The 57,671-nt window shown below is 49.8% G+C and carries 55 protein-coding genes, 1 tRNA gene and 3 pseudogenes (1 of these 59 running past the window's edge); 36 read left to right on the plus strand and 23 right to left on the minus strand.

Annotated elements, in window-relative coordinates:
- The first annotated feature begins 78 nt into the window (after positions 1 to 78).
- Positions 79 to 774 (plus strand): monofunctional biosynthetic peptidoglycan transglycosylase, encoded by a 696-nt coding sequence (gene mtgA / locus O71_RS10520; RefSeq protein WP_237717806.1) that lies wholly within the window; start codon positions 79 to 81, stop codon positions 772 to 774.
- Positions 761 to 1,255, plus strand: coding sequence for a DUF4440 domain-containing protein (locus O71_RS10525; RefSeq protein ID WP_007656376.1), 495 nt, complete (start codon positions 761 to 763; stop codon positions 1,253 to 1,255). The genes mtgA and O71_RS10525 overlap by 14 nt, the downstream gene beginning before the upstream one ends.
- 172 nt (positions 1,256 to 1,427) lie before the next feature.
- Here the strand turns inward: O71_RS10525 and O71_RS10530 are convergent, their stop codons facing one another.
- The 4 genes from O71_RS10530 to O71_RS10545 form a co-directional block, all read right to left on the minus strand.
- A complete protein-coding gene (locus O71_RS10530) occupies positions 1,428 to 2,567 on the minus strand; it encodes an App1 family protein (protein WP_007656377.1) in 1,140 nt (379 codons plus the stop codon).
- Between the two features lie 57 nt (positions 2,568 to 2,624).
- Positions 2,625 to 3,461 (minus strand): M48 family metalloprotease, encoded by an 837-nt coding sequence (locus O71_RS10535; RefSeq protein ID WP_007656378.1) that lies wholly within the window; start codon positions 3,459 to 3,461, stop codon positions 2,625 to 2,627.
- Positions 3,462 to 3,678: 217 nt separating this feature from the next.
- Positions 3,679 to 6,528, minus strand: a complete 2,850-nt coding sequence (locus tag O71_RS10540) for a pitrilysin family protein (RefSeq protein ID WP_007656379.1) — start codon at positions 6,526 to 6,528, stop codon at positions 3,679 to 3,681.
- An 89-nt stretch (positions 6,529 to 6,617) separates the two neighbouring features.
- Entirely contained in the window at positions 6,618 to 7,028 is a 411-nt protein-coding gene (locus O71_RS10545) for a hypothetical protein (protein WP_007656380.1), read from the minus strand.
- A gap of 139 nt (positions 7,029 to 7,167) precedes the next feature.
- Here O71_RS10545 and O71_RS25595 point away from each other — a divergent pair, with 139 nt between their 5' ends.
- Together O71_RS25595 and O71_RS10550 are read left to right on the plus strand one after the other, a co-directional pair.
- Entirely contained in the window at positions 7,168 to 7,488 is a 321-nt protein-coding gene (locus O71_RS25595) for a hypothetical protein (protein ID WP_237717803.1), read from the plus strand.
- Positions 7,410 to 8,234 carry a DNA topoisomerase IB gene (locus O71_RS10550; RefSeq protein ID WP_237717804.1) on the plus strand — a complete coding sequence of 275 codons (825 nt, stop codon included), beginning with the start codon at positions 7,410 to 7,412 and terminating at the stop codon, positions 8,232 to 8,234. Before O71_RS25595 ends, O71_RS10550 begins: the two co-directional genes overlap by 79 nt.
- 241 nt (positions 8,235 to 8,475) lie before the next feature.
- Here the strand turns inward: O71_RS10550 and O71_RS10555 are convergent, their stop codons facing one another.
- Genes O71_RS10555 through pgi form a run of 4 tightly spaced genes read right to left on the minus strand, consistent with a single transcriptional unit; the run spans position 8,476 to position 11,772 of the window.
- Entirely contained in the window at positions 8,476 to 8,904 is a 429-nt protein-coding gene (locus tag O71_RS10555; protein WP_007656385.1) for a hypothetical protein, read from the minus strand.
- A gap of 38 nt (positions 8,905 to 8,942) precedes the next feature.
- On the minus strand, positions 8,943 to 9,119 hold the full coding sequence (locus tag O71_RS23860; protein ID WP_007656387.1) for a hypothetical protein: 177 nt from the start codon (positions 9,117 to 9,119) through the stop codon (positions 8,943 to 8,945).
- Positions 9,119 to 10,075 carry a hypothetical protein gene (locus O71_RS10560; protein ID WP_007656389.1) on the minus strand — a complete coding sequence of 319 codons (957 nt, stop codon included), beginning with the start codon at positions 10,073 to 10,075 and terminating at the stop codon, positions 9,119 to 9,121. Before O71_RS10560 ends, O71_RS23860 begins: the two co-directional genes overlap by 1 nt.
- 47 nt (positions 10,076 to 10,122) lie before the next feature.
- The gene (pgi, locus tag O71_RS10565; RefSeq protein WP_007656391.1) at positions 10,123 to 11,772 is read right to left on the minus strand and encodes a glucose-6-phosphate isomerase; all 1,650 of its coding nucleotides are present in this window, start codon (positions 11,770 to 11,772) and stop codon (positions 10,123 to 10,125) included.
- A gap of 226 nt (positions 11,773 to 11,998) precedes the next feature.
- Between pgi and O71_RS10570 the strand changes: the two genes are divergently transcribed.
- From O71_RS10570 to O71_RS10590, 7 genes are all read left to right on the plus strand, one after another.
- Entirely contained in the window at positions 11,999 to 12,184 is a 186-nt protein-coding gene (locus O71_RS10570; RefSeq protein ID WP_007656394.1) for a hypothetical protein, read from the plus strand.
- 109 nt (positions 12,185 to 12,293) lie between these two features.
- Positions 12,294 to 13,040 carry an HAD family phosphatase gene (locus O71_RS10575; protein ID WP_007656396.1) on the plus strand — a complete coding sequence of 249 codons (747 nt, stop codon included), beginning with the start codon at positions 12,294 to 12,296 and terminating at the stop codon, positions 13,038 to 13,040.
- A 31-nt stretch (positions 13,041 to 13,071) separates the two neighbouring features.
- Positions 13,072 to 13,668 (plus strand): trehalose-phosphatase, encoded by a 597-nt coding sequence (gene otsB, locus O71_RS10580; protein ID WP_202800215.1) that lies wholly within the window; start codon positions 13,072 to 13,074, stop codon positions 13,666 to 13,668.
- Positions 13,668 to 13,892, plus strand: coding sequence for a trehalose-phosphatase (locus tag O71_RS26500; protein WP_202800216.1), 225 nt, complete (start codon positions 13,668 to 13,670; stop codon positions 13,890 to 13,892). Before otsB ends, O71_RS26500 begins: the two co-directional genes overlap by 1 nt.
- The gene (locus tag O71_RS24610) at positions 13,885 to 15,033 is read left to right on the plus strand and encodes a hypothetical protein (protein WP_202800217.1); all 1,149 of its coding nucleotides are present in this window, start codon (positions 13,885 to 13,887) and stop codon (positions 15,031 to 15,033) included. The genes O71_RS26500 and O71_RS24610 overlap by 8 nt, the downstream gene beginning before the upstream one ends.
- Positions 14,985 to 16,286, plus strand: coding sequence for a glycosyl hydrolase family 65 protein (locus O71_RS24615; RefSeq protein WP_237717807.1), 1,302 nt, complete (start codon positions 14,985 to 14,987; stop codon positions 16,284 to 16,286). The genes O71_RS24610 and O71_RS24615 overlap by 49 nt, the downstream gene beginning before the upstream one ends.
- Positions 16,287 to 16,347: 61 nt before the next feature.
- A complete protein-coding gene (locus O71_RS10590) occupies positions 16,348 to 17,286 on the plus strand; it encodes a 1-phosphofructokinase family hexose kinase (protein WP_007656398.1) in 939 nt (312 codons plus the stop codon).
- 56 nt (positions 17,287 to 17,342) lie between these two features.
- On the opposite strand, the gene fbaA is transcribed toward O71_RS10590, so the two are convergent.
- From fbaA to O71_RS10605, 4 genes are all read right to left on the minus strand, one after another.
- A complete protein-coding gene (fbaA, locus tag O71_RS10595) occupies positions 17,343 to 18,413 on the minus strand; it encodes a class II fructose-bisphosphate aldolase (RefSeq protein ID WP_007656399.1) in 1,071 nt (356 codons plus the stop codon).
- Positions 18,414 to 18,518: 105 nt separating this feature from the next.
- On the minus strand, positions 18,519 to 19,928 hold the full coding sequence (locus tag O71_RS10600) for an exonuclease domain-containing protein (protein WP_007656400.1): 1,410 nt from the start codon (positions 19,926 to 19,928) through the stop codon (positions 18,519 to 18,521).
- Positions 19,929 to 20,065: 137 nt separating this feature from the next.
- Positions 20,066 to 20,188, minus strand: coding sequence for a hypothetical protein (locus tag O71_RS26505; protein ID WP_255345383.1), 123 nt, complete (start codon positions 20,186 to 20,188; stop codon positions 20,066 to 20,068).
- Positions 20,178 to 21,215, minus strand: a complete 1,038-nt coding sequence (locus tag O71_RS10605; protein WP_007656401.1) for an AI-2E family transporter — start codon at positions 21,213 to 21,215, stop codon at positions 20,178 to 20,180. The genes O71_RS26505 and O71_RS10605 overlap by 11 nt, the downstream gene beginning before the upstream one ends.
- 346 nt (positions 21,216 to 21,561) lie before the next feature.
- Between O71_RS10605 and O71_RS10610 the strand changes: the two genes are divergently transcribed.
- From O71_RS10610 to O71_RS10660, 11 genes and pseudogenes are all read left to right on the plus strand, one after another.
- The gene (locus O71_RS10610) at positions 21,562 to 23,424 is read left to right on the plus strand and encodes a DNA topoisomerase IV subunit B (RefSeq protein WP_007656402.1); all 1,863 of its coding nucleotides are present in this window, start codon (positions 21,562 to 21,564) and stop codon (positions 23,422 to 23,424) included.
- On the plus strand, positions 23,417 to 26,164 hold the full coding sequence (locus O71_RS10615; RefSeq protein ID WP_007656406.1) for a DNA gyrase/topoisomerase IV subunit A: 2,748 nt from the start codon (positions 23,417 to 23,419) through the stop codon (positions 26,162 to 26,164). The genes O71_RS10610 and O71_RS10615 overlap by 8 nt, the downstream gene beginning before the upstream one ends.
- A 61-nt stretch (positions 26,165 to 26,225) precedes the next feature.
- On the plus strand, positions 26,226 to 27,017 hold the full coding sequence (locus O71_RS10620) for a hypothetical protein (RefSeq protein ID WP_007656408.1): 792 nt from the start codon (positions 26,226 to 26,228) through the stop codon (positions 27,015 to 27,017).
- Positions 27,018 to 27,231: 214 nt separating this feature from the next.
- Positions 27,232 to 27,963 (plus strand): tetratricopeptide repeat protein, encoded by a 732-nt coding sequence (locus O71_RS10625; RefSeq protein WP_007656410.1) that lies wholly within the window; start codon positions 27,232 to 27,234, stop codon positions 27,961 to 27,963.
- Positions 27,951 to 28,271, plus strand: coding sequence for a hypothetical protein (locus tag O71_RS10630; protein ID WP_155800796.1), 321 nt, complete (start codon positions 27,951 to 27,953; stop codon positions 28,269 to 28,271). The genes O71_RS10625 and O71_RS10630 overlap by 13 nt, the downstream gene beginning before the upstream one ends.
- Before the next feature lie 20 nt (positions 28,272 to 28,291).
- Positions 28,292 to 30,231: pseudogene (gene thrS, locus O71_RS10635) on the plus strand (threonine--tRNA ligase).
- Positions 30,232 to 30,350: 119 nt separating this feature from the next.
- Positions 30,351 to 30,875, plus strand: a complete 525-nt coding sequence (infC, locus tag O71_RS10640; RefSeq protein ID WP_007656418.1) for a translation initiation factor IF-3 — start codon at positions 30,351 to 30,353, stop codon at positions 30,873 to 30,875.
- 23 nt (positions 30,876 to 30,898) lie between these two features.
- On the plus strand, positions 30,899 to 31,093 hold the full coding sequence (rpmI, locus tag O71_RS10645; protein WP_007656420.1) for a 50S ribosomal protein L35: 195 nt from the start codon (positions 30,899 to 30,901) through the stop codon (positions 31,091 to 31,093).
- A gap of 97 nt (positions 31,094 to 31,190) precedes the next feature.
- Positions 31,191 to 31,535 carry a 50S ribosomal protein L20 gene (gene rplT, locus O71_RS10650; RefSeq protein ID WP_007656428.1) on the plus strand — a complete coding sequence of 115 codons (345 nt, stop codon included), beginning with the start codon at positions 31,191 to 31,193 and terminating at the stop codon, positions 31,533 to 31,535.
- Positions 31,536 to 31,765: 230 nt separating this feature from the next.
- Positions 31,766 to 32,788: an alginate export family protein gene (locus O71_RS10655; RefSeq protein WP_007656429.1), complete on the plus strand. Its 1,023-nt coding sequence runs from the start codon at positions 31,766 to 31,768 to the stop codon at positions 32,786 to 32,788.
- Positions 32,764 to 33,039, plus strand: coding sequence for a hypothetical protein (locus O71_RS10660; protein WP_007656430.1), 276 nt, complete (start codon positions 32,764 to 32,766; stop codon positions 33,037 to 33,039). The genes O71_RS10655 and O71_RS10660 overlap by 25 nt, the downstream gene beginning before the upstream one ends.
- A gap of 59 nt (positions 33,040 to 33,098) precedes the next feature.
- Here the strand turns inward: O71_RS10660 and O71_RS10665 are convergent, their stop codons facing one another.
- Together O71_RS10665 and O71_RS10670 are read right to left on the minus strand one after the other, a co-directional pair.
- Positions 33,099 to 33,584: a DUF4168 domain-containing protein gene (locus O71_RS10665; protein WP_007656431.1), complete on the minus strand. Its 486-nt coding sequence runs from the start codon at positions 33,582 to 33,584 to the stop codon at positions 33,099 to 33,101.
- Positions 33,585 to 33,814: 230 nt separating this feature from the next.
- Positions 33,815 to 33,888: transfer RNA gene (locus O71_RS10670), tRNA-Met, on the minus strand.
- A 135-nt stretch (positions 33,889 to 34,023) separates the two neighbouring features.
- On the opposite strand from O71_RS10670, the gene O71_RS10675 reads away from it, so the two are divergent.
- From O71_RS10675 to bshB1, 8 genes and pseudogenes are all read left to right on the plus strand, one after another.
- A complete protein-coding gene (locus O71_RS10675) occupies positions 34,024 to 34,425 on the plus strand; it encodes an START-like domain-containing protein (protein ID WP_007656432.1) in 402 nt (133 codons plus the stop codon).
- Positions 34,426 to 34,525: 100 nt separating this feature from the next.
- Positions 34,526 to 35,953: an LptF/LptG family permease gene (locus O71_RS10680; protein WP_040574172.1), complete on the plus strand. Its 1,428-nt coding sequence runs from the start codon at positions 34,526 to 34,528 to the stop codon at positions 35,951 to 35,953.
- A gap of 117 nt (positions 35,954 to 36,070) precedes the next feature.
- On the plus strand, positions 36,071 to 36,346 hold the full coding sequence (gene rpsO / locus O71_RS10685; RefSeq protein WP_007656434.1) for a 30S ribosomal protein S15: 276 nt from the start codon (positions 36,071 to 36,073) through the stop codon (positions 36,344 to 36,346).
- 147 nt (positions 36,347 to 36,493) lie between these two features.
- Entirely contained in the window at positions 36,494 to 38,632 is a 2,139-nt protein-coding gene (locus O71_RS10690; protein WP_007656435.1) for a polyribonucleotide nucleotidyltransferase, read from the plus strand.
- Between the two features lie 192 nt (positions 38,633 to 38,824).
- Positions 38,825 to 39,688 carry an RNA polymerase sigma factor RpoD/SigA gene (locus O71_RS10695; protein ID WP_007656436.1) on the plus strand — a complete coding sequence of 288 codons (864 nt, stop codon included), beginning with the start codon at positions 38,825 to 38,827 and terminating at the stop codon, positions 39,686 to 39,688.
- Between the two features lie 171 nt (positions 39,689 to 39,859).
- Positions 39,860 to 40,797 (plus strand): annotated as a pseudogene (trxB, locus tag O71_RS10700) (thioredoxin-disulfide reductase).
- A 414-nt stretch (positions 40,798 to 41,211) separates the two neighbouring features.
- On the plus strand, positions 41,212 to 41,982 hold the full coding sequence (locus tag O71_RS10710) for a M23 family metallopeptidase (RefSeq protein WP_007656441.1): 771 nt from the start codon (positions 41,212 to 41,214) through the stop codon (positions 41,980 to 41,982).
- A 13-nt stretch (positions 41,983 to 41,995) separates the two neighbouring features.
- Positions 41,996 to 42,715: a bacillithiol biosynthesis deacetylase BshB1 gene (gene bshB1 / locus O71_RS10715; protein WP_007656442.1), complete on the plus strand. Its 720-nt coding sequence runs from the start codon at positions 41,996 to 41,998 to the stop codon at positions 42,713 to 42,715.
- A 77-nt stretch (positions 42,716 to 42,792) separates the two neighbouring features.
- Here bshB1 and accC read toward each other — a convergent pair whose 3' ends face one another.
- Positions 42,793 to 44,295: an acetyl-CoA carboxylase biotin carboxylase subunit gene (gene accC, locus O71_RS10720; protein ID WP_007656443.1), complete on the minus strand. Its 1,503-nt coding sequence runs from the start codon at positions 44,293 to 44,295 to the stop codon at positions 42,793 to 42,795.
- A 208-nt stretch (positions 44,296 to 44,503) separates the two neighbouring features.
- Here accC and O71_RS10725 point away from each other — a divergent pair, with 208 nt between their 5' ends.
- Together O71_RS10725 and O71_RS10730 are read left to right on the plus strand one after the other, a co-directional pair.
- Entirely contained in the window at positions 44,504 to 45,742 is a 1,239-nt protein-coding gene (locus O71_RS10725) for an aminotransferase class I/II-fold pyridoxal phosphate-dependent enzyme (RefSeq protein WP_007656444.1), read from the plus strand.
- A 106-nt stretch (positions 45,743 to 45,848) separates the two neighbouring features.
- Positions 45,849 to 46,040 carry a histone H1 gene (locus O71_RS10730; RefSeq protein ID WP_007656445.1) on the plus strand — a complete coding sequence of 64 codons (192 nt, stop codon included), beginning with the start codon at positions 45,849 to 45,851 and terminating at the stop codon, positions 46,038 to 46,040.
- 78 nt (positions 46,041 to 46,118) lie between these two features.
- Here the strand turns inward: O71_RS10730 and tyrS are convergent.
- The 8 genes and pseudogenes from tyrS to O71_RS10750 all read right to left on the minus strand — a co-directional run bounded on the left by tyrS (position 46,119) and on the right by O71_RS10750 (position 52,713).
- Positions 46,119 to 47,420: pseudogene (gene tyrS / locus O71_RS10735) on the minus strand (tyrosine--tRNA ligase).
- A gap of 70 nt (positions 47,421 to 47,490) precedes the next feature.
- Positions 47,491 to 48,606, minus strand: a complete 1,116-nt coding sequence (locus O71_RS24620) for a hypothetical protein (RefSeq protein ID WP_051017743.1) — start codon at positions 48,604 to 48,606, stop codon at positions 47,491 to 47,493.
- 26 nt (positions 48,607 to 48,632) lie between these two features.
- Positions 48,633 to 49,058, minus strand: a complete 426-nt coding sequence (locus O71_RS24625) for a hypothetical protein (RefSeq protein WP_202800219.1) — start codon at positions 49,056 to 49,058, stop codon at positions 48,633 to 48,635.
- Positions 48,974 to 50,065 (minus strand): cellulase family glycosylhydrolase, encoded by a 1,092-nt coding sequence (locus O71_RS24630; RefSeq protein WP_051017745.1) that lies wholly within the window; start codon positions 50,063 to 50,065, stop codon positions 48,974 to 48,976. Before O71_RS24630 ends, O71_RS24625 begins: the two co-directional genes overlap by 85 nt.
- Before the next feature lie 29 nt (positions 50,066 to 50,094).
- Positions 50,095 to 51,237, minus strand: a complete 1,143-nt coding sequence (locus tag O71_RS10745) for a DUF294 nucleotidyltransferase-like domain-containing protein (protein ID WP_237717805.1) — start codon at positions 51,235 to 51,237, stop codon at positions 50,095 to 50,097.
- Positions 51,207 to 51,401 carry a hypothetical protein gene (locus O71_RS25600; RefSeq protein WP_237717808.1) on the minus strand — a complete coding sequence of 65 codons (195 nt, stop codon included), beginning with the start codon at positions 51,399 to 51,401 and terminating at the stop codon, positions 51,207 to 51,209. Before O71_RS25600 ends, O71_RS10745 begins: the two co-directional genes overlap by 31 nt.
- A gap of 161 nt (positions 51,402 to 51,562) precedes the next feature.
- On the minus strand, positions 51,563 to 51,997 hold the full coding sequence (locus O71_RS24635) for a cyclic nucleotide-binding domain-containing protein (protein WP_007656449.1): 435 nt from the start codon (positions 51,995 to 51,997) through the stop codon (positions 51,563 to 51,565).
- Positions 51,994 to 52,713, minus strand: coding sequence for a 3'-5' exonuclease (locus tag O71_RS10750; RefSeq protein WP_007656450.1), 720 nt, complete (start codon positions 52,711 to 52,713; stop codon positions 51,994 to 51,996). Before O71_RS10750 ends, O71_RS24635 begins: the two co-directional genes overlap by 4 nt.
- Positions 52,714 to 52,862: 149 nt before the next feature.
- On the opposite strand from O71_RS10750, the gene holA reads away from it, so the two are divergent.
- The 4 genes from holA to O71_RS10765 all read left to right on the plus strand — a co-directional run.
- Complete coding sequence (gene holA / locus O71_RS10755; RefSeq protein WP_007656454.1) at positions 52,863 to 53,912, plus strand: DNA polymerase III subunit delta; 1,050 nt, start codon at positions 52,863 to 52,865, stop codon at positions 53,910 to 53,912.
- A gap of 230 nt (positions 53,913 to 54,142) precedes the next feature.
- Complete coding sequence (locus O71_RS10760; protein ID WP_007656456.1) at positions 54,143 to 56,839, plus strand: tetratricopeptide repeat protein; 2,697 nt, start codon at positions 54,143 to 54,145, stop codon at positions 56,837 to 56,839.
- A gap of 191 nt (positions 56,840 to 57,030) precedes the next feature.
- Positions 57,031 to 57,192: a hypothetical protein gene (locus O71_RS23870; RefSeq protein ID WP_155800799.1), complete on the plus strand. Its 162-nt coding sequence runs from the start codon at positions 57,031 to 57,033 to the stop codon at positions 57,190 to 57,192.
- Between the two features lie 6 nt (positions 57,193 to 57,198).
- A protein-coding gene (locus O71_RS10765) for a TonB-dependent receptor (protein WP_007656458.1) crosses the window boundary here: on the plus strand, positions 57,199 to 57,671 show its 5' end (the start). 1,237 nt of this gene lie beyond the right edge of the window; 473 of the gene's 1,710 nt are visible here — the first part of the coding sequence; the start codon lies at positions 57,199 to 57,201; its stop codon lies beyond the right edge, outside the window.

A 57,671-nucleotide genomic window follows, 5' to 3' on the forward strand; every position in this document is an offset into this window, starting at 1 on the left:
CACTTAGCTTTGCGCACTTATTTTCAACCTCTTAAAATGAAGAAGAAACGGCTGGGCTTTCGCGAGATCAGGCTCGTCATGACAAAGCTTTTGCTGAGCCTCGTGCTCCTGAGTGTGCTATGGGTATTGGTATACCGTTGGGTGGCTCCACCTGTAACGCTGCACATGGTCAAGCGCCGTGCTGAAGCCGGTGTGGCAGGCAAGGAGGATCCTGCGATCAGGTATAAATTCGTGTCGTTGGAGGAAATGTCGGACCAGTTGCCGTTGGCTGTGGTGGCGTCGGAAGACCAGCTTTTCCTAGAGCATCATGGCTTCGATTTCAATGCCATTGCCGATGCGTTTAAACGTAATCAGAAGGGGACCAACATCAGAGGGGGGAGCACCATCAGTCAGCAGGTGGCCAAGAACGTGTTTCTGTGGCATGGCCGGAGTTACCTGCGCAAGGCTGTGGAGGCTTATTTTACTTTTCTGATCGAAGTGCTCTGGGGCAAACAGCGTATTATAGAGGTATACCTGAACATTGCGGAGATGGGGGATGGGGTGTTTGGTGTGGAAGCGGCCTCTCAAAAGTACTTCAACAAACCGGCATCGCAGGTTGGTCGTCAGCAGGCGGCACGTCTGGCGGCGGTCCTTCCCAACCCGATCCGGTATTCCGCCGGTCGACCTTCGGCTTATGTGCTGGGCCGACAGTACCGCATAGCCCGCGCCATGGGCCGACTGGGCGGAACTACTTACATCAAAACCATACTTCCTGAGAAAGATGAGAAGAAATAAGTTAATCTATGCGCTGGTCCTGGGTATAGGCCTGTCGACCGCAGCCTGTCAGCAGCAGGAGGAAAAGCAGGTGGAGCTTGACGCCAATGCTCCTGTTACACAGAACACGGCGGTGGCAGAAGCCCAGGTGCGCAACATGCTGGCCTCACAATCAGCTTGCTGGAGCCAGGGCGACCTCGACTGCTTTATGCAGGACTACTGGAAGTCGGACTCCCTGCTGTTTGTGGGCAAGAGCGGCCTGACCTACGGCTGGCAAAAGACCCTCGACAACTACCGCAAGAGCTACCCTGATCCGGCCGCCATGGGCAAGCTGACCTTCAACCTGAAGGAAATGCGCCACTTGTCTGCTGACCACATGCTGGTAGTAGGCCAATGGCACCTGCAACGCGAAGCCGAACTGGGCGACCTGCAAGGACACTTCTCCATTATCCTGAAACGCTTTCCCGACGGTTGGAAGATCATAGCAGACCATTCGAGCTAGTCAAGTTTGAGAGTTTAGGAGTTAATAAGAGGGATGGAATGAAAGGTTTAATGATTTCAGGTATACCCTTCAACTATAATATTTTAAAAGCGGAAGGCCTGCTCCATAGCAGGCCTTCCGCTTTTAAGCTGTAAATTAACTCTCAAACTCTTCAACTCTCAAACTCCTAAACTTATTCATCTCCCGCGGCATCCACTTCTGTTTCTCTGGCGATCTCTGGGAGTTCTTCTGTGAAAATGTAGCCGCATTGGGCGGCGTGTTCGGCGGCTTCGAGTGTTTCTTTCACAAGCACCATCTCCACTTCTTTGTTGTCTTTGAATTCGTCGAAAATGGTGACTACTTTTTTGGTGTGCTTCTCGATGTTGACGTCCCGTATGTAAATGGCCAGTACACGGCCGGGATGCTTTTTGACCACTTCTGCATAGATCTCGGCATCCTGCTGCCCACTGTCACCGATCAGGATGAATTTGAGCTCCGGGTAAGTGATCAGAATATTTTCGATCTCCTTATACTTATGGCTCATGTGATCGGAGGCGCCAAGCTTGCTTTCATCCATTCCAAAGTCACGCAGCAGGAGGGGACCTTGTGGGATCTCGTTCAACTCCAGGAAGTGGTAGAGCAGGTCATAGGTGTTCCAGGGACTGCTCGATACGTAGAAAAAAGGATTATTGCGTTTTCCGTTTCGCCCTAGCTGCAGTGATTTGTAAAAGGATGAAACACCATGGAAAGGTATACGGGAGTGGGCATTATTAAGCAGTACGTTCCGGCCTGTCTGCAGCATACTGGTGGCACCGGTTCGCACAATGGTGTCGTCGATGTCGCTGATAATGCCATACTCTGCATCAGGTGGTGGTACCAGTACATGCGCCTGGGCCTTTACCGGCCCCTCAAAGGCTACAGGGGAGTCTGTTAGCGTTATGTTGATCGTATGCCAGATATCATCGAGTACCAGTGGCTTTTCGGGAGCCAGGTTCATGACGAAATAACCTTCTACATCGGTGGTAATCTCGTGCTTCTGATCACCCAGGCACAACTCTACCCGTGCCCCCGGTATTTCGCGACTGTTAAAGCGCTTGTACATGTTTAGAATGTTCTCCCACAGGGTATCGTTCTCTTCTGACACGGTTATGCCTTTATCAACCAGCACACGGCCTTTTACATACAGTCGGTTGGGGGTTCCGTAGCTTCGGTAGGTCATAATGTGCAGCGGGCCGAACATATTGAGTTTGCGGCGCAGATTGAAAGTTAGGGTATCAAACTTTTCCTCAACTTTTAAGACAGCTTTCGCAGCAGTGTTTTTTATTTTTTTCATAGTCTGCAGGTATAGGTTGTGAACAGAAAGGCCTGCCCTGCGGCAGACCTTTGCTGGTTATAAGTTCAGGCTTCTTTTCAGTTCATTGAAGTCCGTGTTAGCGGCCCCGTCAGTGGAGCAGTTGCGCTGCCGCGCCTGCTGCTGTATGTTCTCAATGCGGTTGTCCGGGTTGGGGTGCGTGCTCAGGAACTCAGGCGGATTGCTGCCCTGCGCCTGGTCGTTCAGCTTCACAAAAAAGCCCGCTGCTCCATCGCAGGCGTAATAATCGGTGCCGTCCAGGTAAACCACAGAGGCGTTGTCGGCTTCGGTTTCCGCACCGCGGCTGAAACGCAGACCTGCCAGTGTACCTGCTAACTGACCTGCTATCTGCTGTAGCGTGCCGGCATTGTTGCCCAGCGCTACCGAAAGCAGAATGGCGATGCCATACTCACGCTGTAGCTGCTGTACGCTGTGGCGCTTGTCGGCGTGGGCTATCTCATGGGCCAGTACTCCGGCAAAATGGTCTTCGTCATCCAGAAACTTCATCAGGCCGGTATACACGTAAATGTGCCCTCCGGGTGCTGCAAAGGCATTCAGGGTCTCACGGTCGTCGATGATCTTCACGGACCAGACAAACTCGTTTCTGTATTTGATCTCCCCGGAGTTGAGGACCCGGTTCACGATGCGGTCGAGGTGGGTATAGGCTTTCTGTACATTGGCGTTGTTAGAGTTGCGCTCCAGCAGTTTGCCCTGGGCGCGGAAGGTGGAGTCCACTTGCTGCGATACCTGCTCACCTAGTCGGATGTCGTCCTGGGTGGAGAAGATCACCCCTTCATTGTCTTTGCAGCTACTCATGAAAAACACACTGACAAAGACAAGCAGCCAGGGTGCCGTACGATTGATATACTTCATCATAAAATTTAGAGTGATAAAATGTATTTAAGCTATGCGAAGGTGTAGCCGTTATCAGCCTCCTTCGGTTTGCTTAAAACTAACGCATATAGATTTTAGTATGCGCTTACGGATTAAAAATAGCCTTGGTTGGAAGGAGAGGGTTGGGGGATGTTCTGAGAAAATAGTGCAAATAAAAAAGCCCCTGAATTTCAGAGGCTTTTTCCAAGTGTAGTATGGTCTATTTTACGGATGAGGTACCTACGGGGTTGCCGTTGGTATCCAGCTCCACTACGTCGTAGCTCAGCTTCTGCAGCTCAGGCAACACTGTTTTCTTGTCACCCACCACCACGATGTGCATTTTGTCGGCTGGCAGGTGCTTGGCTGCCAGGGCGTCGATCTCCTGCTTCGTGATGTTGTTCAGTATCTGCGTCTGCTTGCTTACGTAGTCCTTCTTCAGGTCGTAGCGCAGGATGCGGCCCAGGAAATTCGCCTTTTGTGCAGGCGTCTCGTACTGGCGGGCATCTGACTGACCGATGGAGTTCTTCATGAACTGAAGCTCTTCTTCAGTAATGCCTTTGGTTCTGTAATCGTTGATCTCTTTCATGAATTCAACTACAGAAGCGGCAGTGGCATCGGCACGTACGCCAGCAGAGGCTGTGTAAGGACCAGCGAAGCGGCTACCACCGAAGCCTGAACGGGCACCGTAGGTATAGCCTTTATCTTCACGCAGGTTCAGGTTGATGCGGCTGTTGAAAGCACCACCCAATACAAAGTTCATCAATGATGTTCTGTAGTACTCACCGGTCGCGTCATAAGGCTGGGCCACGTAACCAATTCTGATCTCTGACTGTGCTGCGTCTGGCTTATCTACGAAGTAAATTTTAGTACCCGCAATTGCTGGAGCTTTCACATCAGCAGGAATGCTTACGTTTTTCTTCTTCCAGTTTTTAAGGAATCCCAGTTTGCTAACTATTTCCTTTTCGTTGATGTCGCCCACGATCACCAGCTCAGCTCCTGTAGGCGTGAAGTTGGCAGCGTAGAACTGCTTCACGTCGTCCAGCGTGATGCTGCTCACCGACTCCGTAGTTCCTGAAGTCGGGATAGCCATAATGTGGTTTTCGCCATAAAGCAGTTTGTTGTACACGCTGCTGGCGATGGCCGTTGGCTGTGTGCTCTGGTTTGCTATGCCTTCCAGCTGCTGCTTTTTCAGACGCTCAAAGTCATCGGCGGCGAACTTAGGACGGAACAGGCGCTCTTCGAGCAGAACGAGTGTCTTGTCCAGGTTCTTCTTCAGCGACTGCACCGTTACATAGGTATCTTCTGTACCGGAGCCGATGCGGATAGAGCTACCCAGTTTATCGAGCTCGTTAGTGAATGCTTCTGACGTGTAGTTCTCAGTGTCCTCGTTCAACAGGGATGCCGTAAGTGAAGCTATACCTGCTTTTCCAGGATTCTTAGCTAACAAACGGTGTCCACCAGGAATAGTCAGCTGCAACGTAACAGTTGGTATCTCATCAGACTTGGTGCCGATCACTTTCATACCGTTCTTAAACTTCGAAGTATAGAAGTTCGGTACGCTCACAGCTTTTGCCTGACCCGCTACCGGGCGCTTGCTGCGGTCAAAAGAGTCAACTGCCTTGGTATAGCTCAGGCCGCTGTAGTCCTGTGGCTGCGCCACTGACACGTTGGTGTCTACAGTATAGTTATCGGCTTTGGCTACCATCTCAGGTTTGCCTTTTGGCACTACGCTCAGGATAACGGCATGCTTGCCCTTGATGTACTGGTTGTACACACGCTTCACGTCGTCTTTGGTTAGCGCGTTGATGCGGCGGATTTCCTCCTGCAGGTAGTTCGGGTTGTTGCGGAAGGTTTCGTAGGCTGCCAGCTGCGAAACTTTGCCGCTCACACTTGCCATACGATTGATCAGGCTCGACTCGGCAGAAGCCTTGTAGCGCTGAAGGTCTTCGTCGGTAACACCACGGGTTTCAAACTCAGCGATCGACTTGCGCAGAAGCTCCTCCATTTGTGCCAGTGTGCTGTTTGGATACGCCATGATGGTGATGCCAAATTCGCCAGCCAGCTCAGAAGTAGAGTTGAAGGCAGATGCCTGCATGGCTTTCTGCTCTTTTACAAAGTTTTTGTAGAAGATAGAGTTACGGCCCTGTCCCAGGATCTCAGCCAGTACGTCCAGTGCATGCTCGTCTTTATGACCAGCTTCAGGCACCGGGTAGGTCATGCGCAGCATCGGGAAGCGGATGTTGTCTTCGTAAGAGATGTAGCGGTCAGAAGTAAGAGAGGCCAGCATTGGTTGCATGTCCTGAACGGCAGGGCCGGCAGGTATAGAGCCGAAGTATTTCTCCACGAGCTTCACCACATCAGCCGGATTTACATCGCCGCCTACAGTTACAGTGGCGTTGTTAGGTCCGTACCAGCGCAGGAAGAAGTTTTTCAGGTCGTCAACGTTCACACGGTTCAGGTCCTCGATGTAACCAATCGTAGTCCAGGAGTAAGGGTGACCATGCGGGTACAGGTGCTGCGATGTTTTCTCGTACACCAGACCGTAAGGACGGTTGTCATAGTTCTGACCACGCTCGTTCTTTACAGTTTCGCGCTGCACCTCAAATTTCTTCTGAGTTACAGCGTCGAGCAGGAAGCCCATGCGGTCAGCCTCCAGCCACAGAGCTGTTTCCAACTGGTTGCTAGGCACGGTCTCGAAGTAGTTGGTGCGGTCGCGGTTAGTTGTACCGTTCAGCGTGCCACCGGCATCCGATACGATTTTGAAGTGTTCTTCGTCGGCCACGTTGTCGGAGCCCTGGAACATCATGTGCTCAAAGAAGTGCGCGAAACCAGACTTGCCTACCTCTTCGCGGGCAGATCCCACGTGATAGGTTACGTCCACATGCACTACCGGATCGGAATGATCTTCGTGCACGATCAGGGTAAGGCCATTGGCCAGTTTGTACTTTTCGTAAGGTATAACCAGCTCATCGCTTTTCTTGGTTACCTTTTCCACGAGTTTTGTCTGCGCCTCGGCTGCACTGACCACACTGGCCGTGAGCACGATACTCAAACCGATTTTCTGAAGCATATTAGTCTTTTTAGGTGAACGATTGGTCTTGTGTTAGGACCAATATAACACATAAAGGTTTAATGCTATAGAAAAATATAGACGAATGCCTATTTTGTCTCGGCAAACACTTGTTTAGCGAACATAACAGACACTGCCAGCGTCAAAAGCGCGACTACCAGCATGGCCGTAGTGAGCAGGAAAGCCATACCTGCCGTTTGGGTAGAATTAGGCTCCGGCGCTTCCTGCACCATCTCCAGCAGGCGGATAAAATAGGTGCCGGATCGCCAGCCCAGCAGCAGCGTCAGCAGACCGGCCTCGGCAGTACCCAGCAAAAACCCCCAGCGCTGGCGGCGGTTCAGAAAGTGCCCGGCAACCAGGGCCAGCAAACCACCGGCTATACCTGTGATAAGCGCAGTGCGGGCCTGCTCACCCGCCACATCAACGGCTACGGCGCCACAGCCCAGCATGAACACGCCAAAGAAGGCGTAGAGGTAGGAGATCTGTTTATGTATGGTCATGGTATATCTTTATCGTGGGGCAAATATAAGGGTAAATGTTGAGGAGGTATAAGCAAAAGCGGGTGCACGATCTTTGGGGCGAATAACTTTTGCACAAGATTGAAGTATTATGGGCAGGAGGCGCCTAATGCCTCAGCAGATGACGAAGAAAGAACTACATAATTTATATAAAGATCCTGCCCTCTCGGCCGAGTGGGCGGGGTTAATCTATACCTCTGACGAAAAGCCGGGCATCACCCGCAAGAAAGCCGGTACCGGTTTCTATTACCTCAACCACAAGGGAGATAAAGTAACAGATGAAAAGGCGCTCGAACGAATCAAAAAACTGGTGATACCGCCCGCCTGGACCGAAGTATGGATTGCTAAATCAGCCGTGGTCATTTGCAGGCTACGGGTAGGGACGACAAAGGGCGCAAGCAGTATATTTATCACCCTGAGTGGCAAAAAGCCCGCAACCTGACCAAGTTCGGCCGCATGATCACATTCGGAAAGTCGCTGCCCGCCCTGCGCGAACAGGTACAGCAGGACATCCAGTCCCGCAAGCTGGACAAGCGCAAGGTGACGGCCCTGGTGGTGTCGATCATGGACAATGCGCTGATTCGGATCGGGAACCGGGCCTACGCTAAGTCAAATAAGTCCTATGGCCTTACCACACTGCGCGACCGTCACGTGACCTTTAACGGCAGCACCGTTACTTTTTCGTTTGTAGGCAAGAAGGGGGTGGAGCAGAAGATCGACCTTAAGGATCGCCGACTGGCGCAATTAGTCAAAAAGTGTAAGGACATTCCGGGCTACGACCTGTTTCAGTATTACGACGAAGACGGGGAGCGGCAGACACTTGAGTCCGGCGACGTGAACGAATACCTGCGGGATGTGACCGCTCATGATTTTACGGCAAAGGATTTCAGGACCTGGGGCGGCACTGTGCGCATGGTGGAGTGCCTGGAGCGGGTAATCGACGATAACCCGGAGATCGATAAGGAGAAAGGTATAAAAGAGGCAGTGAAAGAAGTGGCGAAGGGCTTGGGAAATACACCAACTGTTTGCAGCAAATACTATATCCACCCGGAGGTAGTAAATCTATTCCGGGAGGACAAACTGCTGGGCTTCCTCAAAAAGCACGACCCCACCAAGTCAAAAAACAAACACCTCAGCAGCATGGAAACATTCGTGCTGAAGATGCTGGAGAAAAGTTTGAAAGTTTAGAAGTTTGAGAGTTTAAGAGTTGGGGAATTTAGTTTGAGGAGACATCTTTTAGCCCAGTTCTGCTGATTTTATTGGTAATAGACCTTAAAGGAGAAATCTGAATTTTTAACACAAAGGTAAAGCTTCAGATTTCTCCCTTTGGTCGAAATGACACGGAAATGCTTTAGTTTATACCATTGGATGATTGTATGTTATAATAGGTCTATACCTCTAAACTCTCAAACTCCTCAACTCCTAAACTTCAGTTGCCTTCCCGGTCGTATGCGTGCACTCTCACATCGCGGGTGGTGCGGTCTTTAGCCTCAGTGCCGAATTCGATTTCGTTGCCGCGTTCGGTGTCGTAGATGTGGGTCATTTTACGCCAACCTTTTACAGACGATCTGTCCGTGATTTCATCTTCTCCTAGTCCCCCATATACATCTACCAGTATACCTTCTGCTACGTCGCCTTCCAACAGGAATTCATCATCTCCGCTAAGACCGTGCAGCGTGATCTTTTCAGTCTCTTTTCTGAAGAAAATGCGTTGGTACAGCACCTTCTCAGGTATACCGTTTTGGGTAGGACGAATTAAGATGACTTCAGTGCGATCATCGTCCAGTCGTTTAACTATAAATTTATCGCGCTGGTCGGTACCGGCGATGGTCACATGCCTGGCCAGGATTCCGTACATTTCTTCGGCTACCTCCAGTAATTGGTTGCGCCGGTTTTTCAGGCTCTGGATAGAGCTTTCTCCCCTGAGGCGAAAATGGGGGGAGGCAGGTTTCTGACTGCTTTTTCGATGGTTTGATCTGTGAGCCTGCGCTTTAAATCCTCTGCTATTGCCACCCAATCCGTGCGGGTAAGTTCATGCAGCAGGCGCTCGTCTATAAACTGAGCATTGATCATCAGGCTTTCACATCTTTGATTTTGGGTCCGAAGGAGTTGAACTTGCGGGCCATCAGTTTGCTGGTGGCGATGAAAGGTATAATCCCGTCGTTCATTTTCAGGAATACCTGATCCCGGTCTTTGGGAATGGGTTTATACCTGATATCCTTTGGTCCTTCCTGATAAGCCGCCCAATCCCATTGTCCCTTGTGGCGGTCCCAGTCACCGACCAGCACATCCAGCAGTCGGGCGCGGGCAAAGGCCTTCTGGTCGAAGTGGTGTGTGTTGGTTTCATAGCGGTTGCGCAGGGCATCATCTGAGCCTTCAAAACCTGCTACGTCTCCGAACATACCCAGCGTGTCGGCTATACCCTCAAACTTCTCTTCGAGCATGAATACCTTACCCTGCACCGCCCCGGCATGTTCTCCAAACAAAGTATCGTTGGTAGGTACATAGTAGAGGGTTGGAGAGGTATGGTAAATCCCGGCGGCTTTGGCTAAGTCAGGTATGATCAGGGCACCATAGGGAGTGGCAGAGGAGGTTTGATCGCGCAGTATATTGGTGACAAAGGTGGGACGCCAGAATTTGGCCAGCACCAGCACCGGGTCTTTGTCGATGGAGCGGAAAGCGTAAGTGCGACCGAGGCTGTCCTGAAGGTGAAAGCTGCTGGTCTGGTAGCCGCCCCCTTTTTTAATGACCTCCATCCCGCCGTTAACGCGTGACAGATCGAACACGGGAAGTTTTACAGGAGTAGTCCAGCTGTCGCGATGGTGACGGCCCCAGAAGAGGCGATGCAGCCAGCCGCGTTCGTAATGGCGACCAGCCACGACCCATACGCTGTCAGTGCCAGCCGGGGGCAGATCATGCTCTCCCGGCTGCACCAAAGCGTCTTGCTGGTAAAAATCATTGTCGGCGCAACTGCTCAATAATAGAGTGAGAAGCAGCAGAAGCGCCGTTTTAAGGTATAGGTGCTGCATAAAGTATAGATACCATACTTAAACGCAGCACCGTTACAAGGTTTTCGCTATTTTCGTTTTTGTATGTAGTAGCCGATCAGACCGGCGGTGGAGCTGTCGTGCTCAGCCTCCTTGTTGCCCAGTATTTCCTCTTCAATCGTACCAGCCAGTTGCTTGCCCAGTTCCACACCCCACTGATCGAAGCTGTACAAGTTCCAGATCACCCCCTGCACAAAGGTCTTGTGCTCGTACATGGCAATCAGGCTGCCTAGGGCATGTGGCGTGAGCAGGTCGAACATAATGGAAGTAGAAGGTTTGTTACCTTCGAATACCTTATGCGATACCAGCTGCTCCAGCTCTTCACCGGCCATCCCTTTCTTTTCCAGCTCAGCCCGCACCTCTTCTTCGGTTTTACCTTTCATGAGGGCCTCCGTCTGGGCGAAGAAGTTAGAAAGCAGCATGGGGTGGTGCTCACCGATCGGGTTGTGGCTGTTCACCGGAGCCAGGAAATCAGAAGGTATAAGCACTGTGCCCTGGTGGATAAGCTGGAAGAAAGAGTGCTGCCCGTTGGTACCGGCCGCTCCCCAGATCACCGGCTGCGTCTGGAAGTTCACAAACTCGCCGTTGCGCATAGCCGTCTTGCCGTTGCTTTCCATCTGCAGTTGCTGCAGGTACTCCGGCAACAGGCGCAGGTACTGGTCGTAAGGCAGCACGGCATGCGACTGCGCCTCAAAGAAGTTGGTGTACCAGATGCTCAACAGGGCCATCAGCACCGGTATGTTCTGGCGCATCGGTGTATTTTTCAGGTGCTTGTCCATAGCCTCTGCGCCACGGAGCAGTTCCTCAAACCGGTCATATCCTAGGGCGCAGGCTACTGACAAACCAATGGCTGACCAAAGCGAGAAACGTCCGCCTACCCAATCCCAGAAGCGGAAGGTATTTTCAGGAGCAATTCCGAACTTAGAAACCGCCCCCGTGTTGGTAGAAAGGGCTACAAAGTGCTTGCTCACATGCGCCTCGTCCTTGGCAGTTTCCAAAAACCAACTGCGGGCCGTGTGGGCATTGGCAATGGTTTCTTTCGTCGTAAACGTTTTGGAAGCGATGATGAAAAGCGTCGTTTCCGGATCAACTTTGCGCAGCACCTCTGCAGCATCGGTGCCGTCCACATTGGAGATGAAGTGTACCTCAATGTCCGGCTTCTGGTACTTCTTCAGCGCCTCTGTCACCATCTGCGGACCCAGGTGCGAACCGCCTATACCTATGTTCACCACATGCCTCACTTTTTTGCCCGTAAAGCCCGTCCACTCGCCGCTATGCAGGCGGTCGCAGAAGTCCTTCATCTGGCGCTGCACATCCCGCACTTCCTCCAGCACATTTTCACCTTCTACCAACAGCTCCTGATCCGTGAAATTGCGCAGGGCGGTATGCAGCACAGCGCGTCCTTCTGTGGCGTTGATTCTCTCGCCGCGCAGCATGCTCTCGATGGCGGCAGGAACCTTCGTTTCCTCTGCCAGTTGGATCAGCAGATCCAATGTCTCTTCGGTGATGCGGTTTTTGGAGAAGTCGTACAGTGTGCCGTCCACTTCAAAGGAAAACTTTTCGAAGCGCTGCGGATCAGCTTTAAACAGATCGCGCAGGTGCTGATCTTTTAGCTGGGCGAAGTGATCTTCCAGTTTTTTCCAGGCATCGGTCGTGGTCGGGTTGTCGGTGTGTAGCATGTTTTATTTTGTATGATGGTTACGGCTGAAACTACTCTGAAAGCTCCTGCAAGGTTGTTTGAATGAGCAGGATTTAAGGCTTAAAGATACAGTATTTTGGAAGCCGGGCTCGCAATCGGCATCATTTAACTTGTAGCTGCGTAGGTTTAAGATTGAAAAGTCTGATGCGAGGCTTTACAGTTTACGCACCAGGTTTATCTGAATTACACATTTTAACTTACAGATTATGAAAGAGGAAAAGGATCAACCCACTGATAAAAATTCTCCTAAAGCAAAGATACTGCGCGAGGATGACGGGAAAAGGACACCGCCTACCCATGCGAAATATGTAACCGGCGGACAGCATCTCTCAACCCGGCCGGAGCAGGGCCCTGACGTACCACCACATGAGCGCACAGAAGGTATTCCGTAGGGATAAATAATCCGCTTGAACTGAATGACTTCAGCTTGCAGTTGAGCCATTCAGTTCGGGCAGCTTATCACTTCCCTGGTATTCTTTCTTTTAAACTAACCAACGAACTATGAGTACCCTCCAGCAATTACTTCAGGACAAAAATATAAAAGCGCTGATTTTGGATCTCGATGGTGTCATTACACAAACAGCCCGGGTACATGCCCAGGCCTGGAAACGGATGTTTGATTCGTACCTGAAACAAAGAGGCGAGAAAGAAGGAAAGCGCTACGAACCACTCGATATTGAAACCGACTACAGGGAACACATTGATGGCATCCCGCGCTACGATGGGGTGCGCAATTTTCTGACCTCCCGCGGTATTACTTTGCCGGAGGGCACACCAGAAGACGAAGAAGGCGATGAGACGATTGGAGGACTCGGGAATCTGAAAAACATGTACTTTCAGGAATTGCTGAAGCAGGAAGGCGTGGATGTATACGAAGACACCATTGCCTGGCTGAAGCGACAGAAGCAACACGGCATGCGGACGGCTGTGATATCGGCGAGTAAAAACTGTGTGGATGTGCTGCATGCCGCAGGTATAGAGCGGCTTTTTGAAGAGCATGTGGATGGACTGCAGTCTGCTGAACTGGGACTGAAAGGCAAACCGGCGCCCGACATCTTTTTAGAGGCAGCCCGCCGGCTAGGTATAGCGCCCGGGGAGGCGGCTGTGTTTGAAGACGCACGCAAAGGCGTAAAGGCTGGCAAAGCCGGTGGTTTTGCGCTGGTGGTAGGGATAGACCGTCACCACGATGCTGAAGGCCTGCAGGCAAATGGCGCTGATATTGTCATCAAAGAATTTCCCAAGGTATAAACCGCTTTTTCGATATCCCTAATCCAACACTATGATACAGAAACGTGAGGCCCTCGAAATTCCTTCGGCCCTCAACCAACTGAATGAACTCAAAGCACAGTTTCAGGGCAAAACGCCCGCTATCTTCCTTGACTACGACGGCTGTCTGACACCCATTGTGCAGCGCCCTGAAATGGCTGTGTTGACCGACGACATGCGGCTGGCCCTGCAGGAGTTGGCTACTGTCACGAAGGTGGCCGTGGTGAGCGGCCGCGACCGGCAGAATGTGGCCGAACTCGTGCAGCTTGACAACTTGTACTATGCCGGCTCGCACGGTTTTGATATAACTGGTCCGGGAGGTATGGCCTCGGAGCCGGGAGGTGCCAAAGCCGCCCTGTCCGCTCTTGACAAAGCAGACACCATGCTTCAGGAAAAGCTCAGACAAGTGGAAGGAAGCCAGGTCGAACGCAAGCGCTACGCCATTGCGGTGCACTACCGAAACGTGGCCGACGATCAGGTAGAGACGGTGCGAAAAGCTGTGGATGAGGTGCTCAACTCCATGCCGGAGCTGAAGATTGGCTTAGGGAAAAAGATTTATGAGCTCAAACCAAATATTGACTGGCATAAAGGTAAGGCGGTAATGTGCTGATGGAAGAACTGGGCCTGAGCAAGGGTAACTATATCCCGCTCTACATTGGCGACGATATAACCGACGAGGATGCTTTCGCTGAGCTGCAGGGACAAGGTATAGGGATACTGGTAGGTGAGCATGATGACAAGACGGCTGCTACCTACCGTCTGGAAAGCGTGGACGAAGTGCGTGTTTTTCTGGAAGACCTGACAGACACCATCAAAAAGATAAACCATGGCTGACTGGAGCATCATTTATGATAAGTGGGTTCCCAAAGAGCAAACCCTGCGCGAAGCACTCTGCACCTTAGGCAATGGCTACATTGCTACCCGTGGCGCATTCGAAGAAGCCCGTGCCGAAGCAGACATTTATTATCCCGGTACCTACCTGGCCGGTGGCTATAACAGACTTACCTCCGAAGTGGCCGGCAAGGAGATCGAAAACGAAGATCTCGTGAACTGGCCTAACTGGCTTCCTGTTTCCTTCCGGCAGTCCGGTGAAGAGTGGTTTCATATGAGTAATGTGGAGGTGCTGGATTTCAAACAGGAGCTGGACATGAAACACGGCACACTTTGTCGCACAGTGTATTTCCGTGATAGCAAAGGCCGTGAGTCCAAACTGAATACCCGCCGCATCGTCAGTATGGCCAACCCACACCTAGCGGCGCTGGAGTGGCAAATGACACCCATTAACTGGTCGGGAGAAGTGGAGTTGCGTGCCGCCCTGGACGGACGGGTGATCAACAGCGGCGTAGCCCGCTATCGCGCACTCGCTAGTCAGCACCTGGAAACCTTGGATCAGGGGCAGTATGATGAAGAATGTATGTACCTGGTGGTGCAGACAGTGCAGTCTAAAACGCGTATGGCGCAGGTAGCCCGCACGCGGGTATACCTGAACGGCGACGCCAGCGGAATTATGCCTCAGACCAGAATCGAGCAGGGTTATGTGGAGCATCAGTTTAAGCTGGAGGCTATCGAAGGCCAGCCGCTTCGCCTCGAAAAGAGCGTGCTTCTCTATACCTCACGCGACTGGGCCACCTCCGAACCTTTGCTGGATGCCTGTGTCAACATCACAAGGCAAGGGAATTTCGAGAAAGCACTGGAAGTACACAAGCGGGCATGGCAGCGGCTCTGGAACCGCTGTGACCTCGACACGGCCTGCAACAAGAAGGTGCAATCGGTTTTGCGGCTGCACGTGTTTCATCTGCTGCAAACTGTTTCCGGCCATACCGTTGACCTCGACGTAGGGGTGCCTGCCCGTGGCTGGCACGGAGAAGCTACAGAGGACACATTTTCTGGGACGAACTGTTTATTTTTCCTTTCCTCAACCTGCACCTGCCCGCCATTACGAGGGAGCTGCTCATGTACCGCTACCGCCGCCTGAACGAAGCCCGAAGCGCTGCGAAAGAGTCGGGTTACAAAGGGGCGATGTTTCCGTGGCAAAGTGGCAGTAATGGCCGTGAGGAAAGTCAGGTCATTCACCTAAACCCTCAATCCGGGCGGTGGTTGCCGGACAACACTTACCTGCAGCGGCACATCAGTTCGGCAGTGGCATACAATGTTTGGAATTACTACCAGGCCACCGAAGACATGGATTTCCTCAGCTATCACGGCGCTGAGCTGCTACTGGACATCGCCCAGTTCTGGTCTACCATCGCCACACTGAATAAAGATACCGGGCGCTACGAAATCCTGCATGTGGTGGGGCCTGACGAATACCATACCGAGTATCCTGATTCAGACGAAATTGGCCTCAACAACAACGCCTATACCAATGTACTGGCTGTGTGGGTGATTCAGAAGGCGCTGCAACTGAAGGAAGTGATCGATGACTCCCGCTTTGAAGAGCTGCTCACCAAGCTGCACCTCACCCCGGATGATCTGACACGCTGGGAGGAGATCAGCAGGCGGATGTATGTTCCTTTTCTGGAAGACACGAAGATCATCGCGCAGTTTGATGGCTACGATCAGCTGCAGGAGTTCGACTGGGACACATACAAAGCCAAATACGGTGAGGCCATGCGACTCGATCGCATTCTGGAGAGTGAAGGTGACAACGTGAATAAATATAAGGCCAGCAAACAGGCAGACGTGCTGATGCTTTTCTATCTGTTTTCGTCTGAGGAGCTGCTTTCTATCTTCAAGCAACTCGACTACGACTTCAAGCCCGAGAGCATACCTGATAACATCGCCTACTACGAACAGCGCACCTCTCACGGATCCACTCTAAGCAAGATCGTGCATGCCTGGGTGCTGGCCCGTTCAGACCGCAAGCGTTCCTGGGCTAATTTTGAAATGGCTCTGATGAGCGACCTGGAGGATATACAGGGTGGCACCACGGCCGAAGGCATACACCTGGGTGCCATGGCAGGTACGGTAGACTTAGTGCAACGCGCCTATACCGGCCTCGAGATCCGCGATGATGTGCTGTGGCTGAACCCGGTGCTTCCTGATGAGATGCCCTGCCTCAACCTGCAGCTGCGCTATCGGGGACATTGGCTGCAACTGAATATTACCACCAGGAAAATGATCATCACGTTTGACAAAGGCTGGTCCAAAGAAGTAAAAATAGGGGTCCAGGGCGAAATCTATACCTTCCGGACAGGTGATCAAAAGGAATTTGATATTCAACGCTAAAGTCAATTAAGGCTTGGGTTGTACCTATACCTGCCTCGGAACCTATTATACCTGAAGAAGCATGCATAAAATTCTAACCATCACGATCAATCCTGCCTTAGACAAAAGCACCCATGTGAAGCGGGTGCTGCCTGAGAAGAAGCTCCGCTGCGACGAACCAGTTTACGAGCCGGGGGGAGGTGGCATCAATGTTTCGCGCGCTATCCGTAAACTGGGTGGAAGCTCCTGCGCCTGGTTGCTCTCCGGAGGACCTGCTGGTGAAAAGCTCTGTGACCTGCTAAAGGAAGAAGGTGTGGAATATTGGTCTGGCCAAACCAAAAGCTGGACCCGTGAGAACCTGATGGTCATGGAGGATAGCACCGGCGATCAGTTTCGTTTCGGCATGCCCGGTCCCTACATTGAGGAGTCGGAGTGGCAGCAGGTGCTGGATAAACTGGAGAAGTTGGAGCAGGTACCCGAGTATGTGGTGGCCAGTGGCAGTCTTCCTCCAGGTGTGCCCGATGACTTTTACCTCCGGATGGCGGTGATCGCGCATGAGCGCAATTTCAAGTTGATCGTGGATACTTCGGGTGAGGCTTTAGTGAAGGCGGCAGGAGAGGGGCTATACCTGATTAAACCAAACCTGGGTGAGTTGGCGAAACTGGCCGGAAAAGACCACATATCAGCAATGGAGCAGGAAGAGTTCGCCATGCAGGTGCTGAACGAGGGCAAGTGTAAGGTGCTGGTGGTGTCGCTCGGCCCTCGCGGTGCCATGCTGGCGTCCAAAGAATCAGGTATACACTATGTGGTACCGCCTACCGTAAAGCAACAGAGCGCCGTCGGGGCAGGTGATAGCATGGTCGCTGGCATCGTGATGAGTTTGCTCAAGGGTTGTCCGCTGGAGGAAGTGGTACGTTACGGAGTAGCCGCCGGCACCGCCGCGACCATGTCGCCAGGATCTGAACTTTGTCGCAAAGAGGATACCGAGGAGATTTACCAGTGGTTAATGGAGCATAAGTAGTAAATAAAAAAGGGTGAAGCTCTCGCCTCACCCTTTCTATTTATAATTCATACTGATTAAGCATTGCGATTCACACAATTCAAATCTTCAAACGCCTCTTTCAGTCTGGCGATGAAGTTCTCCTCGCCTTTGCGCAGCCATACGCGTGGGTCGTAATACTTCTTGTTTGGAGAGTCAGCACCATCCGGATTGCCGAGCTGGCCTTGCAGGTAGTCCTTTTTCGACTCGTAGTAGTTTTTCACACCATCCCAGAAAGCCCACTGCATGTCGGTGTCTATGTTCATTTTGATAGCACCATAACCGATCGCTTCCGTGATCTTGGCTTTCTCAGAACCTGAACCACCGTGAAATACGAAGTTCACTGGATTATCGCCTGTACCGAATCTCTCTTTGATGAAGTCCTGTGAGTTTTTCAGGATCTCAGGGCGCAGCTCTACGTTACCCGGCTTGTACACGCCGTGCACGTTGCCGAATGCTGCCGCGATCGTGAAGCGGTCGCTTACCTTTTTCAGTTCTTCGTAGGCATAAGCCACCTCGTCAGGCTGGGTATAGAGACGGGAGCTGTCCACGCCGGTGTTGTCCACGCCGTCTTCCTCGCCGCCGGTCACGCCGAGTTCGATCTCTACGGTCATTCCGATCCTGTTCATGCGCTTGAGGTAGCTGGCGCAGGTCTCGATGTTTTCTTTGATCTCTTCTTCAGACAGGTCGAGCATGTGAGAGCTGTAAAGCGGCTTGCCGTGCTGCTCGTAGTATTTCTCACCGGCGTCTAACAGACCGTCGATCCAGGGAAGCAGTTTCTTAGCAGCATGGTCAGTGTGCAGCACTACAGGTACGCCGTAGGCTTCGGCCATCAGGTGCACGTGCTGGGCACCGGAAACAGCGCCTGCAATGGCGGCTTTCTGATTGTCGTTCTCAAGGCCTTTGCCTGCAAAGAATGTGGCGCCACCGTGCGAGAACTGAATGATAACAGGTGAATTAAGCGACTTGGCTGTTTCCAGCACAGCGTTGATAGAGTTGGTGCCAATCACGTTAACGGCTGGCAGTGCAAAGTTATTCTCATTGGCATACTTGAACAGCTCTGTAACTTCATCGCCGAACAAAACCCCTGATCTGAAACGTTTTTCCATGAATGTTTAAGTTTTATTTCGATTTGAAATTAAACATAAATTAGTTCTAAACCGAAAATAGATGGCAGGAGCTTCAGAAAAGCAGGTATATACCTGGCAGAAGGCTTAATCAAACACGAGCACCTTGTCTTTGTTCTTGCCGCGCATGTGTCCGCGTATGATCTGCTGTATGTCCTTGTTGTCGTTATAGCGCTGGATTTCTGACTTAAAGTCTTCCAATGAGTTAGCTGAGAAATACTCGTCCACAAAGCCAAAGCCAAGGTAGGTACCGTGCTCCACCACAACAATAGACTTTTCCCCTAATTCACGACCCTTGCCTACAATCACAAAGCTGTTGTGCTCATAGGTAAACGATTCAATGGCAGCGTCTACACGGGCGTTATACTCCTCAGGTGTTTCCGCACCAATACAAGCGCCTTTGCAGATGTGTACCTGATAGTCAAAGCAGGCGCCCGGCGTTTTATACAGATCGCACAGCTTCTGGCACAGGTTATACTTCGACACCTTATGGAATAGAAAACCTTTGGCCTTGAATTGATTCGATAGCGCAATGATGGGTGTCATGTTCACATCATCAGCTTTGTTGATACTACCAAAAGTCAAACGCTTATAGCCTTTTTCGTCTTCGTAAGCAAAGATGCCGGTATTGAATACACTGCGCCGTTGCTGCCGGTTATAGTGTGGCTTCATGCGCTTGATCTCTGCTGACTCAAACAACAACGCCACCAGTTCGTTGCCCATCAGTTCATAAGTAATATCAGCGATCTGGTTTTTGAACTCAATGGACTTTCGGCTTTTATAATCGATGTTGAAGTGCTGGATAATGCGCTTCTTGATGTTGATGCTCTTGCCTACATATATCACTTCACCGGCCTCGTTGTAAAAGTAGTATACCCCTGGCACCGTTGGCAATGCATCCACTTGCTCTTTACTAATAGCTGGAGGAAGGAGAGAAGCCTTGATTTCGTTCTTGAGCTGCTCGGCCGGGTCCGCCACGTGGTGGGTACCGTCGATAACCGGACGATTGATCTTGATCAGTTTGTCGAACAACTTGGCCGTAGCTTCGGCATCGCCAATGGCTCGGTGACGCATTTGCAGCGGAATGTCAATGCTCTTGCAAAGCTTACCCAAAGAGTAGGAAGGCAAGCCAGGTATAAGCGAACGGCTCAGGCGCACGGTACAAAGCGTCTTGCGCTGAAAGGTAAAGCCCAGATCGGCAAACTCTTTTTTGATAAAGGAATAGTCGAAGCGCACATTGTGAGCCACGAACACCATTCCCTCTGTGAATTGCACGATCTCCTTGGCCACCTCGTAGAACTTCGGTGCGTCCTGCACCATGTCGTCGGTGATGCCGGTGAGTTGGGAGATATAGTAAGGTATAGGCCGCTGCGGATTGATCAGGGTGCTATACTTGTCAACGATCTCTTTGCCATCATGTATGAAAATGGCAATCTCTGTGATTCTGTCCTGGGTGGGTTGGCTACCCGTCGTCTCAATGTCGATGATGGCGTACAAGCTGATTCTTTTTTATGGCTTTTTGAAGCAGCCTCCGGTCTGTTCCAGAGGGTTATCCTGTAAACCAATATTCTTAGCAATACGTTTCAATTCGCGCTTGTGCCATACCTTGTGCAAATAGTTTTAGCAAAGACCCGCTATTGCTCGACTTCCTGATCATCCTCGTAGCGCTCTTTTTTCGCTTTCTCCCGCAGCTTGTCAAACATCTTCCGGAACCGCCCTGACTTCTTCTCCTTCACTTCATCTATATCAGCCAGCAAAAAGCCAAAAGGAACGCAGTGGCTCATAGGCGTCGAAAAGCACTTTCAGAATGGCGATCATCGGTATGGAGATGATCATACCCGCCGCTCCCCAGATCTCACCGCCAATGAGCAAGGCCACGATCGCAGCGAAGGGGTTGATACTCACCTTTGAACCAACGACATAGGGTGTAATGAAGTTACCTTCCAGAAACTGCACAAACATAAACACCAGCACCACCAGTACTGCGTCAATCAGGCGGCCCGTGGTTGCCAGTGTGAACAGCGCCGGGAGCATGGCCCCGATCAGGATACCAATGTAAGGTATGATGGTCAGGATAGAGGCAAACACACCGAAGAAGATCGCATACTTTACCCCGAGCAAGAGCAAACCTGCGGAGTTGAGCAAAGCCACAATCACAATCACGATCATCAGACCTGAGATATAGCTCTGGGCCACCACCTGTATGTTGTCGATGGTGTGGTTCAAACTACCGCGCCGTTCCTTGGAAACAAACTTGTACATGAACTGCTCAAGGTGGTTGCGGTAGTAAAGAAAACAGAATACGAAAATTGGTACGATGGTGATGACGGTGAGCGCTCCTGTGGTCAGAGAGATCGTGCTGCCAACAAATGTAGTAGACATCTCCCGTAGTCCGCCTACCATGTTTCGGAACAACTCACTTTTGTTGGCCGGCTGTATGCCAAAATTATGGTAGAGGTAGTCCTGCACTTTCATAAGCAGGACGTCAAAGTTTTTGCCGATTGTGTCCAGTTCTGACGTCAGACTCATCACCTGCATGGAAAGAAACCAAACCACAAGTCCGAGTACGATCACCACCATCACAATGCTACAGAGAATAGCCAGCGCCCTTGGGATACGAAATTTTTCGAGGTCGCGGGTGAGGGGCAGCAGGAGCAGGGCAAACAGAAGTGCAAATACCAGCGGCATAAGGATTGCCTTGAAAGTCTGCAAAACCCAGATCGCCAGAAAGAATCCCAGTAAGATCATCACATACTTGACATACTGGGGTAATTTAATTTCCATAGGGTGTGTTTGTGTAAGGGTATACTGGCTGTTTAGTCACATGCAATTAAGCAAATGTTGTGCTCAAGTATAGTTAAATCTAAATATTTTTATGCTAATAAAATTAGCCAAATAAAACCTGGTGATTTCTTCTTATTTTGTGAACTGTAAGCTCCGTGGAATGGTTGTATAGATTAGTTGACAGATCCGATAATATTGGCTATATTTGCTGACTAAAAATATTAGCAATATCTTCTTTTGAAAGATGAATCGATCGGGCGCCGGAACTATTTGTAGCGTCTGATTTCTTTTATTTTTCTATATTTCCGAGTGATTCCACTAAATCAAATACACTTACGCTTACAGAATGGCAGAGTTAGAGCATAATTACAACGAAGACAGCATTCGCTCGCTGGAGCCCCGCGAACACATCAGGCTACGCCCCGGTATGTACATCGGCAAGCTGGGAGACGGATCTTCGGCCGATGATGGTATTTACATTTTGGTGAAAGAGGTGATCGACAACTCCATCGACGAACACGTGATGGGTTTCGGCAAAACCATCGACATCAAAATATCGGACCACAAGGTGCAGGTGCGCGACTATGGCCGCGGTATTCCGCTGGGTAAGGTGATTGACTGTGTGAGCAAGATCAATACCGGTGGTAAGTACGACAGCAAGGCTTTCCAGAAGTCGGTAGGTTTGAACGGTGTGGGTACCAAGGCGGTAAACGCCCTTTCGAGCCACTTTCGCATTCAGTCTGTACGCGACGGGCAGATGAAAGCCGCAGAGTTTGAGCGTGGTGTTTTAACGAACGATCTTCCGCTGGAAGCTACATCGCAGCGAAACGGTACGCTTACGGTCTTTACACCAGACGATACCATTTTCAAGAACTACCAGTTCAACCCGGATTACCTGGAGAACCAGATCTGGAACTATGTATACCTGAACGCTGGTCTGACGATCAACTTCAATGGTAAGAAATTTTACTCCGAGAATGGCCTGTTGGACCTATTGCGCAACAAAGCCGACGAGGAGAGCATGCGCTACCCGATTATTCACCTGAAAGGCAATGATATTGAGCTGGCGATAACACATGGTAACGACTACGGTGAGGAGTACTACTCTTTCGTGAACGGTCAGTACACCACGATGGGCGGTACGCACCTGGCAGCTTTCCGTGAGGCAATCGTGAAAACAGTGCGTGACTTCTATAAGAAAGACTACGATGCGGCTGACATCCGTGGCTCGATTGTAGGTGCTATTTCGCTGCGTGTACAGGAGCCGGTGTTTGAATCACAGACCAAGACCAAATTGGGTTCCATTGAAATGGGACCTGATGGTCCAGCCGTGCGTGCCTACATAAACGAGTTTGTAAAAGAGGCACTGGACAACTATCTGCACAAGAATCAGACGACGGCTGAGGCGCTTAAAAAGCGCATCGAGCAAAGTGAACGGGAACGCAAGGACATGGCGGGCGTGAAAAAGCTGGCCAACCAGCGTGCCAAGAAAGCCAACCTGCACAACCGCAAGCTGCGCGATTGCCGCCTGCACTTCAACGAAGACAAGCACGAGAACTCACTTCTATCCACGCTGTTCATCACAGAGGGTGACTCGGCGAGTGGTTCCATCACAAAATCGCGCAACGTGGACACCGAGGCGGTGTTCAGTTTACGCGGTAAGCCGCTGAACTGCTTCGGTCTGAAGAAGAAAGTAGTGTACGAAAACGAGGAGTTTAACCTGTTGCAGCACGCCCTGAATATTGAAGAAGGCCTGGAAGGCTTGCGTTACAACCGCGTGGTAATCGCAACGGATGCCGACGTGGATGGGATGCACATCCGACTGCTGCTGCTCACTTTCTTCCTGCAGTTCTTCCCGGATCTGGTGAAGAACGGCCACGTGTACATTCTGGAGACACCTCTGTTCCGGGTACGCAATAAGAAGGAGACGATCTACTGCTATAACGAAACCGAAAAACAGGCTGCGATTGAGAAACTAGGAAAGCGTCCTGAGATCACCCGTTTCAAGGGTCTTGGCGAGATCTCACCGGACGAGTTTGGGAAGTTCATTGGCGACAACATCAAGCTGAAGCCTGTGTTCCTGCAGAAAGACACGACTATCCAGAAAATGCTGAGCTACTACATGGGCAAAAACACGCCGGAGCGCCAGGCATTTATTATTGAGAACCTGAAGATTGAGAAAGACATAGTTGAGGAAGTATATGCATAACGACGAACTAAACAACGAAGGTATAGAAAGAGAAGAAGAGCTAGAGGTTGCATTTACAGACGGTGACGAAGAAGTGATCCATAACGTGACACCGGTATCCGGGCTGTACGAAAACTGGTTTCTCGACTATGCTTCTTATGTAATATTAGAGCGTGCAGTTCCTGCCATCGAGGACGGTCTTAAGCCGGTGCAACGCCGTATCCTGCATGCGATGAAGGAAATGGACGATGGTCGCTTCAACAAAGTGGCCAACGTGATCGGTCAGACTATGCAGTACCACCCGCACGGCGATGCTTCTATCGGCGATGCCATGGTGAATCTGGGTCAGAAGGATCTTCTGATTGAGACTCAGGGTAACTGGGGTGATGTACGTACGGGTGACAGCGCTGCTGCGCCGCGTTACATCGAGGCCCGCTTGTCGAAGTTTGCCTTGGATGTGGTGTTCAATCAGCAAACCACACTATGGCAGCTGAGCTACGACGGCCGTAAAAACGAGCCGGTAACGCTGCCGGTGAAATTCCCACTTTTGCTTGCGCAGGGTGTGGAAGGTATAGCCGTTGGTCTTTCGACTAAGATCATGCCGCACAACTTCAAAGAGCTGATCAAAGGTTCGATTGATGTGCTGAAAGGCCGTAAGACGACTTTGCTGCCTGACTTCCCGAACGGGGGTATGGTCGACGTGACGAACTATAACTCAGGTATGCGTGGCGGCAGAATCCGGGTGCGTGCTACCATTGAGAAAGTAGACAAGACCATGCTGATCATCCGTGATGTGCCTTACGGTATAACGACCACAGGCCTGATGGAGTCGATCGTAAAGGCGAGTGAGAACAATAAGATCAAAATCAAAAAGGTAGTCGATAACACGGCTGCCGATGTGGAGATACAGGTACAGCTGCCGCCTGGCGTTTCGCCTGACCTGACCATGGATGCGCTCTATGCCTTCACGGACTGTGAGGTGTCCATCTCGCCAAATACCTGTGTGATCATCGACGACAAACCGCACTTCCTGAGTGTGGATGAGCTGTTGCGTATTTCTACGTTCAAAACTGTGGACTTGCTCAAGCGAGAGCTCGAGATCCGCAAGGGTGAACTGGAAGACAAGTGGCACTATTCGTCGCTGGAGAAGATTTTCATCGAGAATCGCATTTACCGTGACATTGAGGAATGCGAAACCTGGGAAGCCGTGCTCGAGGCGATTGATAAGGGCTTGGATCCGTTCAAGAAGCTGCTGCGTCGTGAAGTTACGCAAGATGATATCATTCGCCTGACTGAGATTAAGATCAAGCGCATTTCCAAATACGACTCTTTCAAAGCCGATGAATACATTAAAAAGCTGGAAGAGGAGATGGCTGAGGTGGACGATAACCTGGCCAACCTGATCCGTTACGCGATTGCTTATTTTGAGGGCTTACTGAAGAAATACGGGCAGGGACGTGACCGCAAGACACAGGTGAAGACCTTCGATGTGATTACTGCACAGAAAGTTGCGATCGCTAACCAGAAGCTTTACATGAATGCCAAAGACGGCTTCATCGGTACCGGTCTGCGCAAAGACGAGTTCGTATGCGACTGCTCAGACATGGACGATATCATTGTGTTCCGTAAGGATGGTAAATTCACTGTGACCAAAGTTGCGGAGAAAACCTTTGTAGGCAAGGACATCATCATGGCCGGCGTTTATAATAAGAACGACGAGCACATGGTCTACAACATGATCTATGTGGACGGCAAGACCGGAGTGTCCTTCGCCAAGCGTTTCTCTGTGAAGTCGATCACCCGTGACAAGGAATACGACCTGACGAAGGGTAACAAAAATTCTAAGGTACATTATCTCACTGCTAACCCGAATTCAGAGTCGGAGGTGGTGAATATTACACTTGCTCCGCAAGCTTCTGCCCGCATTAAGCAGTTCGACTATGACTTTGCCGAACTGATGATAAAAGGCAAAGGATCAAACGGTAATATCGTGACGAAGTATCCGGTTAAGAAGGTGGTGCAGAAGAGTCTGGGCGAGTCGACTTTGGGTGGACGCGAGATCTTCTACGATGAAGTGATCGGCCGTCTGAACACCGAAGGCCGCGGCCGTTACCTTGGTTCGTTCAACACCGACGATACGATCCTGGTTATTTACGAAGACGGTACTTACGAGCAGACCACATTCGATCTGGCCAACCACTATACCGTGGAGAAGATCAAGGTGCTGCAGAAGTTCGATCCGGGGTTGGTTGTTTCCGCTATTTATTATGAAGGCGAGAATAAAACTTACTATGTGAAGCGATTCAAGATTGAGACTTCCACAGTAGGTAAGAAGTTCAGCTTTATACCTGAAACCAAAAACTCCAGGCTGGAGGCTGTATCTACACATTCACTTCCGATGGCCACTATTAGCTTCAAACGTTCGCTCCGAGGCGAGAAGGAAACGGAGAAACTGCTGCTGAGTGAATTCATTGATGTGAAGGGTTGGAAAGCCATGGGTAACAAATTGAGCTACTTTAAGATCTTCGATGTGAAAGTGCCGAAACAGGAGGAAGTGGAGCAGGAAGAAAAGCCTAAAACTAAGAAAGTTACCACGAAGCGAGAGCCCGTAACACTGCCTTCCGAACTGAAGGAATTGGCAGAGGAGGCAGCCAAAGTGAGTGGGGCTCAACTTGATGCGCTCGAAACCGTAGAAGAACTTACAGAAGACGGCAGTGCAAAAGAGGCTTTGAAGAAAAAGAAACAGCTGGATTTGTTCTAAATTAAATCCTTTTTTGCATAAGTCGTTTTAAAGCAATATATTAGATTGCTTATTACAAATTATGCGAATACTTTTCAAAGCTATACCCATTTTATTCATCATGCTCGGTTTCCTGATTCGTCCGCTGGAGGTACTGGGAGATTCCGGGCATGATGTGCTTTTAAAAAAGGCCTATGAACTGAAGGAGCAGTACAAGGAAACAGAGGCACTGGCGGTATATGAGCAGATATTAGCTGCTGATGAGTTAAATTATGAAGCCCTGTGCCAGGCCAGCCTGCTACACAATTTGATGGGTCACCGTTTTACAGATGACAGCCGCAAACTGAATCACTTCAGCACTGCAAAGTCTTATGCCCAGCGCGCCTATCAGGTGGACTCCATGGATGCCCGATCAAATTATGCCATGGCACTTTCGTTGGCCTCATTGGCAACAATCTCAGGACCGAAACAGCGACTGGCTACTTTCAGCCAGTTAAAACCCTACCTGGATGGAGCTCTGGCGGCAGATTTCAGACATGCAGATGCCTGGCACTTGCTGGGACGCTGGTATTTCAAAATGGCGAACCTCAATTTTGCCGAGATCACAGCTTACAAAGTGATGCTGGGGGGGATGGCAGATAAGCCTGCTACCAATAAGGATGCTATATACGCTATGGAGATGGCCATTCTGCACAACCCGAATAACCTGCGCTATTACTTTGATTTGGCCAACATTTATCAGGAGATGAAAAATAAAGAAGCCTGTGTCTATACGCTGCAGCGTGCCATGGCCCAGAACCTTGACTTGCAAACGAAAGAGGAGCTGGAGTTGAGCAGGCGCTGTAAAATTATGCTGCAGGAGTATCAGAAGTAACATGATAGCAATGCAACGCAAAGGGCCTGCAGCTTCATTGCAACGCAAAGGGCCTGCTTCCGGATGGTGGCAGGCCCTTTGCGTTGCTTGAAAACTATAAGGCAGGCGAATTGTCGGTATTTAGGCAAATTATCTATAATTTAGCGCCATTCAAGCTAGTAAGAAAAGACAGCACATGATGTCTCGTTGGGTCTTAAGTTGGGTAGTGTTGGGGATGTTGACTCTTTCCGGTTGCGGCAAAGAAGAAGGTACCCGGGAGCAGATGGTAGACCTGGAGGCTGTGGCTGTGGAGGACCCGGCCAAACAGCTGGTAAGCCTCAGCGAAGCGATCGACCGGTCAAAGCGCGATGGCAGTTTGTACGCACGCAGAGCCATGGTGCTGCTGCGGCAGGGGGAACTGGATAGAGCCTTAAGTGATGTAAACGAGGCCATTAAGCTGTCGAAGGAGCCTGCTAACTTTTTCGTGAAAGCGCAGGTGCTATACCTGATGGGGCGTCACGAAGAAGCCCTGCCACTGGCGCTACAGGCAGAGCGTAACTCGTATGAAAGTTCATCACTTTACGTGCTCTTAACAGAGCTATACCTTGACAGAGGGGCGTATACAAAGGCTTCTCATTTCGCGCGACAGGCGCTTGAGTTGTCAGCTGACGATCCGCATGCAATCTACTTCAAGGGTAGAGTGCTGGAAGTGACCGGTGATACAGCTGTTGCCATCAGGCATTACCAGCAGGCCTTGGAGCTGAAGCCAGACTTTGCGGAGACGCACCGATCACTGGCAGGGCTATACCTGGCGCAGCAGGACCTGGCACAGCCAAAACGCATACGCAACAGGGTTTGCGCCAGTCACCGGAGGATCCACAACTGTGGTATTACAAAGGAATGCTACAGCTGCAGTCGGCACGAAAGGACAGCGCCCTGGCTAGTTTTGAAAAAGTGCTGTCTTTAGCAGACACGATGCAGGCAGCCCATTTTCAGGTGGCGCTACTGCAGCATGGCATAGGAGCCTACGAGCTGGCCTTGCAACACCTGGAGAGTGCTCCAAGGTATAGCAATGTGCTCAAGTACCTGTCTGTGCGGGCAAGTAGCCTGGAACGGATAGGAGAGAACCTGGCAGCACTGCGAACTTACGAACGCATGCTGGCGATTGAGCCGAAACATACGTATGCGCAGCAGAGCGTTGCCAGGTTAAGATACAGATTGGAAAGACCCAGACCCCAGCTCGACAGTATGGCTGTCAGGCAGCGGGGCTTTTAACACGATACTAAGAAGAAAACATGATCAACATCACTTTGCCAGACGGCTCTGTACGCCAGTATCAGAAAGGTGTAACTGGCCTCGAGATCGCCAGCAGCATTAGCGAGGGCCTTGCCCGCAATGTTTTGGCCGTAAAGGTGAACGATTCCGTTTGGGATCTGTCTCGCCCATTGAAGAAGATGCCAACGTGCAGCTGCTCACCTGGAACGACGATCTGGGCAAAAATACGTTCTGGCACTCTTCCGCCCACTTGTTGGCCGAAGCACTGGAAGAGCTATACCCAGGTATAAAATTCGGTATAGGTCCTCCTGTTGAGAACGGCTTTTACTATGACGTGGACCTGGGCGAGGGCAGAACCTTCTCGCAGGATGACTTCGCCAAAGTAGAGCAGAAAATGCTGGAACTGGCACGCGCCAAAAATGAATACAAGCGTGAAGAAGTATCAAAAGCCGACGCCATTAAGTATTTCACTGAAAAAGGTGACCAGTACAAGCTCGATTTGATTAAGGACCTGGAAGATGGTTCGATCACTTTTTACACCCAAGGCAAGTTCGTAGACCTTTGCCGCGGACCGCATATTCCGAACACTGGTTTCATCAAAGCGGCTAAGCTGATGAACGTAGCCGGTGCTTATTGGAGAGGCGATGAGAAAAGCAAGCAGCTGACTCGTATCTATGGTGTCACTTTCCCGAAGCAGAAAGAGCTGACAGAGTACCTGGAGCGCCTGGAGGAAGCCAAGAAGCGTGATCACCGTAAATTGGGTAAGGAGCTGGAGCTGTTCGCTTTCTCTGAAAAAGTAGGAATGGGCTTGCCGCTGTGGTTGCCGAAAGGTACCCTGCTGCGTGAGCGCCTCGAGCAGTTCATGCGTAAGGCACAGGTTAAAGCCGGTTACCAGCCGGTTGTTACCCCGCATATTGGTAGCAAAGAGCTGTACATTACTTCCGGCCACTACGAGAAGTATGGAGCCGACTCGTTCCAGCCGATCAAGACGCCGAATGAAGGGGAGGAGTTCTTCCTGAAGCCAATGAACTGTCCGCACCACTGTGAGATCTACAAGACACGTCCGCGCTCTTATAAGGAGTTGCCGGTACGTCTGGCAGAGTTCGGCACGGTATACCGTTACGAGCAAAGCGGCGAGCTGCACGGCCTAACCCGTGTTCGTGGCTTTACACAGGACGATGCGCACATCTTCTGCCGTCCGGACCAAGTGAAGGATGAGTTCAAAAAAGTAATTGACCTGGTGTTATACGTGTTCAATGCCCTTGGTTTTGAAGACTATACTGCTCAGATATCATTGCGTGATCCCGAGAACAAACAGAAGTACATAGGTGGTGACGAGGCCTGGGAAAAGGCAGAGAGCGCGATCATAGAGGCTGCTGAGGAGAAAGGGTTGCGCACTGTAACCGAACTGGGAGAGGCTGCGTTTTACGGACCAAAGCTCGACTTTATGGTACGCGACGCCTTGGGCCGCAAGTGGCAGCTTGGAACTATTCAGGTAGATTATCAGTTACCGGAACGCTTCCAATTGGAATACATTGGTGCTGATAACCAGAAACATCGCCCTGTTATGATCCACCGTGCGCCTTTCGGTTCACTGGAACGTTTCGTGGCCGTTCTGATCGAGCACTGCGGTGGTAACTTCCCGCTGTGGCTGAGCCCGGAGCAGTTTGCCATCCTGCCTATATCTGAGAAGTACCAGGACTTCGCACAGCAGGTATATGACCGACTGCAGCAGGAAGATATCCGTGGCTTCGTAGACAACCGCGACGAGAAGATCGGGCGTAAGATCCGTGACGCAGAAGTGAGCAAAGTGCCTTATATGCTGATCGTTGGTGAGAAAGAGCAGGAAAACGGAGCAGTCTCTGTTCGCAGGCACGGAGAAGGTGATCTTGGCACAATGACAGTGGAGGAGTTCATATCTAGCTTTCAGTCAAAAGTTGCTGAGATGCTGAACAATTAAAGAAAGATATTTTTTTCTTGATATAAAAAGTGCGATATTCGCACCCTGATTGTAGAAACTAAATTTAAGGAGGTAAAACTATAGCTACGCCAAACAAGCGCTACATCCCACGCGGAAAAGTGGAAGAGCCATACAAAGTCAATGATAAAATAACTGCCAGAGAGGTCCGGTTAGTTGGTGACAATGTAGAGCAGGGGGTATTCTCGACCAGAGATGCTCAGAAAATAGCGAATGAGCAGAATCTTGACCTGGTTGAGATTTCGCCAACTGCTAATCCACCGGTATGCCGAATCATCGACTACTCGAAATTCAAGTACGAGCAGAAGAAGAAAACCCGTGAGATGAAAGCGAAGGCTCAGAAAGTTGTCATCAAGGAGATCCGTTTCGGTCCCAACACAGATGACCACGACTTTGAGTTCAAGCTGAAGCACGCCAAGTCCTTCCTTGAAAGCGGTTTCAAGATCAAGTCTTATGTACACTTCGTCGGTCGTACGATTGTGTTTAAGGAAAGAGGCGAGATCCTGTTGCTGAAGTTCGCACAGGCGCTTGAGGACATTGCCAAGGTGGAGCAGCTGCCTAAACTGGAAGGAAAGAGAATGTTTTTGATTCTTTCTCCGAAAGTGGCACCTCCTGCTAAAAAGTAATTTGTTTCATTAATTATATACACATGCCAAAAGTTAAAACAAAATCTGGTGCAAAGAAGCGTTTTTCTTTGACAGGTACTGGCAAGATTAAGCGTAAGCACGCTTATAAAAGCCACATCCTGACCAAGAAGACGACTAAGCAGAAGCGTAACTTGACACACACTGGCCTTGTAAGCTCAGCTGACATGGACAGAGTGAAGCTGATGCTTCAAATCTAATTCCCCGGAGTTAGAACGGTTAATTATTTAGTACGAACCCGGTATCTGGTCTTTTGAAGATTAAAATTTAATCACCAGCCGCCAAAACTTTTTAGAAATGCCTAGATCGGTAAACGTTGTCGCAGCGCGACACAGAAGAAAAAAAATGATGAAAATGGCCAAAGGTTACTTTGGCCGTCGCAAGAATGTCTGGACAGTTGCGAAAAACGCAATTGAAAAAGGTTTGCTTTATGCTTACCGCGACAGAAAAGCGAAAAAGAGAGATTTCCGCGCCCTTTGGATCCAGCGTATCAACGCAGGTGCACGTGAGCATGGCATGTCTTACTCTCAGCTAATGGGCGCTTTGAAAAAGGCGAACATCGACCTGAACCGCAAAGTACTTGCTGACCTGGCGATGAACCATCCGGAAGCTTTCAAGAGCATCGTTGACAAAGTAAAGTAATTTACTTTAGATATATTACAAAAGAGGGCCTGGCGCAAGTCAGGCCCTCTTTGCGTTTATACCTGTCTGCAAACTAACCAAAGTCATCTTTGTGTATGACTGCTGTCATCGCGCATGGGTAGGAAGTTGCGCTACTTCGCATTGTTGCGGTCAAACACAAATGATCAGGTAATTTATAATAGCCTGGCGTACGTTGGCCCGTTTACACCACCTTCCAAAACGATGCGGACATGGAAAAAAGTTTTACCCGAAAACTGCTGCTGTTAGCGGCTTTTATATGGCTGCCCCTTGAAACAGCCTGGGCCCAGCTATACCTGACACCACAGGTAAGGCCAAGAGCTGAATGGCGCAATGGCTACCAAAGCTTGCCTGATAGTCAGAATGGTGCCTTTTTTGTAAACCAGCGCTCCCGGCTCACACTTGATTACAAGCAAGACAAGGTGCAGATGAAATTTAGTTTACAGGACGTCAGGGTATGGGGCGATGAGCTACACCTGAAAGACGTGCCTTCCATGGCCATGCACGAGGCCTGGGGAGAATTTGCATTGTCAGATAAGTTCGCAGTCAGGCTAGGCCGGCAGGAATTCGTTTACAACAACGATCGCCTGCTTGGCAATGTGGATTGGGTACAGCAGGCTCGAAGTCATGATGGGGTGCTGCTCAAAGCAAGGTGGCAGGGGATAAGCCTTGATGCAGGCGGTGTTTTTAACCAGGAGAGAGAAGCGCTATTTGATACCCATTACAGTATGAACAACTACAAAGTACTCGGCTTCCTGTGGGCACAGAAACAGCTGAATGACCAACTATCGGTATCAGTCATGCATATTAGCGACGGCTTTCAGCGACCTGATACTGTAGGCGGTGTTTACTTCCGGCATACCTACGGCCTGGACCTGAACTACCAGCAGGAACGTGCGCAGTTCAACGGTGCCCTGTACAGACAGTCAGGCGAGCATAGCAGTGGCAAGCGGATCTTAGCCTACCTGGCGGTGGCAGAAGCATCCTATTCCTTCCAGCCTTTGCGCTTCACAATTGGCACAACTTATCTGTCCGGTATGACAGGGCATGACAGCAAAGTGCGTTCCTTCAACACGCTGTATGCTACCAACCATAAGTTCTATGGCTTCATGGATTACTTTATCAATGTTCCGGCAGACACACGACAGGCGGATTGCATAACAGCTACTTTAAAACCAGCTATACACCAAAGGGTAAGTACAGCCTTTCATTGGACTACCACTATTTTGCACTGACCAAAAACCTTGGTGCTACAGAAACACTTCCCGGCACCAGCGATCGTTATTTAGGTTCAGAGCTGGATGCTGTGGTCCATTACAAGCACTCTGATCAAATTCAGTTTTTTATTGGGTATAGTACATTGTTTGCGGGCAGCTCCATGGAAGCGATAAAGCCAGGCAGTGCTGCTGCCTATGCCGATTGGGGGTGGGTGATGGTCAATATCCAGCCGCGTATCCTGCTGAAGTCGTTTGAGAAAGATAGATAAGTTATAAAAAAGGCCCTTGCCAAAATCTGGTAAGGGCCTTTCGTTTGCTGGTGTCAGCTCTATTTCGCCATTAGTTCGTGCACTTTTGCCTTCACGGCTTCGTCCTGCTGGTAGGCCGTCACGATCTCTCTGTATTTGTCTTCTGTAAGGCCTTCTTCTTCAAGAGCCTTTTTTACATTTTCTTTTACAGTAGGCTGAATCTCAATTATCTGTTTTGCGGCTTTGTCAAAAGCAGCCAGTTGCTCCGGGCTTGCACCTGTCTCTGCCAGCTTCTGCTCACGCTGTGCCTGCGCAAATTTGTTAAACTGCTCTACATCCATGCCCGCTTCTTCTATAATGTTGAGCATGTTCTGCTGCCCTTCCTTCTGGATAGCCGTCACCTTTGCGTTTGCCTGTAAAAACTTTTTGAGTTCCTCTTCAGAGAATCTGTCCTGCTGAAGCTGTTCCTGCTGGGTTACTTCATCTGCCTGCTGTGCTGATGCGGATTGAGCGTACCCAAGGGCGAAGAGAACGAGAACACCTGACAAAATCTTTTTCATTTTCATGATCGGTTGTTTTAAGGGATTAGGTTAAAAAAGAGTCACAAAAGGCTTCTGGCAGGTCGACTGCAGGAGCCCATAAATTTTAAGATAGTAAAAACAGGAGCTAGTGCCAAAAGAAAAAGAAATCTCTTCTGAGAGGTCAACACAATTGCCAGATTATGCAAAATGCAGGAGGGATGAGGTGTGCAGGCAAGAAGGCATAAAAAAAGCCCCAGACATAGCCTGGAGCTTTGTAGCGGGGAGCAGAATCGAACTGCCGACCTCAGGGTTATGAATCCTGCGCTCTAACCATCTGAGCTACCCCGCCGAATTGTGGTGCAAATATAAGAGGTAAGTTTTTAAAAAAGCAACAATTGATGCACAAAAAAATATTTTATTTTCTGTATATTTAGCAAATCAGAAATTAATACTATACTTACTCAGTCACTTACAATACCAGACAATGAAAGCTACAAAGACGAAATTTGTGCATGAGTACCCAATAAATGCATCTGCCCGCTTGCTATACCCGTACCTGAGCACTCCAAGTGGCCTGGCCCAGTGGTTTTCTGACGATGTTTCGGTAAACGAAGACAAGGTGTTTAACTTTTTCTGGGATGGTCGCAATCACTATGCTGAGATGACAAACCATCGTACGAATCGCTCTGTGCGCTTCTTGTTTCTCAACGACGACAAATCACACGCTTCGGATCCATCTTATATCGACTTTTCAATCGAAACAAGTGAACTGACGCAGGAGCAGTATCTGAAGGTAGTAGACTACTCGGAGGAAAATGATGAAGAAGAGCTGGAAGAGCTATGGGAGCACTTGCTGCAGAAACTTCGTGAAATAGTGGGAGGGTAGCACATCTTAGCTTCAAAGGCTTATCTTTGCACGATTTTTGAAAGTCCGGTGTTAAAGAAAAAAACCGGGATTTTTGATGCCCGCATGCCAATTGGCCCACATGAAGAAACTAGATAAGCTAATACTTAAATCATTTGCCGGACCATTCTTGCTCACGTTTGCCATCGTGGAGTTTATCCTGCTTACGCAGTATATGCTCAAATACCTCGATGAGTTAGTGGGCAAAGACCTTGGTTACGACGTTTTTGCAGAGCTGTTGTTTTACTTCAGCATCAACATGGCACCTGTGGCACTGCCATTGGCGGTGCTGCTTTCGGCACTGATGACATTTGGTACGCTAGGAGAGCACCACGAGCTCACAGCTATTAAAACTTCAGGTATAGCATTGCCACGGATTCTGCGTCCGGTTGCCTTTTTTGTGATTTCGCTGTCCATTGGAGCCTTCTTCTTTAACAACTATGTGGTTCCGAAGGCCAACCTGAAGGCCTACAGTCTTTTGTGGGACATCAGGCAGAAAAAGCCTGCCATGAACTTTAAGGAGGGTGCCTTTTACAATGGACTGCCCGGCTACAGCATTAAGATTAACGAGAAGTTAAATGATGGCCGCTCATTGCGTGACATCATGATCTATGATCACTCGAAGGGTGGCAACAATACCACGGTTATACTGGCTGACTCGGGGCAGATGTATACCGAGCACGATGAAAATTACCTGATTCTGGAGCTTTTCAGGGGGAATACCTATGTGGACCAGAACAACGGTGGATTCCGAAATTCGTCTGAGCAGTTCGTGCGGGAGAAGTTTGATGCCACTAAAATCATCTTTAGCCTTGCTTCTTTTGAGTTGGGGCGTACCCGTGAAGAACTCTTCTCTGACAACAAGATGATGAAGAACATTGGGCAACTGACAGCGGTAACGGACTCCCTGCGACGGTCGGGGGTGCGGGAGCGGCAGATGTACGCTCCAAATGTGGACCCGTTCTACATGTACTTCAAGGCAGATACAGGACAGGTGAAAAACGGACTGCCGGTGACCAAGGTGCTGCCTGACTCGGTACACGAGCGGAAGGATCTGTCACCGATTACGGCTGATGTGATGTTGGCAGCAGCAAATAAAGCCCGTAACGTGAAAAGCTTTACAGGTAGCTACAAAGAGCGGGTGACAACACTCAGTCGTGATGCCAACAACTACGAGATTGAGATTTGGCGCAAGTATACCCAGTCATTTGCCATCCTGATCATGTTCCTGATCGGAGCCCCATTGGGTGCTATCATTAAGAAAGGTGGTCTGGGAGTACCCGTGATCATCTCGATCATGTTTTTTATTGTGATGTATGTGCTGGGTATACTTGGGGAGAAATGGGCCAGAGAAGGGCTTGTCTCTGTAGAGGCGGGGATGTGGGGAGCAAACGCTATCCTGCTGCCAATCGGCATGTTTTTCCTGTACCAGGCTCAGAATGACTCCAGCCTGCTGGAAATAGACTTCTGGCGCAAACTCATGACCCGGCTAAAACGCAGTAAAATATAGCCCTGTGTTAAAATAACTCGCCGCAAATAGTTTTTTAATATAGATATTTTATTTAACTTTGCGGCTTATACGGGAAACTATCCACTGAATATAACAGATTGATATTTTTTATACGCAATGAAATTAACTACTGAAGCGAAACAAGAAATTTTTGAGAAGTACAGCCTGACCAAGTCTAAGACTGACACTGGTTCTGCAGAAGGCCAGATCGCGCTGTTCACCACGCGCATTGCTGATCTGACAGAGCACCTGAAAGTTCATAGAAAAGACTTCGGCACTCGCCTTGGACTTCTTAAGCTGGTAGGTAAGAGAAGAAGACTTCTGAACTACCTGCAGAAAAATGACATTGAAAGATACAGAGCGATCATCGCCGAGCTTGGTATCCGTAAATAAGCTTATAGAAAATTAGGGAATTTCTTACAGGGATTCCCTAATTTTTTCTGCCCCCTTTTGTATTTCCCCCTTCCTCTTTGCCAGTACCCCAGCAGCGGCTGCAAACGGTAGCCCTGTTCTATTTGATGCTAAAAACAATAATTGAAGATGTCACAAAACGCGATCACTAAAACAATCATTCTTCCGGATGGCCGGGAGATCATAATCGAAACTGGTAAATTAGCCAAGCAGGCTGACGGATCTGTGGTAGTAAAAATGGGTAACACCATGCTATTGGCAGCCGTTGTTTCTAACAAAGAAGCCCGCGAGGGAGTTGATTTCTTGCCCCTTTCAGTAGACTATCAGGAGAAGTTTGCTTCTTCCGGTAAGATCCCTGGAGGATTCCTGAAAAGAGAGGCTCGCCTCTCTGACTACGAAATCCTTATTTCGCGCCTGGTAGACCGTATCCTGCGCCCTATGTTCCCGGGTGACTACCATGCCGAAACCCAAATGACTATACACATGATCTCTGCAGACACGGAGATCCTGCCTGACGCACTGGCTGCATTAGCTGCCTCTGCCGCACTGGCAGTTTCTGATATCCCTTTCAACGGTCCTATATCTGAAGTTCGTGTTGCCCGTATCGACGGTCAGCTGGTGATCAACCCGCTGGCTTCTGACCTGCAGCGCGCCGACATCGACATGATCGTTGGTGCTTCTATGGACAGCGTAGCCATGGTGGAAGGTGAGATGAACGAAGTGTCTGAAGAAGAGATGCTAGAAGCAATTGCCTTTGCACACGAAGCGATTAAAGTACAGTGCCAGGCACAGCTGGAGCTGGCCGAAATGGTGGGCAAGCTGCAAAAGCGTGAGTACTCACACGAAACGCACAACGATGAGTTGCGCCAGAAGGTATACGATGCCACTTACGAGAAAGCTTACGAAGTTGCAAAGCGTGGCCGTGCAAACAAATCTGAGCGTAAAGAAGGATTTGCTTCTGTTCTGAACGAATTCATCGAATCACTTGGTGAGGAACATGAATTTGACCTTGGTCTGATCAAGACTTACTACCACGATGTAGAGAAAGAAGCGGTTCGCAACATGATCCTGAACGACCGCGTGCGTCTGGATGGTCGTCAGCTGAACGAGATTCGTCCAATCTGGTCAGAAGTAAATTACCTGCCAGCTACCCACGGTTCTGCTGTATTTACCCGTGGTGAAACACAGTCGCTGACAACAGTGACACTTGGTACCAAACTGGACGAGCAGATGATCGACAGTGCGATGGTGTCTGGTTCAAACAAATTCCTGCTGCATTATAACTTCCCTGCCTTCTCTACTGGCGAGGTGAAGCCAAACAGAGGTCCTGGACGTCGTGAGATTGGTCACGGTAACCTGGCACTGCGTGCACTTAAGAAAGTACTTCCAGCTGACGCTGAGAACCCATATACAATCCGTATCGTTTCCGATATCCTGGAATCTAACGGTTCTTCTTCTATGGCTACCGTATGTGCCGGCTCACTGGCGCTGATGGATGCAGGTGTTCCTGTAAAGGATGCCGTATCAGGTATAGCGATGGGTCTGATCACAGATGAGAAGACAGGCAACTTTGCCGTTCTTTCTGATATCCTGGGTGATGAAGACCATCTGGGTGACATGGACTTTAAAGTAGCTGGTACCAGCAAAGGTATCACAGCCTGCCAAATGGACATTAAAGTACAGGGCTTGTCACACGAAGTGTTGAGCCAGGCTTTGGCCCAGGCAAAAGACGGTCGTCTGCACATTCTCGGTGAGATGAACAAGACAATCTCAGCCCCGGCTGCAGACTACAAGCCACATACGCCACGTTCATTCAACATGGTGATCGACAAGGAGTTCATTGGTGCTGTAATCGGACCAGGTGGTAAAGTGATCCAGCAGATCCAGAAAGACACTGGTGCTACGATCATCATCGAGGAGAAGAACGAGAAAGGTCATGTGAACATTTTCGCCAGCAACCAGGATTCTATGAACAGTGCCGTGAGCAAGGTCAAAGCGATCGTGGCGCAGCCTGAGATAGGAGAGGTATACATTGGTAAAGTGAAATCGATTCAGCCTTACGGTGCTTTCGTAGAGTTCATGGCAGGCAAAGATGGTTTGCTGCATATTTCAGAGATCAAGCACGAACGCCTCGAAACGATGGATGGTGTGTTGGAGATCGGCGAAGAAGTGAAAGTGAAACTCATCGACGTCGATAAGAAAACAGGTAAATTTAAGCTTTCCCGTAAGGCTATTTTACCAAAGCCGGGCGCTGAAGCGCAACAATAATCAAACTTTTTAATACTCCTGATGCCCGTTCCGTATAAGGCGGAGTGGTGTCAGGAGTATTATGTTTTGCTGTCGCGTACTAGCTTCTTGATTTTATTCTTAAAATGTAAGAACTTTGCGCGATTTTCTGATGTTACCACTCCGAGCCCGGAATTAAGATTTTCACATTTTTTGTAATAACAACATACTCTGATGAGACAACTCAAGATAAGCAAACAGATCACCAACCGCGAAAGCCAGTCGCTGGACAAGTACCTTCAGGAGATTGGTAAAGTTGATTTGCTTACACCAGATGAGGAGGTATCGCTTGCTCAGAGGATCAAAGAGGGAGATCAGTTTGCACTTGAGAAATTAACGAAAGCCAACCTGCGTTTCGTTGTGTCGGTTGCCAAGCAGTATCAGAATCAGGGCCTTTCACTGGGCGACCTTATCAACGAAGGTAACCTTGGTCTGATCAAAGCTGCCAAGCGCTTCGACGAAACAAGAGGTTTCAAATTCATCTCATATGCAGTTTGGTGGATCCGTCAGTCTATTCTGCAGGCTTTGGCCGAGCAGTCTCGTATTGTGCGTCTGCCGCTGAACCGTGTTGGTTCTCTTAACAAGATCTCTAAGTCATTCTCTGAACTGGAGCAGAAATTTGAGCGTGAGCCTTCTCCGGAAGAGATCGCGGAGGTACTGGAGCTGACAACCGCTGAGGTTGTAGATACGCTTAAGATCTCTGGACGCCACGTCTCTGTAGATGCTCCGTTCGTGCAGGGCGAGGAAAACCGCCTGCTGGACGTGCTGGAGAATGAAGACGAAGAATCACCTGACACTGGTTTGATGAACGATTCGCTTCGCAAAGAAGTGCAGCGCGCACTCTCGACCCTTACCAAGCGTGAGGCCGACGTGATTACGCTTTACTTCGGCCTGAACGGTGAGCATTCACTGACACTCGAGGAGATCGGGGAGAAGTTCAACCTGACCCGTGAGCGGGTACGCCAGATCAAGGAGAAAGCCATCCGCAGACTGCGTCATACATCCAGAAGCAAGGCACTGAAGCCTTACCTGGGTTAAGCAATAGTAACATGACAAAGAGCCCTGTCCGTAAGGTCAGGGCTCTTTGCATTTGAGGCTATGCAGGCACGCTGTCTGCCGTGCTCAGGCTAATTAACATAGGAAGTATGCAGGCAGAGCATGAGAAATTTTGTATACTTGCAACCAATTTCGATAAAGCACTACTTGAACATGGAAATAGAAAAAGTAAAATGCCTGATCATCGGTTCAGGTCCCGCTGGGTATACAGCAGCTATATATGCTTCCCGTGCCGGATTGAACCCTGTATTGTATCAGGGATTGCAGCCAGGCGGTCAGCTGACCATTACCAATGATGTAGAAAACTACCCTGGCTACCCCGATGGCATCAATGGGCCGCAGATGATGGAGGACTTTAAGCGACAGGCGGAGCGTTTTGGTACCGATGTAAGGTATGGCATCGCCACTGCCGTAGATTTTTCGTCTCAGCCGCACAAAGTGACTATTGACGATCAGAAAGTAATTGAGGCACACACCGTGATCATCTCAACTGGTGCATCTGCCAAGTGGCTGGGGATGGAGTCAGAAGCCCGCCTGAATGGCAATGGCGTGAGTGCCTGTGCCGTTTGCGATGGATTCTTTTACCGTAGACAGGACGTGGCCATTGTAGGCGCCGGCGACACGGCGCTGAGGAGGCAACCTACCTTTCCAACATCTGCAATAAGGTATACATGATCGTGCGACGTGACGAAATGCGTGCGTCCACCATCATGCAGGAGCGTGTTAAGAAAACCAAGAACATTGAAATTCTCTGGAACTCTGTAACCGATGAGATACTGGGCGAGGAAGTAGTAGAAGCTGTGCGCGTGCGCAACGTGCTGACAGACGAGCTGCGCGAGATTCCTGTGAAGGGCTTTTTCGTGGCAATCGGTCACAAGCCTAACTCCGATATCTTTGCAGATTACCTGAACCTGGACGAGAACGGTTATATTCGTACCATTCCGGGAACAAGCAAAACCAACATCGACGGCGTATTTGCCTGTGGCGATGTGCAGGACTTCACATACCGCCAGGCTGTGACAGCTGCCGGTTCGGGATGTATGGCTGCGCTGGATGCAGAACGCTATCTGGCTGCTCAGGATTTGCACTAAAAATCACCTACATATCAAGCCTGCCAAGCATATTCTTTTGAGTCTGGTAGAAGCTGACCACAATAAAATGGCGTTGCTGCAGTTAGTTTTGCGTGAATTAGCCCTACTGATACAGCCCCGCCTAATATCCAATATAATGCTAAAGTATAAAGCACCCCTTACGATTGCACTCTTTTTACTCTGTCTTATAGCCGGGACGGACAGTGCCTTTGCTCAGGTAAGGTCAAGGATCTATTTAAGGTAAAATCGCCTAAGATAGATTATGTTCGGCCTGACACCACTATTCTGATTAAGTACGAGGAGTTTCCGGAAGATGAATCGGATGCAGGCAAATCGATCTTCTTTAACCCGAAGCGAGAGCTTTCGATTGTTAGTGAAGATACCTCAGAGCTCGACTTAGGGGAGCAGCATATCGTGGAAGTATCGGAGGAGGTGCTGATCGACTCTGCCTGGATCAAGATAGCAGGTTACTATGCCATCTGGGATACCCGTAACATCAACCCGTACCGGATGGATGGGCGTCAGCTCAAAGATACAGTGGATATCACCTTATACGACCCGAGATCCAACCGTGATTATAAAATGCCTTTGGAAAAGACACCTGTCACAAGCCGTTTCGGACATAGGGGGTATCGCTGGCATTACGGTACTGATATTGACCTGAACACCGGCGACTCCATTTATGCCGCCTTTGACGGGGTGGTACGCATCAACAAGTGGGATGGCGGAGGTTATGGTAACTACATTGTGCTGCGCCATTACAACGGCCTGGAGACCCTCTACGGGCACATGAGTAAAACCATCGCAGAGACGGGACAGTTTGTAAAAGCCGGTGAAGTGATTGGTTTAGGTGGTAGCACCGGTCGAAGCTCCGGTCCCCACCTGCACTATGAAGTGCGCTACCAGGGCAATCCACTTGATCCGGAGCTGATGTATGACTTCCCTGACTATCTCCTCAAAGGACAGAGCTTCGTTATCACCTCTGCCTTGTTCAACTATTATAACAGGGCAAAGGGCAGTAGCAGCAGCGGCTCCCGCAAAGCTTCTTATCACAAAGTGCGAAGCGGCGATACCCTGTCAGGTATAGCAAAGCGCTACGGTGTGTCTGTGAGCCAGATAACCAAACTGAACGGCATCAGTACGCGTACCACCCTGAAGGTCGGGCGTTCGCTTCGAATCAAATAAGAAAAAATTGAAAATGAAATTAGATATACTTGCCTTTGCCTCACACCCGGATGATGTAGAGCTTGGGTGTGCGGGTACACTGATAGCCCATATCGCCGCTGGCAAAAAGGCTGGGGTGGTGGACCTGACACGTGGTGAACTCGGTACGAGGGGCACACCTGCTGAGCGGGTGGCCGAAGCAGAGGAAGCCGCCAGGATCATGGGCCTCTCTGTTCGTGACAACCTTGGCTTTGCAGATGGATTTTTCGCCAACGACAAGGAGCACCAGTTGCAGATTGTGCGCAAGGTGCGCCAGTACCAACCTGATATCGTACTGATGAATGCGCTGCACGACAGACACCCTGACCATGGTCGTGGAGCGGCCGTAGTAGCTGAAGCTTGCTTCCTGGCTGGTCTGAAGATGATCAAGACTTTAGGTGATGATGGTTTAGAGCAGCAGGCCTGGAGACCGAAGGCAATGTACAACTTCATTCAGGACCGCTACATCAAGCCTGACTTTGTGATGGATGTGACGCCTCATTGGGAAAAGAAAATTGAAACCATCCGAGCCTTCAGAACGCAGTTCTATAATCCTGATGATAACTCTCCTAACACTTATATCTCCTCACCGGAGTTTCTGGATTTCATTGAAGCAAGGGCTCGTGAGTATGGACATGCAATTGGGGTAACATTTGGGGAGGGCTTTACATCTGCCAAGCAGGTAGGGGTGCGCAACCTGTTTGATCTGATTTAATTCCCATAATAAGTATACAAGCAGAAGGGGCCGGTCATATGACCGGCCCCTTCTGTTATTTTAGAATAAGCTATACCTTATTTTACTCTGTTTTTGCGCCAGTTAGAAACCGTGCCATTTTGGGTGCCAGTGCTCGGCGCACTTGCTTTAGGCTTGTTGTTTCCTAACAGCATAGCGGACAGTACTGCAGCTATTTCATCTGCGTCTTCGGTTGGTTTTGGCTCCAGGACGCTTGGGCTAAAGTAGCGCTCAATGAATTTGGTGTCAAAGTTACCTGAAACAAAAGCTTCATGCTGCAACACAAATGTGCCGAAAGGCAGGGTGGTCTCTATACCTGTGATCTTGTATTCATCAATGGCGCGCAGCATTTTCTCAATGGCTTCCTGGCGGTCTTTTCCGAAGGTAACCAGTTTTGCGATCATCGGGTCATAGTAGATCGGAATGTCCATGCCTTGCTCAAAGCCATCGTCTACGCGCACACCAAGCCCTTGTGGACGAACGTAAGTTTCCAAACGGCCGATATCTGGCAGGAAGTTGTTGGCAGGATCTTCGGCATATACCCGTAGTTCCAGTGCATGGCCGTTTATGGTCAGGTCTTCCTGGCGAAAGCTGAGCGGATTGCCCTCTGCAATTAATATCTGCTCTTTAACCAGGTCCAGACCCGTGATCTGCTCTGTTACCGGATGCTCTACCTGCAGACGGGTGTTCATTTCCAGGAAGTAGAAGTTCAGGTTCTCATCTACCAGGAACTCTACTGTACCGGCACCCACGTAGTCGCAGGCTTTGGCCACATCCACGGCGCATCGGCCCATTTCATCGCGAAGTTCGGGCGTGAGGACAGCAGAAGGAGCTTCTTCGATCACTTTCTGGTGACGACGTTGAATAGAACACTCTCTCTCAAAAAGATGGACGATGTTGCCGTGCGTATCGCCTAGTACCTGTATTTCGATGTGACGGGGAGAGCCAATGTATTTTTCGATGAAGACAGAGCCGTCGCCAAAAGCAGATGTTGCTTCGCTCACAGCTAGTTTCATTTGCTCTTCAAAAACATCCACGCTTTCCACTACACGCATACCTTTACCGCCACCACCGGCACTGGCCTTGATCAGGATCGGGAAACCTACATTTGAAGCAATTTCCTTAGCTTCTTCCACATCCGAAATAGCCTCTTCAGTGCCCGGTACCATCGGGATTTTGTATTTGGCAACAGCGGCTTTGGCGGCCAGCTTACTTCCCATCAGCTCAATGGCTTCAGGTGAGGGACCGATAAAGATCAAACCTGCCTCCTGCACTTTACGTGCAAAATTTGCGTTCTCAGAAAGAAAGCCATAGCCTGGATGGATCGCATCAACCTGCAGGCGCTTGCATACATCAATGATGACATCACCCCGCAGGTATGATTCATTTGACTTGGGGCCACCTACGCAAACAGCTTCGTCAGCATAGCGCACATGGAGGGCGTTTCTGTCGGCCTCACTGTAGATGGCTACAGTACTGATACCCATTTCTTTGGCGGAGCGCATCACACGCAGCGCTATTTCACCACGGTTTGCTACCAGTATCTTCTTGATTTTTCTCATGCAGGAGCTAAGCTTTATTTTCTTCAAAGAAACAGTATAACAGGCAAACTTAAAAATGAGCACCCGAAAAAGGAGCGGTAGGAGTATTAGAAATTGTTTATGAATCTATAAAATCATAAATTTGCAGGCATTATACTTAGAACTGAATATATAGTATAACTAGCTATATAAGAACCTTAAATTATCCCGAAACTTAATTAAACACAAGGTGGATTTATTTGAAAAGTTGTTGACCAACAGAGGTCCGTTAGGCAGCCACTCACATTATGCGCATGGCTATTTCACGTTTCCAAAGCTTGAGGGGGAGATCGCTCCGCGCATGAAGTTCAGGGGCAAGGAGGTACTTACCTGGAGCCTTAACAACTACCTGGGTCTGGCTAATCACCCGGAAGTGCGTAAAGCTGACGCTGAAGCCGCTGCTGAGTGGGGTATGGCCTACCCGATGGGTGCCCGTATTATGTCCGGTAACTCAAACATGCACGAAAAGCTGGAGTCTGACCTGGCTGAATTTGTGCAGAAGCCTGACGCCCTGTTGTTGAACTTCGGCTACCAAGGTGTTGTGTCGATCATTGATGCGCTGGTGGATCGCCATGATGTGATCGTTTACGACGCAGAATCGCACGCTTGTATCATTGACGGTGTACGTCTGCACCAAGGCAAGCGCTTTGTTTACGCTCACAACGACATGGCAAGCCTTGAAAAGCAATTGGAGCGTGCTACACGCTGGGCTGAAAATACAGGCGGGGCCATTCTAGTGATCACTGAAGGCGTATTTGGTATGTCTGGTAACCTGGGCAAACTGAAAGAAGTGGTTGACCTGAAGAAAAAATTCCAGTTTAGACTACTGGTTGACGACGCACATGGTTTTGGTACCATGGGTAAGACCGGTGCCGGTACAGGTGAGCATCTGGGTGTGCAGGACGGTATCGACGTATACTTCTCTACTTTTGCTAAGTCTATGGCCAGCATCGGTGCCTTCGTGGCTGCTGATGAGCAGGTGGTAGAGTACCTGCGCTACAACATGCGCTCCCAGATCTTTGCCAAGTCGCTTCCTATGCCGTTGACAGTTGGTGCTATCAAGCGTTTGGAATTGCTGCGCACGCAGCCAGAGCTGAAGGACAAATTGTGGGAGGTGGTAAATGCACTGCAGACTGGTCTTCGCGGAAAAGGCTTCAATATCGGTACAACTGAGTCGCCAGTAACGCCAGTATTCCTGAACGGTCAGATTCCTGATGCTACCCAGCTGACACTGGATCTTCGTGAGAACTACAACATCTTCTGTTCTATCGTGGTGTATCCGGTAGTGCCGAAGGATGTGATCATGCTGCGTCTTATCCCAACTGCCGTGCACACGCTCGATGATGTGAAGGAGACGATCGATGCATTTGAAAAGATTGCACAAAAACTAGATAAAGGTCTATACTCAAAGGCCTCTGTGTCCGCTTAAGTTGATTTAAAGGCATATATTAAAGTTTGCTAATCTTTGCATGTTATCATTTAATGTGTATATTGGAGCAGTAAAAACAAATGTTTCACTATAATAAACACCTCAAATGAACAACAACTTTGGCAAACTCAAGGACCTTGTAATGTCGTTGGAAGCTGACTTCGAAAAATTCTACGACAAGAACAATGCAGCTGCCGGTACTCGCGTACGTAAAGGCATGCAGGACCTGAAAAACATGGCTCAGGACATCCGTAAGGAAGTTCAGGACATGAAAAACAGCACTACTGAGAAGAAATAAGTAACTGTTTAAGCAATAGCAACAAAAAAGGTGATCTGAAAAGATCACCTTTTTTGTTTATAAGTAACTGTTAATTAGTTAGTTAACTGACACTAGGAAATAGTTTTTCTTTCCTTTCTGAATGACCAGGTATTTCTCCTGTAGCAGCTCGTAGTTTACTGGCTCTTCCGTGCCTGAATTTTCTGACGGTTGATACTGACGCCTCCATTCTTGATCATGCGCTTGGCTTCGCCCTTCGATTCGAAAATCTGGCCTCCCGTCACGTCAGAAAGTAAATCGCTTACCGTAGCTGCTCCTTCGTAGTTTCCACGGCTTACTTCTATTTGCGGTACGCCTCGAAAACAGATAGCAAAACATCCTCTTTTAGGCCTTTTAGCGTCTCTAAATCGCCTTTTCCAAATAAAATTTCAGACGCATCTACTGCTGAATTGTAGTCTTCTTCGGAATGAACGCGAATTGTAACATCTTTAGCCAGGGCTTTTTGCAGTACACGCAGGTGAGGAGCCTGTTTGTGCTCTTCCGTCAGGCGTTCAATTTCGTCCTGTGGCAGTAGCGTATATACTTGATCAGCTTCTCAGCCTCTTCATCCGACAGGTTGAGCCAGAACTGGTAAAACTTGTAAGGTGAGGTATAAGCCGGGTCGAGCCATACGTTACCACCCTCGGACTTGCCAAATTTAGTACCATCCGATTTGGTCACCAATTTACCTACCAGTGCGAAAGCTTTGCCATCGTCGATACGGCGGATCAACTCAGTACCAGTGGTGATATTTCCCCACTGGTCAGAGGCGCCCATTTGCAGACGCACGTTCTTGTTCTTGTACAGATGGTAAAAATCGTAGCCTTGTATAAGCTGGTAAGAGAATTCAGTAAAGGAAAGACCTTCAGCACGGTTGCCTTCTTCGTCTGCGCTGATACGCTTCTTCACCGAGTCCTTGGCCATCATGTAGTTCACGGTAAGGTGCTTGCCCACTTCACGCAGGAAGCCCAGGAAGCTGAACTCTTTAAACCAATCGTAGTTGTTCACGATCTCGGCAGCGTTGTCGCCGCAATTGAAGTCCAGGAATTTCTCAAGCTGCTTGCGTATACCTGCCTGGTTGGCCTGCAAGGTCGCTTCGTCCAACAGATTGCGCTCCGCTGATTTGCCCGATGGGTCGCCAATCATGCCGGTGGCACCGCCTACCAGCGCGATTGGCTTGTGGCCCGCACGCTGCAGATGCACCAGCAGCATAATGGTGGCCAGGTTGCCGATGTGCAGGGAGGACGCCGTCGGGTCAAAACCGATGTAGCCCGTTGTCATGCCAGAAGCAAGCTGTTCTTCTGTACCAGGCATGAAATCGTGGAGCATGCCTCTCCATCTTAATTCTTCTATCAGATTCATGTAAGCCTAAAAAATCGTCTGTTCAGGGCAAATATAGGAAAGAGTTGGCAGATTAACGGCCTGTAAGTCCTTAACGCATGAGCCAGATGGAAGTCACCTCAAAGGTATGGGCTTGTCCAAAAGCTTCAGGCGCTATCCCTTCCCCAATGGAAATCTCTATTTTCTCGACCTGGCTAAGATCAAATTTTCCAGCCGAGGCGGATTTAAAGCGGAAAGGATGGAAGCCAGGGTATGGCCTTGGCAGCAGGATAAAACTATCCGGCCGGAGTGATTCCAGTGGTATCTCAATATCCTGCTGTTGCTGATTGAGCTTTACTGTGGCGGAATAGGCCGCTGCGTCTTTGGTGATCAAGGTGACTTTCATTTGCAAGGGTGCACTTTTTTCTGTCCGTGCCTTCACTACGATACGCTTGAAATCCCCTAGCTCAGTTTGCCTGTTCTGCAACTTATCGCCGACGAAGTGCTGCCAGGCAATAATAGGTTCTCCTTCTTTTAAGTTCGGTCGACTCAGTCTGATCGCCATCTGACCCGGTGTTTCAGTTGTAATGAGTTGTCGCTCCTCCGGGCGCCACAGGTTCGGGAATACCACCAGGTTACGATCCTGTGCAGCATTGAAAAGTTCCAGCGCACTGTTTTCGGCGGCTACCCGCATCTGCCAGTAGTCCTGCTGGTAAAAGTCCCAGGCATGGGGATTGCCTTTTTGCCCGCCGGGGAATGTGGTGTAGTCATCCTGTCCTTTCTGCACCGAAATACGGTACTGCACCAACCCAGGCGTCAGGATATCGGCTGGCACCTCAGCTTGCCAGGTATACGCATTCTTCTCCTGCATCTCAATTGTTTTCCAAACGCCGGAAAAGTTGTTCATCAGCAGTGTTACCTTGTCACCGGACGCTATGCCTGCTATTACAGCGTTGATAGATAGTGACTTGTTAGCTGTTACTTCCTGCTTTGGTTGATGGAATACGGTAGGGGCATCAGACCTTGGCTGTGGAGCAACAAACTCCCCAAGCTGCAAGTTGTGAAGGCTGCTTTGGCTTTGTTTATACCTTTTGCCGCTTCTGGTTAGCAGGTAGGTACCCGGCTGTATGGTGAAATTTCCCCGGGAAGCTTTCGTGCTATACCTGTTGCCTTCATTTAATGCATCAACGGTAAAGGTCTCTCCCAGATCACGGAGACGCACCTGCATGGTATGAGCTCGCCACTGTATGCGGACTACCTCTTTCTGCGGCGAAGCTTCGCGAAGGGATCGCTGACAGGTATAGCATCGGACATCACTTCGAGCCGCCATACCCCGTTCTCCAGCTTGTCCAGGAAGTAGGCGCCGCGGCCACCATAGTGCACAACAGGGGAATTGCCTACACCTGCCAATCGTAGCAGCTTGTTAGGACTTACAGGGGTAGTGCTTGTCGGGCCGGCGTGATAAAACTCCTGTGGTGTATTCATCTCACTCAGCTGTTGCTTGTGGCTCACCCGGAAGGCATCGAAAACGCTGTCAGCAGGGTAGGAGCCGTAGTTTTTCAATCGTGGCAGTTTCTGGAAAGCTTTCGAGGCAATCAACAGACTGATGGCTTTTTCGGGGGTATAGGCCAGATTGACGTAGTGTGTCTGGTACTCGGTGTTGGCATAAGCTGTTGCCATGGGGTCGTAGGCGAACTGCGTGGCCCACTGAAATCCCGCATCCCTAAAGCTGCGGGCCATCGCCGGGTACATGGTTGGAGAGGTGATATCTCCTGCGTCGAACTCGTAGACCATGCGGGCTTTGCCAGTAAAGGCAGGTATGGTGTCGAATGGGATGCTATACCTGTCCACATGGGCAGGTAATTGCCCTGCAAGGTGCGGTTCGCCACCAACCCAGTCGGGTACCACTGAAAGCTTACCCCGTCGATGTTGGCTTTGGCTACCGCATCGGCGTAACGCGGTGATTCGCTGATGTTGTAGAAGATCGGTTTGGTCCAGCCTGTGCCACGAATGGCTTTTACCATGCGGTTGATGTATTCCGTAGCCCGCTCTTTCGGACCGGTGTGGTGCGGTTCGTTGTTCACCTCCGCTGCGATCACATCGGGGTCGTCCTGGTAAGAGGTCTTGGTATAAGGGTTAACATGCTGAAAAAACTGCTTCAGGTAGCGTTCCTGCGCTTTGAAAGCGGCCTCTTCCGTTACGGCCTGCTGCTTGTTGTAAATACTCGAGAAGCCGCCTGTTTTGTAATCCGGCTCGGGGTAGCCAGGCCCCCAGAAAGCGATAGGCGTGATCAGGACTTTGATGTTCCGCTCCTTCAACTTGGAGATCAGGTAGTCAAACAGGCGCAGGTGTTCGTTCTCCAGCAAATTACCCAGCGAGTCGCTGATTTCGGTATCCCAGACGTGTACCCGAAAGGCATTGAAACTAAGCCGCGCCATGTGGTAAACATCCTGGTCAATAGCTTTTTCAGGGTCTATACCTAAAGCTTTGTGTGAACGGTAGCCATAAGCGAAGGGCACAGTATAGTTGACGCCAAAGAAATTAGCCTCGGCATTGCCTTTCTGCCAGCGCAGCACACCTTGCTTGTCAACATACACGGGGTTTGTGGCTTGCCCATGGGCTGTCAGATTAGCGCCAAACCAGATCAGTAGAAGCAGGGCTATACCTGACCGAAGACTGAATTGCATAGTTTTCTTTCCTGTTGATGTGTGTGTTTCTAGTGGAGCGATTCCATAAAGCCCACCTTTATTTTAGTTTGAAAACCACTAATGACCTTGAAGATCTCCTTCAGCGTGACCTGCTCAATTTTAGTGAGCGATTTAGGGTCGAGCAGGTTGTCGGGTTCTTTCCGGTCGTCGATGATCTGGATGGCCTGCTTCCGGAGGCGCATACCCATCAGGTAATAATAGGCCTGCAGCAGCTCCTGTCGCTCTTTCTCGGTGAAAGTGCCCATTTGTGCCAGTGCCTCCAGTCGCTCGCCGGTGTTGGTGAGAAAAATACGGTTGCGTAGCGCATAAGCCCTTACCAGGTCCACGATCGGAGTCATGGTCTTTTTCAGATTGAACACCTGCTGACTGCCTTTGCTGAATGTTCTGATGTTATTGAAGAACGTAAGCGGCGGTTCGTACTGCAGGGCGTTCTGTGCCATGTGGTGAAGAAAGGTATGCTTGGGTCTCTCCAGTTCCTGATGCAGAAACGCTTTCAGTTCATCCATTATACCTTGTTCACCATACAGGAAGCGGCAGTCAAAGAAGGTGGCTACTTTCAGAACCGCCTCCGGATCAGACTCTTGCAGCCAGTTGCTGTAGTTGCGCTTCCAGTGGGAGAGGGAGTGGGTCCATTTTGAGTTTTTCGCCATAAAACCCCCTTCACAGAAACTGAAGCCAATGTGGTCGAGCCGCTCCGAAACGGTGGAGGCGAAGGCCAGAAAGTACTCACGCACTATCTCGCGCTGCTCGTTGGCCTTGTCTTCATAAATGATGGCATTGTCCTGGTCGGTGCGCAGGGTCTGCTCTTTCCGGCCCTCGCTGCCCAGCACCATGAACACGAACCTGGCGGGCGGTGGCCCCATTTCTGCGATCACACCTTCGATGACGTTGATGGCAATTGTGTCGGCTACGGTGGTGATCACCTGGTTCACGATCTCAGATTTCACGCCCCGGTTGAGCAGTTGGTATACCTGTTCGGGTACTTTCTGCCAGCGCTGCTTCAACTCAGGCACGCTGCGAGCCAGTTTAACCGACTGTATGAACATAAAGGGCGACTGGGCCAGGCTACTCAGCAGTTTATTTCGACTGATAAAACCGGTATAGTCATTTCCCTCTGAAATCAGCAGATACCGGGCGCGGGTTTGGAACATGAGCAAGACTGCTTCATAGATATAAGCCTGCGCATCGATCGAGATAATGGCTGATCCATTACATCGCGCACTGGCTGGGTATAAGGGATTAGTTTGGCAAGCACATTATTGCGCAGGGTCAGGTCTGTAATGTAGCCGGTGATCTGGTCCTGATCGTTTTTCACGAAAAGGCAGCTTACTTTCTGGTTTACCATTATTTGCGCGGCCTCGGCAACAGGGGTGCTGTCAGGGCAGGACACAATAGCGCGGTACTCCAGCGTCTCCAGTTTGCGGGAATAGAGCTGATCGGCGGCGATGTTGTTTTCGGGCTGTATGCGCGAAGGCCTTATAAAGTGGCATATTCCTCGTTGAGCATACGGCGGCCGTACTCCGCAGTGAAATAATGAAGGAATGCCTCATAAGTCCGGCACAGTGCCAGAAATTCTTTTCGGTGTAAGGTATAGACGAGCGTGCCTTTCCGGCAGATGACGGTGCGGAAAGAGCGACGGCGATTAAGCAATATGGAGGTTCCACCGTAGCAGTAGCCGCCACCGTAAGTTGCTGCCAGCCGCTTATTCTGTTCACTGTCGTAGAAGAACACTTCATACTCCCCCTGTACAATCAGATCGACGCCACGCAATTTTGATTCATTCTGCAGGTATAGGATTTGCTCTTTTGGGTAGTGCACTTCCTCCAGCAGCTCAGCAATGCCCTGTAATACCTCGTCCGGCAAGAGGTTAAAAGGTTTTACAGTTTTCAGGAATTCGTATTTTGGGTTCATGTCAGTAACAAAGCGATCAGGTATAGGATGAAAACAAGGAGCAGGAATACGACAAAATGCAACAATCTTCGACGATGACTGCGCGGCCTGCGGCGGAGTGGCTGTGGCGGAGGAGGTTCCTGCTGAAGTTGCACAGTTTGTTCGTCAATATCACCTCTGCGCCATAGTTCAAAGAAACTGCGTGCCGTAGCATGCGCGTCGCTCCGTGCATCATGTTCATTTTGAAGGGGTTCGCCGAACAGGCGCATGTGCAGCTCTCCCAATCGCATATGGCGATGCCTTGCCTCACGGACAAAATGGTTGGTGGCAAGCATTGTGCAGAAAGTAGGCAGATGCTCCAGCGGGTTGTCTAAGCCTGCTCTGTAAAAGCCCAGGCCCAGCATTTTGTAGTCGAGCTGCATAAAATGCCCCACGACCAATGGCTGATAGTGAATTAGGTCCTGCTGCAGCAGGTGTAAGGCTTCGTAGCGCCCTGTTCCATTCATTTCCAGAAACTCAAGGCTGATGCCATGTATGCGTTCAGAAACGGCATTCATTTCGTAGTTTGAGGGCTTGATATAGAAGTTTTCAGACTTAACGAACTCTCCTTGCCGGGTATAGACTTCCCAGGCGACCTGTACGATGTGAGGCCAGTTGTCGCGTGCTGAATAAGGCATACTCCAGTCCTTGGGCAAACCCGAGGTTTCGGTGTCGACAAAGAGCAGATAGGTGTTCACTGTATAAAATTAGACAATATTCAGGACAGTCAGAATATATTGGATTTTATTCTTTTTTTGGCACTTCAGCCTTTCATTTGCAGCGCAGATACCAGTATATTTGATGTCTGTATACCTGAACGACCACCAATCTATACCTTTCAAACAGCATGTCGCACACCCCAGAGGGCATTATGGAGCAATTAAAGAAGAGGCAGTTTGCCCCTGTGTATTTTTTGCAGGGAGAGGAGCCTTTCTATATTGACCAGATTGCCGATTTTATAGAGGCACACGCCCTGCAGGAGCACGAAAAGGGCTTCAACCAGGTGGTAATATACGGCAAGGATGTAGATGTGGCTACGGTATTGCTGCAAGCCAAGCGCTTCCCGATGATGGCGGAGCGCCAGGTCGTGATTGTGAAGGAGGCGCAGAGCATTGTGGACCTGGAGCGGGAGGAAGGCATGAAACAGCTGGAGGCATACCTGCAGAACCCACTGCCTTCTACCATACTGGTATTTTGCCATAAGCATAAAACCCTGGACGGGCGCAAGGCTTTAGGCAAAGCTGTACAGAAACACGCCGTGCTGCTCACGACCAAAAAGCTTTACGATAACCAGATACCCGCCTGGATCACAGGGTATGTGAAAAGCAAAGGCCTTCAGATAAGCCCTAAAGCGGTGATGCTGCTTAGTGAGTTTATTGGGGCAGACCTTTCGCGGCAGGCAAACGAGATTGATAAGCTGCTGATCAACCTGAAACCAGGGCAGGCGATAGACGAGCGGGTGGTGCAGGAGAACGTTGGCATCAGCAAAGAATACAACATCTTCGAGCTCCAGTCGGCGCTCATTGCCCAGGATGCGCTCAAGGCCAACCGGATCATCCAGTATTTTGAGGCTAATCCCAAAAATAATCCGCTTATACCTAACCTGAGCCTGCTCTTTACGTTTTTCACCAAGCTTTTGACCCTGCACCAGTCTGCCGACAAGTCAGAATCCGGCGTGAGGAAGAGTCTGGGCAATCGTGGTTTCCTGGTAAAAGAGTACATGCAGGCGCTTCGGGTGTTCCCGCTGGTGCGTGTCGTGGATATCATTCATCATATCCGGGTGGCCGATCTGCAGGTGAAGGGCATAAGCGGTGGCGATATGAGTGAATCTGAAATTTTAAAAGAGCTGGTGTTCAAGATATTGCACCCGGTGCCGCGAACTTTAGCCTATCATTGAGTACAATTTCACACGATCAGCACAATATTTGCTATTGCTGCTGCATTGTATAAAGGTGTGAGGTGTGCGTCAGCCCTTTTCGGCAGGATGTTTATCGCCTATGGTTCGTGCGGTTATCGAATTTTAACTAACTTTGAGTTTGCCTGCAAGGCATAGCGCCGTCTGGTGCGTATACCTGTTTTCTAAGATTAAGTCATAAGAATAGCTCAAAAGCGAGCAGTAAGATACATATGAAGATAGCCTATAAAGTAGCGCTGGCATCGGTTTTGGCTGGAGGAAGCCACATAGCGGTGGCCCAGCACACACAGGTGTTCACCGCAAAAGACAAGCACTACCATGAAGGCGTGGAGTTGTTTGACCGAGCCAAATACGGAGCGGCCCAGGAGGCCTTCCGCAAGTACATCAACCTGATCGGTGACGATGCCAAGACGGCCGACGCGCAATACTACTATGCACTGAGCGGGCTATACCTGTTACACCCGGACGCTGAACAGTTGATCCTCAATTTTACGCGCAAATTCCCGACTCACCCGAAGACGGCCCTGGCTAATTACGAGCTGGGTCTGTACTACTTTGAGAACAAGGATTATAAGAAGGCGGTGGAGAAGCTGGAGAATGCGCCTGTACATCTTCTGAGTATCAAGCAGAACAAAGAGCTGGAGTTTAAACTCGGCTATTCTTATTTCGCCAACAAGGATTTCAAAAACGCCAAGATCTGGTTCGACAAGAATAAGACAACTGGCTTTAGAGAAGATGAACACCGTTTTGCCTATGCTTCAAACTATTACGCGGGCTATATAGCTTACCGAGAAGGTGATTATGACGCTGCGAAAGCGGACCTATTGATCGCCGAAAAGAATGAAGCCTATGCGCAGATAGTGCCTTACATGATCACCGAGATTCTGTATAAGGAGCATGATATTTTCGAAGTGATCCGATACGGAGAGGCAGCCCTGGCTAAAACCCCTCAGGTACAACAGGCTGATGAAATTGCCCTGTTGGTGGGCGATGCCTATTATCAGCGTGCTGAGTACAAAAAAGCTGAACAGTACTTCAGCCAGTATGCGCAGGGTAAGCGCAAGCTGGATCCGGTGATCCAGTACAAGATCGCCTATACTGACTACAAGAACGGTAACTTTAAAAATGCGATTGCCAATTTCAAAGAAGTAGCGAGCAAGAAAGACGCCCTCGGTCAGAATGCTGCTTATTACTTAGGTATGAGCTATCTGCGTGAAGACAACAAGCAGTATGCCCTGACCGCTTTTGACCAGGCCCGCAAAAATGACCAGGACAAAACCATCACCGAAGCGTCCACCGTTAAGTTTGCGCAGGTAAGCTACGAACTGGGTAACTTCCGTGACGTGTTCAACTCCCTGCAGAATTTCAACGAGCAATTTCCTAAGTCAGAACATGCCGCTGACGTTGACAACCTGCTGACAGAGGCGTATTTTAATTCAAATAACTACTCGGAGGCTATTCGTCATATTGAGAGCATGCCGAACAAGAGCTATAAGATACTGGAAACTTACCAGCGCATGACGCACCTGTACGGCGTAAACCTCTTCAACGAAGGCAAATTCCCGACGGCGGTTTCCATGCTGGACAAATCGCTGCAGTATCCATACGATAAGGAAATCACAGCAGCCAGCCACTTTGTGAAAGGCGAGGCTTACTCTATGGGGCAGCGTTACGTGGATGCCATCAACAGTTACGCGGCTGTGTTCCGTAACAGTGAGGCCCGTAAGTCTGAGTACTACATGAAGTCGCGCTACGGTATAGGCTACGCCTACTACAATAACAAGGAGTACGACAAAGCGATACCGCACTTCAAGGCTTATGTGGACGGTACCAGTACAAGCGATCCGAACCACTACGATGCCATGATGCGACTGGCTGACCTGCATTATGTGAACAAGCAGTATGCGCCTGCCCTGGCGCTTTACGACAAAGTACTGGCTTCTAACTCCAATGACAAAGACTATGTATACTTCCAGAAGGGTATCGTGCTGAGTCTGATGGGCAACAAGGAAGCGGCGAAGCAGAATCTGCAGACCGTGTACAGCCAGTACCAGAAGTCGCGCTACGTAGAGCCTGCCATTTATCAACGTGCTATCATTGAGTTCGAATCAGGCAATTACGAGTCGGCTGTATCAGGTTTTACGGCGCTTATTCAGAGCAGGCCGCAAAGCCGCCTGGTGCCGAATGCGCTGGAGAAACGAGGTATAGCCTATGCTAACCTGGGCAAGAATGCAGAAGCTGCTGCAGACTATAAGCGAGTACTCGACGAATTCCCGAACTCACGTTCTGCCAGCGGTTCACTTTACAGTCTGCAGGAGGTACTGGCTACTCAGAACCGCAGCAGTGAATTTGACACCTACGCAGAGAAATTCAGAACAGCGAATCCGGAAAGTAATGCTTTAGAAAGCATTGAATTCGAAGCTTCTAAAACGCTTTATTTCAACGAGAAATACGACCAGGCGCTGACTAAACTGGAGACTTATCTGAAAACTTATCCGAACAGTCCTTTTGTAAGCGATGCCCGTTACTTCCTGGCAGATTCTTATCTGCGCACCAATCAGACGGAGCAGGGCTTGCAGCGCATGAAAGCTGTAGTAGAGGAGAACAAGAGCGAGTACGTGAACCGTGCTATCCAAAAAGTGGCTGATGCGGAGTTTGAGAATAAGAACTACGCGGAAGCGATTAAGTACTACAGCCGCCTGCGCGACACGGCCATTAACCGCCGTGAGCAGCAAACCGCACTGACTGGCCTGATGAAGAGCCACTTCCTGTCAAAAGACTATGCAGCTTCGAAACGGATTGCCAACGAGCTGATCAGTCAGGGTAATTCCGCGCTTTACGTTTTCAATACTGCACAGCTCTACAAAGGTAAAGCGACCTATGCCGAAGCAACCTGGATCAGGCCCTGAAAGAGCTTCGTGAAACAGCTGCGTCAGCGACTGACGAAAATGGAGCAGAGGCACAGTACCTGGTAGCCGAGATTCTGTATAAGCAGAAGAAATATGCTGAGTCAATCGATGTAGCGTTTGACTTCAACACGAAGTTCTCCAGCTACGACTTCTGGCTGGGTAAGTCCTTCCTGATCATCGCTGATAACTATGTGGCGCAGAACGAAACTTTCCAGGCAACTTCAACACTTAACTCTATCATTGAGCACTCACCAGTGCCCGAAATTGTGGCAGAGGCAAAGCAGAAGCTGGCTAAATTGGGTGGTGCACCGAGTACGGCCCCGGCTGACACCGTGAAGGGAAGAAAAAGATAATGCATCTTGAAGAGAAACATCAACATGAAGAATAGATTGAAAAAGGCTTCCATAGCAGTGATTGTGCTGTGTGCTGGATACAGCTTTATGAACAACGCCCAGGCACAGACAACAGGCTGGGGCGAAGGTGCCAAACTGCAGGATGCAGAAGTAGTGGTAGAAAAGGATCGCAAGATCGAACTGCCGAGAGCTTCGCGCAACTACCAGAAATTTGCAGTGGTGCAGCCAGAGCCGGGCGAACGCAATGTGCGCTATCGTTTCAATGATTACCGCCTCGAGGATCAGGATGTGAACCTGCAGGTGCGCGTGCTCACCATCAAACAGGACGAACTGACCAAACTGTACGGCAATTATGTCAAAGCAGGTATAGGCAACTACGGTACGTTATACCTCAAAGGCTATTTCCACAACAAGCGCAGTAATGTGGCTTCCTATGGAGCTGATGTCAGTCATATCACTTCCGCCAGAGGACCGGTTGA

Origin of the sequence: Pontibacter sp. BAB1700, from assembly GCF_000277005.1 — a bacterium.
Classification (GTDB): Bacteria; Bacteroidota; Bacteroidia; order Cytophagales; family Hymenobacteraceae; genus Pontibacter; species Pontibacter lucknowensis.

Bases quoted from the DNA above. Each gene is read 5' to 3' on its own strand.
- O71_RS10680 (WP_040574172.1), top strand. From the start codon at position 34,526: ATGAAGAAACTAGATAAGCTAATACTTAAATCATTTGCCGGACCATTC.
- pgi (WP_007656391.1), bottom strand. From the start codon at position 11,772: ATGCTACACACCGACAACCCGACCACGACCGATGCCTGGAAAAAACTG.
- O71_RS10530 (WP_007656377.1), bottom strand. From the start codon at position 2,567: ATGAAAAAAATAAAAAACACTGCTGCGAAAGCTGTCTTAAAAGTTGAG.
- O71_RS10665 (WP_007656431.1), bottom strand. From the start codon at position 33,584: ATGAAAATGAAAAAGATTTTGTCAGGTGTTCTCGTTCTCTTCGCCCTT.
- O71_RS10625 (WP_007656410.1), top strand. From the start codon at position 27,232: ATGTTGACTCTTTCCGGTTGCGGCAAAGAAGAAGGTACCCGGGAGCAG.
- O71_RS10730 (WP_007656445.1), top strand. From the start codon at position 45,849: ATGAACAACAACTTTGGCAAACTCAAGGACCTTGTAATGTCGTTGGAA.
- O71_RS26500 (WP_202800216.1), top strand. From the start codon at position 13,668: ATGGAAGAACTGGGCCTGAGCAAGGGTAACTATATCCCGCTCTACATT.
- O71_RS10760 (WP_007656456.1), top strand. From the start codon at position 54,143: ATGAAGATAGCCTATAAAGTAGCGCTGGCATCGGTTTTGGCTGGAGGA.
- O71_RS10570 (WP_007656394.1), top strand. From the start codon at position 11,999: ATGAAAGAGGAAAAGGATCAACCCACTGATAAAAATTCTCCTAAAGCA.
- O71_RS10695 (WP_007656436.1), top strand. From the start codon at position 38,825: ATGAGACAACTCAAGATAAGCAAACAGATCACCAACCGCGAAAGCCAG.
- otsB (WP_202800215.1), top strand. From the start codon at position 13,072: ATGATACAGAAACGTGAGGCCCTCGAAATTCCTTCGGCCCTCAACCAA.
- O71_RS10555 (WP_007656385.1), bottom strand. From the start codon at position 8,904: ATGTACGGAATCCTGGCCAGGCATGTGACCATCGCCGGTACCGACCAG.
- O71_RS10605 (WP_007656401.1), bottom strand. From the start codon at position 21,215: ATGGAAATTAAATTACCCCAGTATGTCAAGTATGTGATGATCTTACTG.
- O71_RS10525 (WP_007656376.1), top strand. From the start codon at position 761: ATGAGAAGAAATAAGTTAATCTATGCGCTGGTCCTGGGTATAGGCCTG.
- bshB1 (WP_007656442.1), top strand. From the start codon at position 41,996: ATGAAATTAGATATACTTGCCTTTGCCTCACACCCGGATGATGTAGAG.
- O71_RS24635 (WP_007656449.1), bottom strand. From the start codon at position 51,997: ATGAACCCAAAATACGAATTCCTGAAAACTGTAAAACCTTTTAACCTC.
- O71_RS24620 (WP_051017743.1), bottom strand. From the start codon at position 48,606: ATGCAGGTGCGTCTCCGTGATCTGGGAGAGACCTTTACCGTTGATGCA.
- O71_RS24630 (WP_051017745.1), bottom strand. From the start codon at position 50,065: ATGCAATTCAGTCTTCGGTCAGGTATAGCCCTGCTTCTACTGATCTGG.
- O71_RS10575 (WP_007656396.1), top strand. From the start codon at position 12,294: ATGAGTACCCTCCAGCAATTACTTCAGGACAAAAATATAAAAGCGCTG.
- holA (WP_007656454.1), top strand. From the start codon at position 52,863: ATGTCGCACACCCCAGAGGGCATTATGGAGCAATTAAAGAAGAGGCAG.
- rpsO (WP_007656434.1), top strand. From the start codon at position 36,071: ATGAAATTAACTACTGAAGCGAAACAAGAAATTTTTGAGAAGTACAGC.
- O71_RS10615 (WP_007656406.1), top strand. From the start codon at position 23,417: ATGCATAACGACGAACTAAACAACGAAGGTATAGAAAGAGAAGAAGAG.
- O71_RS10690 (WP_007656435.1), top strand. From the start codon at position 36,494: ATGTCACAAAACGCGATCACTAAAACAATCATTCTTCCGGATGGCCGG.
- O71_RS25595 (WP_237717803.1), top strand. From the start codon at position 7,168: ATGACGAAGAAAGAACTACATAATTTATATAAAGATCCTGCCCTCTCG.
- O71_RS24610 (WP_202800217.1), top strand. From the start codon at position 13,885: ATGGCTGACTGGAGCATCATTTATGATAAGTGGGTTCCCAAAGAGCAA.
- rplT (WP_007656428.1), top strand. From the start codon at position 31,191: ATGCCTAGATCGGTAAACGTTGTCGCAGCGCGACACAGAAGAAAAAAA.
- O71_RS10620 (WP_007656408.1), top strand. From the start codon at position 26,226: ATGCGAATACTTTTCAAAGCTATACCCATTTTATTCATCATGCTCGGT.
- O71_RS10545 (WP_007656380.1), bottom strand. From the start codon at position 7,028: ATGACCATACATAAACAGATCTCCTACCTCTACGCCTTCTTTGGCGTG.
- O71_RS10655 (WP_007656429.1), top strand. From the start codon at position 31,766: ATGGAAAAAAGTTTTACCCGAAAACTGCTGCTGTTAGCGGCTTTTATA.
- O71_RS10560 (WP_007656389.1), bottom strand. From the start codon at position 10,075: ATGCAGCACCTATACCTTAAAACGGCGCTTCTGCTGCTTCTCACTCTA.
- fbaA (WP_007656399.1), bottom strand. From the start codon at position 18,413: ATGGAAAAACGTTTCAGATCAGGGGTTTTGTTCGGCGATGAAGTTACA.
- mtgA (WP_237717806.1), top strand. From the start codon at position 79: ATGACAAAGCTTTTGCTGAGCCTCGTGCTCCTGAGTGTGCTATGGGTA.
- O71_RS10675 (WP_007656432.1), top strand. From the start codon at position 34,024: ATGAAAGCTACAAAGACGAAATTTGTGCATGAGTACCCAATAAATGCA.
- O71_RS24625 (WP_202800219.1), bottom strand. From the start codon at position 49,058: ATGGCAACAGCTTATGCCAACACCGAGTACCAGACACACTACGTCAAT.
- rpmI (WP_007656420.1), top strand. From the start codon at position 30,899: ATGCCAAAAGTTAAAACAAAATCTGGTGCAAAGAAGCGTTTTTCTTTG.
- O71_RS10745 (WP_237717805.1), bottom strand. From the start codon at position 51,237: ATGTTCCAAACCCGCGCCCGGTATCTGCTGATTTCAGAGGGAAATGAC.
- O71_RS10590 (WP_007656398.1), top strand. From the start codon at position 16,348: ATGCATAAAATTCTAACCATCACGATCAATCCTGCCTTAGACAAAAGC.
- accC (WP_007656443.1), bottom strand. From the start codon at position 44,295: ATGAGAAAAATCAAGAAGATACTGGTAGCAAACCGTGGTGAAATAGCG.
- O71_RS23860 (WP_007656387.1), bottom strand. From the start codon at position 9,119: ATGATCAATGCTCAGTTTATAGACGAGCGCCTGCTGCATGAACTTACC.
- O71_RS10535 (WP_007656378.1), bottom strand. From the start codon at position 3,461: ATGATGAAGTATATCAATCGTACGGCACCCTGGCTGCTTGTCTTTGTC.
- O71_RS10610 (WP_007656402.1), top strand. From the start codon at position 21,562: ATGGCAGAGTTAGAGCATAATTACAACGAAGACAGCATTCGCTCGCTG.
- O71_RS10540 (WP_007656379.1), bottom strand. From the start codon at position 6,528: ATGCTTCAGAAAATCGGTTTGAGTATCGTGCTCACGGCCAGTGTGGTC.